Genomic DNA, 57671 nt, shown 5'->3' on the forward strand with positions numbered 1-57671 from the left:
AACGTCAACGCCGGTGGCATTATCGGTGGGGGTGAAACTGCTGGCTGTGGGTGCGGTTGTGTCTGCGGTTTTGAAATTCCAAGTGCTATTTCCGGTAACACCTGCGAAGTTGTTGCCAGCAATATCCTTAATCGCACCGTTGGCAATTTCAACGTAGTAATCTGTGTTTTGGGCCAAATCTGCCGTGGGGTTAATCGTGAGTTGACTCCCACTGACGGTGACATTACTGCCAGTGACAGCAATGGTTTCCACCACTGAGTTGTCAGACAGTTTCTTGAGCACGATATTGCCGGTGCCTTTCTGAATTGCTTCGCTGAAGTTGACGACTAAGTTAGCGCCAACGTCAACGCCGGTGGCATTATCGGCGGGGCTGAAACTGCTGGCTGTAGGAACTACGGAATCTAAGGCTTTGTTAATATTCAACCGGCCCCCTGAAACCGACTTACCAGCCAGGGCGGAAATGGGGTCAGTTGTTTGCATCAGCCGGTCTTTAATTTGCTGTGCTGTCCAAGTCGGATTTTGAGACCACAGCAACGCCGCCGCCCCTGTCACATGGGGAGCTGCCATTGAAGTACCTGATTTGTAGTCGTAGCCTCCTCCGGGTATGCTGCTATAAATATCTGAACCGGGCGCTCCTAAATCTACAGTGGTGGCTCCATAGTTAGAGAAAGAGGAGAGTCCATCGGTGCGGGTGGTTGAGGCAACAGAGATAATATTAGATAGGTTGTAGCTGGAGGGATAATTAGGCGTTGTGTCAGTGTTCAGTCCACTATTGCCAGCCGCCGCAATGAATAAAGATCCCTGCTGTCCGGCAGTATTGATGGCATCATATAAGGCTTGGCTATAGTCCCCACCACCCCAAGAATTATTGGTGAGTTTGACTCCTTGTGCTGTTGCATAGTTAATTGCCAAAATCGCATTGGATATCAAACCTGAACCCGTATCATCTAGAAACTTGATGGGCATAATCTTGGCATTCCAGGCAACCCCTGTCACCCCAACACCGTTATTGCCTTTTCCGGCAATGGTTCCCGAAACATGAGTGCCATGTCCCTGCCCATCCATCGGGTTATTGTCGTTATAGGCAAAGTCCCAGCCGCGAGTGTCATCTATATATCCGTTCTTGTCGTCATCGATGCCATTTCCTGCGATTTCCCCTGGATTTTGCCAGATATTCCCCACCAAGTCGGGGTGGTTGTAATCAACTCCCGTATCAATAACGCCGATAACTAAGTTGGGATTTCCCTTTTGAATATCCCACGCTTCCGGGGCGTCGATGTCTGCATCGGGTGTTCCCCCACTTTGACCTGTGTTGTTGAGTCCCCATAATTGGGGATAACCAGGGTCATTGGGACTGGTGGCTTGGGGTGTAATTGTCCCTGAATTTGCTGCGGGCGAAGTTGTCTGTTTGGGATCGTTAAGTGTGATGATGCGATCCTCTTCTATATATTGAAAGCGAGAATCGTTTTGATAAGCGGATATGGCTTGTGCGGCGGTTCCTTTTGGAATCTGCCAAATTTGAATCCCAAGTCGTTCTGCGTTGGTTACTTGTGTGACTCCAAGTTGCGCTTGCAGACTGGTTACTGCACTCGCACTAGCGGTGGGATTCAGTTTGACAATTAGACGGTCGGTGGTCAAGCTATTAGTCGGCATAATTCAAATCCTGCATTGAGAATGGACTTTCAGCAGCTAAACGGGTTTGACAGACTATATTCTGCCACAACCGGCAGTAACTCAAATCACGTTCATCTGCGATCTTGTTGTAGGTGGCCGCACCGGCATCCTAAAAATAGGCCGTTTGGGCGGTTTCGATTCTCTTTCACTCATCGCCTGGGCGGAGACTCAGGCTTCTGATGGAGTAAACTGGTGCGCCACTCAGGCTATAGTCGCTCTGATATGCCGGCGGCGGGATGTCAATCACCTCGCCACTTGCGCCACTGGCTGGGAGATTTTTGATGGCCACACCGGGAGTGATTGCGTCAGCCGGTTCTGCATTCCCGCACTCACTGGTGAAGGAAGAATTGAGACATTTCTCCCAAGTGTGGCCCGACGATGGCACGAAATAGTCAAACATGGCACTGACCTCGGTATACTAACTTCAGCTGGCGTGTTCTATCTGAACCTGATAACAGCCTAACTGTGGCACCAGGGAGCAGGTGCACAACATGCGTTAGCAATTTGGTTAGCAATTCGGTTAGAATTTTGGTTGTGAATTTCCTGAAGATTTCCCGAAATGGCATCTACCCCAAACCCACCTTCAGAGGATTTTGCCGGCGCGGCAAATGACTGGGATCTAGAAAGGCTCTACGAAAAGCTCGCCCGTGCTAAGAAAGAATGGGCCTCTCACACAAGAGCGGGACTGACACCGACTGAAAAGCTGCACCTGCGGGGATTGCTTTGCGGCTGCAGTCCAGCTGAAATCGCGGAAAAACTGCCTAAAGACCGCCGGGGGCTTGAGGCTAACCTGAGTAGAGGCTTGTATCGCTATGTGGAAATACTGACAGGGCGAGAGCCAAACACGCTCTCCAACTGGAGAGACGTTATTGACTGGCTGGATGCGGCGGGATATAGAACTGGCCCATCAGCCCGCCGGGGCCAAGATTGGGACGGTGCGCCAGACGCTTCGGTTTTTTATGGGCGCACCGGCGAACTGGGGAACCTGGAACAGTGGATTGTGCGAGAGCGATGCCGGTTGGTGGCCATTTGGGGCATGGGGGGGATTGGCAAAACGGCTCTGGCGGCTCGCATGGCCCAACAGACCAAAGATAAATTTGAGTATATTGTCTGGCAAAGTCTGCGCCACGCCCCACCGCTAAACGAACTCCTGGCCAACCTGATACAATTCCTGGCCAACCGGCAGGAAACGGATTGGCCAGCAACTGTTGCTGGTCGCGTCTCGCGACTGATGGAGTATTTGCGCACTCACCGGTGTCTGGTGGTGCTCGATGAGTGGCAATCCGTCCTGCGCCCAGGGCAGCCGGCTGGCCACTATCTGGATGGGTATGAGGAGTATGGGGAGCTCCTCAGACAGGTGGGAGAATCATCCCACCAAAGTTGCTTGCTGCTGGCGAGTTGGGAGAAACCTAAAGAAATTGCCGTTTTGGAAAGCCCAAACTTATCCGTTCGCTCCTTTCCGCTGAAGGGTTTAGGGGAAGCAGCCAAGGAAATCCTCAGAGAAAAGGGTTTATCTGAACAGGAGAGATGGGAAGAACTCATTAGAGCTTACGGTGGAAATCCCCTAGCCTTAAAGATGGTGGCTGCCACTATTCAGGATGTGTTTGCCGGCAGCGTTTCGGAGTTTTTAAATAAATCCCTGTATTTGGGAGATTTTGAATATTTGCTGTACCAGCATTTTAAGCGCTTGTCCGAGTTTGAAAAAGAAATTGTGGGCCGGCTCGCTAACCGGCAGCCCCTTTCCATCAGCCAGTTGCGAGAGGACATGCAGCTAGAAGGCGCAACAGAATTGCTGAAAGCTCTGGAATCCTTGGTGCGGCGCTCCCTCATCGAAAAAGTTAAAGAAAGCAGTGAAATGCTTTACACGGTGCAGCCGGTGGTGGTAAAATATGTGAGCAATCAATCTTCGCGCCGGTGAACCGTATCGTGCGGGGTAGGGGGTGTTCTCAAGTGAAGCAGCCATGATTGAGCCGGGAATGTTACTGCAAAACCGATATCAGGTGATTCGACGCCTGGGCGAAGGGGGCTTTGGCGCTACTTTCGAGGTGGAGGATGCCGGCACGCCGAAAGTCCTGAAAGTCCTAATGGATAATTATCCCAAATCTGTCTCTCTGTTTAACCGGGAAGCGGAGGTATTGAAGAAACTGCGCCATCCAGGGATTCCCAGAGTGGAGCCAGATGGGTACTTCAAATTTGAGCCAGGGGATAGCGCCGAACCATTGCACTGTCTGGTAATGGAAAAGATTGAGGGGCATAATTTGCAAGAGTGGCTGCGAGACAATCAACCCATCTCGCAAGAGCGAGCAATTGACTGGTTAAAACAGCTGGCAGAAATTCTGGATAAAGTCCACCAGCAGGATTACTTTCACCGGGATATAAAACCGGACAATATCATGCTGAAACCGGAGGGTAAGCTGGTGCTGATTGACTTTGGGGCTGTTCGGGAGATCACAGACACTTATGTGCGCAAAATCGCCGAAAATGACCCGATAACGCTGGTTGGCACATCTGGCTATGTGCCCCCAGAGCAAGTCGAGGGTTGCGCTGTGCCGCAATCCGATTTCTTTGCGCTGGGCAGAACTTTTGTTCATTTGCTGACCGGCGATCCTCCCAATAAATTTCGCAGTCACGAACAAACCGGCGAGCTGATTTGGCGTCACAGCGCCACGCATGTTTCGGAGTCGCTGGCAGATTTGATTGATTTGCTGATGGCGAGGAAGCTAGAAAATAGACCCTCAAACCCTCAAGTTATTTTACATCATCTGTCAGAGATTGAAAAGAGGTTGCCGGTACTCTCACCGGCTGTGGGGCGTCAGGATGCCGGCAAGATAAAGCTGAGAGCTATTGGGGTTACAATTGGGGTGGCTGCGTCGATAGTGCTGGGGTTCGCTCTGGTGCGACTGGCGACGCCCCAAATCGGTACTTTTATCAATAATATGGGGTATGATAGTTATCAGGCCGGTGATTTGGCAACTGCGGAGTTTTACTTCAAGTTGGCGATGGGATTGAACCCAGACCTCAGGATGGATCACTACAAGCGAGGAGCAACCTGCGAAATGCTTGAGGATTATAATTGTGCTCGCAGGGAGTACCGGCTTGCCATACAGGATGCCGGCGATCCCGCCGCACCCTACGCCCTCAACAATTTGGGTCGCTTGTCCCTGACTGTGGACAGAGACTCTGATGCGGCTCTTAGATGGCTTTTGCAAGGCTTGGAACTAGCTCAGGATATCACGCTGAAATCCGATTTGCACAAAAATGCCGGCTGGGCGTATCTGCAGAAAGCTCGCTATGCCGAGGCTAAGTCTCACCTCCAGAAGGCTATTGATATCGACGCTCAAAACGCTGCCGCTCACTGCTTTCTGGCACAGGTGCTGGAGAGCCTTGACGACAAAACCGGCGCACTGGTAGAATGGAAAAACTGTTTGACAGTTGCTCCGAAAGACCGCAGACCAGAAGTGGAGAAGTGGAGGGAGTTAGCACGCCAGCGCCTAAAGGCTAAAAGAATTAAATGAAAACCGGCAATCGCACTTATTTGCCTGATGCCTCACCCCACCCCCCAACTCCTTCCCCGTGAACGGGGAAGGGGGGAAGAAAGAGAAGAGTATATAGGACAAAATCAGACGGAATAAATGTGAGATAGGATAAATTCTGTTTCTAAGAGATGAGTGATCAATAGGCGATAAATGTAAAAGTGATAGCAGCAAACTGCAGAGAACCGGCAAGGGAGATAAACTGAAACTGCTGATTGAGCGCGGGTGAAAACCGGCACTGCGAGTATCTCACACGCCACAAAGTTAACATCGAGATGCCGGTGCGAACCTCTCCCTCCAAACCCCTGTCGCTTTCCGCCAAAAGACGCCAAAAGACGCCGGACCGGCATCCCGCCTGTCCCAACCCAAAAAGCGTAGGACCGGCATCCCCCCTGTCCCAACAGGGGCTAAAGCCCAACTACGAACTTTTGGGCTAAAGCCCAACTACGAACGGGCCAGCCCCCTATGGCCCAACATCCCCCTCTGGGACACCGGCGCGGATGCCAGCCCTCACCCCCAACCCCTCCCGCACCCCTCTCCGCCCCCCACTGGGCCGTGTCCCAGCGGTATTCTGAGAAATCGTTGCAAAACTTTACAATTTTTGTTACACTCACTCTCAGATAGCAGTAAAAATTTATATGGAACCCACACGGCAAACTCGACTGATACAGTTTTTGCAAGAAGAGTTAGCGGTGCCGGCGGCTGCAATTGGCATAGTTTTGCGGCATCGCGAGTACAGCTTAAACTTGTTACCCGTGATTCTTTGGCAATATGGATTAGTGACCACAGAACAGCTAGATAGAATATTCGATTGGCTGGAAACCGCCTCCCCCCTTCCCTGCTGAAGATTGCCACCCAGACAAAGGGGCGTCTGGCCCCCTGACCGGGTGGGGGCTTCCAGCAATATTGTGCGGGGAAGGAAGCAATCCCCACCCAAAGAGGGCTTGAAAATCCCCCAACAAGACCGAACCGCCAACCTTCGGCAATCACTACATTCCCAAAAGTTGCAAGCTTGTGAGAGAGTAAAAGTGGCGAACCTGGATTCCGAAATGTCAACGATTAAAAGTATGCGATCGGATAGAGTCAAGCTGAACCCATACGGGTTAAAATAATAGCCATATAATCTCAAAAAGGATGAATGACAAACGATGAGTATTAAAGACAAGCCACAACCCTCTCGCAATCGACTGATTGGCAACATTCTCTTCTTAGTGGGGGTTTTGTTCCTGCTGGCCAACCTGTTTTTGCCGCAGCTGTTTGCCCCGCCGATTCCGCGAGTGCCCTACAGCCTGTTCATTGACCAGGTAGAAGACGGGAAAGTGGCGCGGGTTTTCGTGGCGCAAAACGAAATCCGATACCAGGTGAAACCGGAGGGAGAGCAGCCGGCTCAAGTCCTCTCCACCACCCCTATATTTGACATGGAACTGCCCAAACGGCTAGAGGCAAAAGGGGTTGAGTTCGCTGCCGCCCCGCCGCCCAAAAATACCTGGTTCACCAGTATATTGGGATGGGTGCTGCCGCCGCTGATTTTTGTGGCAATCTTCCAGTTTTTTATGGGGCGCGGTGCCGGTCCGCAAGGAGCGCTTTCGATTACCAAAAGCAAGGCTAAGGTTTATGTAGAGGGCGAAGCCACCAAAATCACCTTTACTGATGTCGCCGGCGTCGAAGAAGCCAAAGTCGAGCTAGCCGAAATCGTGGAATTCCTGAAAAATCCGCAGCGCTTTACGGCAATTGGGGCGCGGATTCCCAAAGGCGTGCTGCTGGTTGGGCCTCCGGGCACCGGCAAAACACTCCTGGCAAAAGCCGTCGCGGGAGAAGCCGGCGTGCCTTTCTTCAGCATATCAGGTTCCGAGTTTGTAGAACTGTTTGTCGGTGCCGGTGCGGCTCGCGTGCGCGACTTGTTCGAGCAAGCGAAAAAGAAAGCCCCGTGCATTATATTTATCGACGAACTTGACGCCATTGGCAAATCCCGCGCCACCGGCGGTTTCATGGGCGGAAACGACGAGCGCGAGCAAACTCTCAACCAGTTGCTGACTGAAATGGACGGCTTTTCTGCCGCCGGCGCGACAGTCATCGTGCTCGCCGCCACCAACCGCCCCGAAACCCTAGATTCCGCCTTGCTGCGCCCCGGACGGTTTGACCGGCAAGTGCTGGTAGATCGCCCCGACTTATCCGGTCGCTTGGCAATTTTAGAAATCTACGCCCGCAAAGTCAAGCTGGGTTCCGATATTGATTTAAAAACCCTCGCAACCCGCACCCCCGGATTTGCCGGTGCCGACTTGGCGAACCTCGTCAACGAAGCCGCCCTCCTCGCAGCGCGGGCGCGGCGCGACACTGTCTCCCAAGCTGACTTTAATGAAGCCATCGAGCGCGTGGTTGCCGGTTTGGAAAAGAAAAGCCGCGTTCTCAACGAGAAAGAGAAAAAGATTGTCGCCTACCACGAAGTCGGTCACGCCCTCGTTGGCGCACTGATGCCCGGTGGCAGCAAAGTTGCTAAAATCTCGATCGTCCCTCGCGGAATGGCAGCCCTCGGCTACACCCTGCAAATGCCTACGGAAGACCGCTTCTTGATGGATGAAGGGGAAATTCGCGGTCAAATTGCCACCCTGCTGGGAGGTCGCGCTGCAGAAGAAATTGTCTTTGGCAGCATCACCACCGGCGCAGCCAATGACTTGCAGCGAGCCACAGATTTGGCAGAGCGAATGGTGACCATGTACGGGATGAGCAAAGTGCTGGGTCCCCTGGCGTATGAAAAGGGCGCGCAGAACAACTTCCTGGGAGATGGTGGGATGAATCCCCGCCGCAGTGTCAGCGACCAAACGGCAAAAGCCATTGATGAGGAAGTGAAGGAGATTGTGGAAAATGCCCACCAGCAAGCGCTGGCGATTCTCACGCAGAACCGGGAGCTGATGGAAAAGATTGCCGGTGAAATCTTAGAGACTGAGGTGATTGAGGGGGATGAATTGCAAAGTCTCCTCAGCCAAGTGCACCCCGCCGATCAGGTGCCGGTGCCGGTGTAGGAGAACCTCACCCCCTAACCCCCTCTCCGCACGCGGAGAGGGGGAACAAGAAGGCTCTCTTTCCCTCGTTTTTTTTATAAACCGCTCCTGTTCCGGTTACGCCAAGGAAAGACAGATTTTGCCAGGGGCCAGAAACCCGGTTTCTTAAAGAAACCGGGTTTCTGCACTCTCACAACTCAAATATTGAGAAGATCCGCCTCTCTAAAGCTATTCCTCACCCGTCAGTTTCTTAGAGATTTTCTCTGCCGCTGACCGGCAGAACAGCTGTCTACCTGTGCGGCCAGCTTGTTTGAGCGATGGCTCAACTCCAGATATCGACTCGCCTACTGGGGCTGTATCCCCGGCAGTATGCAAGAGGCGACAGGAGCGAGAAAATGCTGCGTCCGGTATTCCGGCGACCTTGATAAGCATTAATACTTCGCCAGCTCACTTTATTACAATCTTAGTAAGGAACTTATAACCCGCTGCTATCTGTCTGCAAGACAGCCAACAAGTGAAAGGTTGTCTAAAATGCTAAAATTGCTTGTTCGTTATCTGCCCGCTCTAGCCGGCTTATCAGTTTTGGGGCTTTCAGTATCTCCTAGCTTAGCTCTTGTTACCCGAAATACCGCCGTTCTAGTCAATAGCGGGTCAACGAATACAATTGGCTACCGGATTTATCTGTCTCCTTCGGGGGAAGCTAGCTATGTTGATGGAAACGGACAGAAGACAGGTACAGTCCCTGAACGCATAGTCAAGAAATTCTTTCAACAGATTCAAGTAGATATGCCGCTGTCGCAATTGCCAGTCAAGCAACCTTGCATTAAATCTACTTCTTTTGGAACGGAGACTTTTGTATCATTTAATGGCGAACAGTCTCCGGATGTGAGCTGTCCAGGGAATCGTAAAGCCGAAAAACTTTTTACTGACGCTAGTGAAATTGTGCAGTTCCTTCACGTAACGAATGTTCCAAGAAGCCAAGGGCAAGAACTTCCCCCGCAGGTTTTCTAAGCTGCAACGGCCAGTTGATTGAAAAGCTGTTTCCTAAACAAGCGCGTCTTTAGCTCAATTGGTCACTTTAATCCAGTGAGGGATGGGCTGACAGACGCGGCTGGAACAAACTTCCCAGACTCCGCTCTGGGAAGAGAATTATTATTGTTCAGGACTTACGCAAAGCCTCTATCTGTAGGGTGGGGCACGCGAAGCGCGCAACCCACCACACAATTGAGTGGCGTAAGTCCTGTTTTTAATAAACCGCCAAGACGCCATAGACGCGCCAGCGGCTTGCCCGTTGGGTAGAGCGCCAAGGAAAGAAAAGAGAGAGGGTTCTTACAAATGATTTAGAACTGCTATAGTGGGAGAATTGAAATACTCCCTCCTTTTATTATGGCAGATGATTCTGTGAGTGTGATTGAAAGCCTCCGTGGGGGGCTGATTGTATCGTGCCAAGCACCGGCAGACTCGCCGCTGCACGAACCGGCAGTTATTGCCGCAATGGCGCAAGCTTCTCTAAACCAGGGCGCAGCCGGCGTGCGGCTTGACACACCGGCACACGTCACGGCAGTGCGCCAGCGTGCCGGTGCCGGTGTTCCCATCATTGGGCTGTGGAAGCAGCAATTGCCCGGATATGAGGTGTATATCACTCCCCTGTTCCAGCACGCCATTGCGATCGCCTTTGCCGGTGCGGATATCATCGCCATTGACGCCACGCTGAGAGAGCGCCCAGAGCCGGTAGCGACGACAGTTGAGCGGATTCACGATGCTTTGGGGAAATTGGTGATGGCGGATGTGGATACGATTGAGGCGGCGATCGCAGCGGCGGATGCCGGTGCTGACTTGGTGGGCACAACTCTCTACGGCTACACCGGCCCCACAAAACACCTGTCCCCCCCCGGATTTGACCTCCTGGCGCAGATGGTGGAAAAACTCAGCGTGCCGGTGATTTGCGAGGGGGGAATTGCCTCACCGGCAATGGCGAAACAAGCCCTGGACATGGGAGCTTATGCCGTCGTTGTCGGGACAGCAATCACCGGCATTGACTTGCAGGTTAGAGCCTATAAATCAGCCCTGAGTGGGGGCTAAGCTATCTCTCCGCTCACCTCTTGCAGGGGCGGGGCGAACCCGAAATATTTGTGACACAGCTCACAACTGTCAGAAACCCGCCCCCGCCCCGGCTCCTACAGATAAGGATCTATCATAATTTCACCTGAGCTCCCCTTTCTATAAAGATTTGTTAAATCCTGACGCCAGACACAGAAAATTTGTCAGACTCTCACTACACTAGGGATAAGCGTTGCACATTAGGGGTATAACCTCCTCTCTTTCTCACCCTCCCCGTTAACGGGGAGGGGGTAGGGGGGTGGGGTGAGGCAGCATGCCGGCAAACAGTAAATAGTTTTGCATCATCCTGGTGCAGCGGCGTCAGCGCTGCTTTTCTGGGATTGGGTTCCTGTCCCTGTCAGCCTGAAAAAACCTGAAAGGATTTCAGCTATGAAAAACAAGCTCAATAACATATTCTCAGCAATATTTTGGCTGTGGAATATTATCTTTTTAGCAGCCGTCTATGTGGGGATATTGCCCTGGATTGCGGTGCCACTGGCAGAGGCTACCATCGCCGGCTTGATTCCCGGTGAATTCCTCATCACCCTGGCGGCGCTGATCGCAGTGCCAACAGCATGCACCCTTCTGGGATGGTGGCGTTTCCGCAAACAGCCCCTGCAGCTGATACGTCTATTTTATGGCGTAGAAGCGCCCCTGTTTCTCCTCTGCCTGATCCGCCTGTTCCTGCTGCGGGAGCTCACCCCCGCCAGCACCCTAATTGTCGGCGCGGCGGCTATCTGTATCGCGGCATTTCTCGCCGAACTGCTGTGGGGCTGCGCAGAGCGCAATCAGCCGATCGCTTGGGCGCAACTGCTCGCTCACAGCTTAATGCTGCTATTCGGTTTGTATGTGGGAGTGCTGCTGCTGTTTTATGCCGTGCCGGCAGCCCAAGCTGTTGTGTTCGGAGCCTTCTGGTTCTTGGGGGAACTTGGGCGGATTTTGATTTCAAGGCCACTAGAAGCGCTCCAGGTTACTCTAAGCACCTTTCTATTGTTTCTCCTCTTTGGCTTTAGCGCGACGCTCTTCCTTGCGATGCCATCAGCGCTGGCAACATTTTACATTCACGCCGGCTATCGCATCGGGCGCAATTTTGCCTCCCAGTACGGGCAAAAACGCGCTTTAGCCGGCTCTTTAGCCGCCGTGACCGCCTCGCTGGCCCTCTTCGTCTCATTGCAGCAACAGCCCCAGATACAGGCATTCCAGCTCCTGGACAAGCCGGCGCAAACGGACAGCGCCAGGGCAGAAATTGTGGCAAAATCAGATGTAATTCGCGCCGGACTGGTTAACGCCTACTTGTCCTCGTATCGCTATCTCAGCAGCATCGAAGAAAATGACCACATCCGCGTCATGTACCGCAACACCTTTGGTTTGCCAGAGGAACTCTGCCAGTTTTTACAAGACAGGTACAACCAGCTGATGTCGCCATTTTTGTACAGAGGCTCTCTTCGGACAGATAGCGAAAAAGCAGAAAAGCTCTATGCCGAATTCTTTGACGCCCCCATTCAAAAAGCCGAACAGCCGGCAATCTTGCACGCCTTGCAATCCACCGTCAATCGCGACGACGCCAAAGCCGGTCTGCTGAATATCGGGCAGAAAAAAGTCTGGCTAGCCCAGCAACAGGTAACAGTACAGCCGCAAGGAGACTGGGCGAATGTAGAAATCTACGAGGTGTATAAAAATCAAACCGCCGATCGAGAAGAGATACTCTACTACTTTTCCCTGCCAGAAAGCGCCGCCCTCACAGGAGTGTGGCTGGGTGACACCAATAACCGAGAAAAGCGTTTCCCCTTTACAGTTTCGCCGCGCGGAGCCGCTCAGAAAGTCTATAATGAACAAGTCAGGCGGCAAGTCGATCCAGCGCTGCTCGAACAGGTGGGCCCGCGCCACTATCGCCTGCGAGCATTTCCGGTTCCCCCTCCATTAACCCCCTGGGAGAGGAAAAATTCAACTCAGCGACCGACCGAAATGCACCTGTGGCTGACGTATAAAGTGATGCGGCAAAAAGAAGGGTGGGCGCTGCCGAAATTAGGGGAAAAACGCAACATCTTCTGGACGGAGGACACCCAGCGCATCCGCAATGGAAAAGCCGTAAAAGGTGACGGGGAGAACTGGTTGGAAGCTTTCTTGCCGGCAGAAGGGCAATACTCGCCGGCACCGCATCAGGTTAACTTGCCAGATGGCTACCGCATCTCCGCAAAACCGCTAGCTGAAAAAGAATACTCCCTCCCCCAAGGCAAGCGATTTGCAATCGTTCTCGACAGTTCCCGCAGCATGATAGCACACGCAAAGGAAGTGAGTGAGACATTCAAATGGTTGCAGAAACACGGCTTTGCTGACGGCAGCTTCGCCAACAGTGATGCCGATCTGTACGTCACTTCCGCCAACGGTGCCCAACCGAAGCGCTTCGACGACATCAACAGCTTTAATGCAGCAAAGATGACATTTTACGGCACACTTCAATATAAGCAGATGCTGCGGCAGTTCGCACAGTTGCGAGGCGATACGCGCTATGATGCTATCTTGCTGCTCACAGATGAGGGCAGTTATGAACTGTCCGATGACACTAAAGATGTGCCGCAGATAAGCGCGCCGCTGTGGCTGGTGCATCTGGGAGCATTCCCGCGCGCTTACGATGATGTTACCTTAAAAGCAATTCAAGACAGCGGTGGGGGAGTGTCTGCGGAACTCCCAGAGGTTTTGCAGCGAATCGCAACCAAAGCCACTTTGGGTAAATCTGCAGTGAGTGTGCTGGATGGCTATGCTTGGTTTGTGGAAAAGCCGGCGAGCCAGACACAAAAAGCTACAGCCAAGAATGCGCCTTCCCAGCCGGTAAAGGCGACACCGGCGGTTGTCCAGAACAAGGGGGAAAATGGTTTTGAACCCCTAGCAGCGCGACAGCTGGTACAGGCGCTCAGCAAAAAGACAGACGGAAATCAAATCGCCGATTTGGATGCTATTCATGCCGTCGCGAAAACCTTCAATATTGTCACCCCTTACTCGTCGATGATTGTGCTCGTCAATGACGAGCAGCGGGAGGCACTCAAACAAGCCGAAGCGGAAAAAGACCGTTTCGATCGCAAGGTGGAAGACGGGAAAGAGCAGCTGACTAAACCTGAGAATCCTTTGAATACCGGCGTTCCCGAACCGGCAACCCTTGCCGGTTTAGCTGCCGGCACCCTCTTTTTGATTGCCCGCCGCAACCGGCGCACTAAGAAGGTGAGTTAAAGAGTGAGAAACCCGGTTTCTTTAAGCAACCGGGTTTCTGGCAGCGTCTCTACAAATTGGCTTCTTCACCTTCCACCGGCACCCTTCTCCTCAGAATAATCATTTCCCCGCCAATCACCGGACTGCGAGCCACCAAACTGCCTGTGGTATCAGTAATATCTAGCTTGCTGAAATCCAATTGTTTCGCCCGCGCAAACATTTCAGCCGCTAACTTATTCTGCCGAGATTCTGCTATATTATACCACTTATCGCCAACTTTGACAACCAAAAGACTGCCCTGGAAATTGGCTTCAATCGACTGAATCAGCCCCTCTGCGTATTCGCGGGTGACTTCAGCCACTTGCTCCTGAATTGAGGCAATCAGCCGCTGTTCTGGCGTTAATTCCGGTTCCGGTTGTGGCACCGGCTCGGCAGCCACCGGCGCAGGTTCTTCCGGAGCAGTCAATTCCGGGGGAGCCCCCACGCCTGAGGGCGGCGGGACTTGCGCCACCTCCGCCGGCTTCGGCGACAGCAGCGCCGATCCAGTCCACAGCACCAGGGCGAGAATGCCGGCAATCGCCCCAGTCAGCCCCCAGTCGGGCAACTTTTCGCTCACAGATGCCGGCAGCCGAGAGCGCACCAGGCGCAAAACACCCAGCCACCGCTCCCAGAGGCTGTCGAGCGCCGGACGGAGTTGCTCGAGCACCGAGGGCTGGGGCTGCGCTGGGGGTGGCGCTTCCAATTTTTCCACCGCCCTTTCCAGCAGCTGAATCGTGAATCTCAGGACTTTAACACTCTGGACTTTGAGAGCAGACGGCTTCTGGGGTGGCTGCTGGCTCGCCGCCGGCTGCTCAGGCGGCTGGGGCGCGGGTGTCTGCGGCTGAGGCTGTTCTTGTTCTGGCGGGTTCGGCTGGTTTTCGGTCATCGGATTTCCCTTAAAATCGGCAAAATCTGTGCGTTTGCGATAAATTCTCATCGGGGCGCTCCCTGCCTAATCTATCATTTCTGGTTCCCGCGCCGGAACCCCACCCCCCACCCCCCTCCCCAAAAGGCGTAGGACAGGCGTCCCGCCTGTCCCCTCTCTGTCCCTCTCTCTGTCCCTCTCTGACCGCCGGCTTTCGGGTTGCGGGAGAGATTTTATGTTTAATTTAGTCTGTATATAGCGGTTTTCATCCGAGGTGAGGTCCTGAGAAACCCGGTTTCTTAAAGAAACCGGGTTTCTGGCATCTACTTCATCTAACTGAACCCCGCTTTATTTATGGCTTTTCTGAACTTGTCTAGCTCCCACTCACTATGACTATTAAACGCCGTCAGTTTCTGGCTTTATCTGGCTTCAGCTTGGGTTTCGCTTTGCTGGGAAACTCACTCTTCGGGAAAAAGATCTGGGGTGCCGGTGGCTTCGCAGTCGCTTCTAGTCTGGAAGAAGAAACTCTCATCGCCAATTTGCGGCTGAGCGAGCCAATTTTGCGATTTGTCGCGGTGGCGGACACCGGCACCGGCGGGGGCGGACAGTATGCCGTCGCCCGCGCCATGACTCGCTACCGCGAGCAACACCCTTTTGATGTCGCTATTCTTGCCGGTGACAACATCTACTACAACGGCGAAATCGAGAAAATTGGCGAGGCTTTTGAACAACCCTACAAGCCGCTGCTGGACTCAGGGGTGAAATTTTATGCCTGTCTCGGCAATCACGACATCCGCACCGGCAATGGCGACGCCGAAGTGCAGTATGCCGGTTTTAACATGCAAGGGCGATACTATACGTTCCGCCGCGAGCCGGTGCAGTTTTTTGCTTTGGACACCAATCCTAACGCTGACTGGGAAACTCAGCTGGCGTGGTTAGACAAGGAACTCAGCCGCAGCGACGCCCCTTGGAAAATTGTCTTTGGGCACCATCCCGCTTATTCTGCCGGTTTGCACGGCGGGAGCACGCGCGTCAGAGAAGCTTTGGCACCGCTTTTTCAAAAATACGGCGTCCATCTGTATATCAATGGTCACGACCACAATTATGAACGCACTCGCTCTATTAATGGTACGACATACCTGACTTGCGGTGCCGGTGCCGATCTCAGGCCGGTGGGGCGTTCAGAGGTGACGGCGCGTTCTGCCAGCCAGTTGAGTTTTGTCGCGCTGGATGTGTATGCCGGTCATATTTTGATGAGTGCGATTGATGCGGACAATGAAATTTTTGATCAGGGGGTGGTTCAATTGCAGCCGGCATAACTGGGACGCCGGTGTTTGATTAAAAATCCACGGTAAGAAACCGGGTTTCTCCGTCACAAGAAAGCCGGTTTTTCAGATTTCTTCACCGGCACAACCGCCACGCCGGCAACTTCCCTCCATAGGGGCCCTCAATCGGGGCAATGGCCACCCCCACCGCTGTGCTACACCTCAGAAACCCGGTTTCTTTAAGAAACCGGGTTTCTCAGTACCTCACTCAGTGCAAAACAAGTCCTCTGAAAAAAAACTTGCTTTCTAGAGCTGGCTGTGCTAAACTCAATATCAGATCGCTAAACTACGGTATATCTATCGACTTACCGTAGTTTAAGGTGGCCAGAGGCGGATCTGAAAAACCGCAGGCAGGTATGGCGAACACGCCCTGGGTCAAGATCGGGCTTTGCCCAGACATGCGAATAGCTCCATTAAATGTGGGGGTGGTATTGGAAACTATGTCCGTAAACTCTTTAATTAACCAGCTCGGAATCGACGACTTCATTATCGAGCTGATGCGCATCCCGCAGCGACATCTGCAAATCGACCGGCTCAAAGACTTGGTGGCGCAGCTGCAAATCAACAGCTTCCTGCTGACACCGCACATACATTTCTGCAACGCCGGCTATACGCGCAATCTCCTGTGCCGGACCTCCCGGTTTGACATGCTAGTTTTGTGCTGGCTGCCCGGGCAAATGACAGCAATCCACGACCATGCCGGTTCGCTCAACGTCACCCGCGTTTGCAGCGGAACCCTCACCGCGCGGCTGTTCCAAGTGCGTGACCGACCGGTGCCTGGGCGAGCGTTCGTGGAACTGAAGATGGAACAGCAGCTGGGCGACAACGAATTATCCCTGGTTGAGCGCAACGATATCCACCAGCTAGCGAACATGACGGAGCAAAAACTCGTCACACTGCACGTATACGCGCCGCCCCTGAGAAACATCACTGTTTACAATTCTTACTCCGGTCTGATCGAGCCGGTGGCGCTGCGCTACACTCTCGAAGATGACTTTGCTTGACTTTGCTTGACCCCACTCAAAGGGGTGGAAACTTTTTAACTGCGGAGGTTCACATGAACTGTGTCGATCCAACACCCTGGGTTTCCCGGCGCTCTCGTTTTTTTATCGGCAAAGAAGCGTTTAGTCTAATGGATTGCGCCGGTCGGGAATCCCAAGCTCCCTTCAACCTGCATCCAGGCAATTATTTAGTAGTCTGGCGCTTTGGCCGAACCGGCTTAACTTTTAGTTCAGAGGCGCAGGCAAACCAGAATTTTTTAGAGAACTCGCATGTCTGATGCGATCCGATGCCAGAAACCAGGTTTCTAAAAAAAACCTGGTTCCTTGATGTTCTGTTTATTTTTGCCTGGATACTTCTCATACCAAGTTCGGATAGATAGTATTTTCCCCGGAGGCGGGAAAGGCTTTACTGCCGCCTTTTTCAATCCAAAATCCCAAATCCACAATCCAAAATTGGTATTGTGCGCCTTACCACTGAAGCTGTGCCGCCAGCGCTTCCCCGGTGGCTTCCCTGTCTAGTGGCTTAGAAAACAGATAACCCTGTCCGCAGTCACATCCCAATGTCCTGAGTGCGGCTAGCTGTTGGGACGTTTCTATCCCCTCAGCAATCACTTCTAGGCCCAGATGATGAGCCAATTTCACCATCATCTGGATAATTTCCCAGCCTCTGGCATCAGACTCCACCCGGCTGACAAAGGAACGGTCAATTTTCAGCACATCCACCGGCAAGCTGTACAGACGGCTCAAAGAGGAATAGCCGGTGCCGAAGTCGTCAATGGCCAGCTCTACCCCCAAGGCTTTCAGGTGGTTGGCCCTGGCCGCCGACTGTTCAGTATCTGCAGCGATAGCAGTTTCTGTAATTTCCAGCTGCAACCGGCTGGCTTCTAAGCCATTTTTCTCTATCAATCCTGCAATCATGCCAATTAAATTGGCCTGCAAAAACTGCTGGCCCGAAACATTCACGCTCATGGTCAAAGTGGGAAATTGAGACTGCCAAACGCCCAGCTGGCGGCAGGCTTCTCCAATCACCCATTCCTCCATCGGGATAATTAGACCCGTGCTTTCCGCCAGCGGTATAAACTGTGCCGGCGCTACCAGACCGTCTTGCGGGTGCAGCCAGCGCACCAGCGCCTCCAACCCGTCAATGCGACCGCTGCCTAAAGACACAATCGGCTGGTAATATACCTGCAATTCCTGCTGTTCCAAAGCTCGGCGCAGCTCTTTTTCTGAATATCGGGATCTGCCCCACGCCTGAGCGAACTTTATCGCCGCGTTTGCCTTCAGCCGGCTGAGGTGCGACGCGCCCCGCTGATCTCCCTCCTCACTTTCCGGAGGGGAGATGTGCCAAATTTTTAGATCGAGCGCTTGCAAGTAGATAAGGCCATTTAAAATTTGCTGGGGAGTGCCTCTCAATTCCAGATCGAACCATCCCTGACCGCCCGTATTTGGGCCGAGCATAGCGCTGGTGATGTTGACGAGGATTCCATAATCGTAGGTTAACCGTGAGAGTACGGGTTCTTGATAATAATCCTGAGGAATGCAAACTCGCAGGCGCTTCGGAATCATACGTTCCGCGTTACTTTCAGTGAAAAAAGGCTCCAAATTAATTCTCGCTCTGGGGGGATTAGTATTATTTTTAATGGCTGCGCTCATAGCAACTCCTGCCTTGAAATTTCCTAGTCTCAGAACGGGTCGAGTTCTTGCATCACAGTACAGCGTTGGGGGAGGTTCATAGCGGCTGTCACCGGCGCTTCCCCGAACCGGGGTGGCACTCCCGGTTGGGTGGACAGCCCCCGCAGGTGGTTGAGCTGTAAAGTTATGCTAACTCTAATCTACTGTAAATCGGTTCAATTACTGTATTTTTTAAGGAAGTCAGCGAAAAAGCCGGTGACAGCCACCTGGGAAAACCCCAGTGGCGAGGTGGGAAATCCTGCCCAGTAGGGTGCGTGCCCAGAGCGCACGCACCGCAACAGCCTATTTACATACATGCGGATGCTCTCATTCCACCGGCACGGCGGGTGCGGGTGGAATGAAGCAACCCTGAGCAAAGTTTAAAAAAATATAAATTTTCCGGCAGTTGCGGGCGGGCCGGCATATAATACCCGCCAACAGAAACCAGATTTCCCCACAGGTAGGGGAGCCGGCGGGTGGTTTTGTGGCAGCCGGCATTCTGGAGCGCCGGCTGCGGGAGCTTGACACCGGCAGTAGAGCGAAAATTTCTATAAAGCCAGCAGGGGGATCAATCAGTTAATTTTGAATTAAGGAGAAAAAATGACTCAAGGCGGCAGAGCCAATACTTCTGGTAATGTTTTAGAAAAAACCGTAGAAGGTGCGTTGCAGGGACATAACTATGTCCAAATCGGTTCAACTTTGCAGAAGAAGCAGCGCCTAGCCAACCTTTTAAACTCCACTAACCAGCCGAAGCGATATGCAAGACAGGTTCATATTGGGACCGGAATTTATGGAACGGAAATATATGTAGACTTTTATATCATAGGTTCTCCTGCAATTCCTGCAGGTCTAATACTTGAGTGTAAATGGCAACAAGTCGGCGGCTCAGTTGACGAAAAACTTCCTTACGTTAACTTGAATATCCAGAATTGCTATCCCGCACCGGCAGTTGTATTGATAGACGGTGGCGGAATGAAGCCAGGAGCGATCTCCTGGTTAACGCAACAAGTTAACTCCAATCCAAATCTCCTAGACGTCCACACCCTGTCCAGTTTTATTGTTTGGGCTAATAACAATCTCTAATATAGCATAACATAAGTAGGGTGCGTTACGCTTTGCAGAACTACTCTCTTGGCGCTCCTTCACGGCGGCGGTTAATTATAGCGGTTCTCAGTTGGATGAACGTGTTTTCCCAGAAACCCGGTTTCTTAAAGAACCCGGGTTTCTCAGTACCTCACCAATATTCTCTTCCAACAATCCCTAATAAGAAGTCACCAAAACCTCAGCAACCTTCCCCCGCTTCTTCCCATTAGAGTTAATCGCCCTCGCCGCTAAGATCGCGTGAATCTGGAAATCCCTGTAAAGCTCTCGAATAAAAGGACAGTCCGAATTAGACAGCATCACCCTCACCCCCCTGCCGGCAAGAGATGCAAACACATCCCTGAGTTTAACTTGCTCATCCTCCTTAAACTCATACCGGCTGTATCCCGTAAAATTGCTGGTAGCGCTTACCGGGTAATACGGCGGGTCAAAATAAACCCAATCTTCGCTCCCTTTAGCCCAATCCAGAACTGCCTCAAATGGCCTGACCTCAACGGTTGCCGGCTGGAGCGCCGCTGAAACAGAACGCAGCAAATCCGCATTGCAAATCGTCGGATTTTTATATCTCCCCACCGGCACATTAAACTGCCCCTTAGAATTCTCCCGGTAAAGCCCGTTAAAACAGGTCTTGTTGAGATAAATCAGGCGAGCCGCCCTGTCCACATCCTCTCCGCCGGCACGAGAGCGCACCTCATAGTAATACTCTTTACTGTGCCTCAGCTGGTGATCCTCCAGCAAGGAAATCACCGGCTCCACCTTATCCCGCACGCAGCGATAGGCATTAATCAACTCGGGATTAATATCTGTCAGCACAGCTTGCGCCGGCTGGACATGAAAAAACACAGCCCCCCCGCCCAAAAAAGGCTCGTAGTAATTTCTGCAATCTGTGCTAAAATAGGGCTGGTATTGCGGAATCAGCTGACTCTTGCCCCCCGCCCACTTCAGAAACGGACGGGGAGGGACTGTCTGTAAGGTGCCGGTGGACATTTATCTTAAAAAGTGCGATGTTCGCGGGCTTTGGCTGCCGGTGAAACCGTCAAACTTATAATTATAAACCAATGACATTACCGCGTCAAGAACAATTCACCGGCAGCCTGATTGGCCAGTGCCTCGCCGATGCTGCCGGCTGTCGGGTAGAAGGCTAGGGAGCATCCCGGTTGTGCAAAGAAGCCCATATCAATGCGACAATGATTTCAGCAGAGGGTAGGAGGAGAAGATTTTTGGCCAGCTGAATCCCGGAAACGGGATTGAAACGAAGGCTATCCCCCCTACGCCTGCCAAAATTACGTCAACTACGAACTCAAAATCAAGCAGCCAAAAGACCGCGACCGCTTCCCGTACCCCTTTGGCCAGTACACGGACGATTCCCAGCTGGCGCGAGAGCTCCTGGAAAGCTATCTCGCCTGTGGCCGATTTGACCCCAGCGACTACGCCCGCCGCATCGCAGCCATTTTCGCAGAAAACCGCATCGTCGGGCGCGGCAGGGCCACCAAAAGTTCGTAGTTGGGCTTTAGCCCAAAAGTTCGTAGTTGGGCTTTAGCCCAAAAGTTCGTAGTTGGGCTTTAGCCCAAAAGTTCGTAGTTGGGCTTTAGCCCAAAAGTTCGTAGTTGGGCTTTAGCCCAAACGCCCTTTGTCGTCGGCAGCGTCTTGTGGAGCTTGTATTCCTTCCTGAGGACACCGGCAGACTAATGGGACACCATCTGCACCGCCATTGCCGCCGGTGGGGACCACCACCGCCGCAATGGCCGGTGCCATCAGCGGAGCCTACCTGGGACCCGACGCCATTCCCTCGGAACTGGCCAGCCAGCTCACCGACCGGGGCACTTGGGGATATGTCCAGCTTGTCGAATTGGCCGAGAAATGCTACCAGTTAAAATGCACTCAGTCTTAGCAGCTCCCGTCAGCTGGTTTCTCTATGATGGTCGTGTTTGATGATTTTTGGAGTAACGTCTCTCGCTACCCCCGCTACTTTCTCACCATCATCCTGGGCATCTTCTTTTTTGCCTTCGACTGGCTCAAACCCCTGTTCAAGAACCCAGTCACCGCCGTCGCCCTCGTTGCCTTTATGGTGTCAGGCTTAATTTTTATCGTTTTGACACTTCGGGCCATGCTGGGTTTGACGCCGGTGTAAACTATACATTAGCAGGTCAGCGGATTTTTGATTCCAGATTGGCGCAAGGGCGCTGCGTCTGAAAACTAACCCCCCTGCCCCTTAGAACAAAAATTCTTTCTTATCTTCCCCCCAGGGGCAGATTGTGGGGCAGCTCGCCGGACAGATTGTGGGACACGTACCAACGGTCACATCGCCTGTCATCTCCGCCCCACTCACCAGCCAAAAGCCTCTCCGAGGCGGGTAAGGGAGCATCGAAAATCTAAAATTGGCAAGCTGACCGCATTCCCAACACTGCCCATACTGTATTACTGGGGGCGAAATTATGGCTACTACTCGTCGCGTTTCCCGCGTTGCTTCCCTAATCAAACGCGAAATCAGCCAAATGTTGCTCAGCGACATCAAAGATGACCGCGTGGGTGCCGGCATGGTCAGCGTCACCGACGTGGACGTATCTGGGGACCTGCAGCACGCCAAAATATTTGTCAGCATCTACGGCACAGAAGAAGCTCGTGCCGAGACAATGGCCGGCTTGAAAGCCGCCACCGGCTTCGTCCGCAGCGAACTCGGCCAGCGCATCCGCCTGCGCCGCACGCCAGAAGTCATCTTTCTCGAAGACCGCTCCTTAGAGCGCGGCGACAGGATTCTCTCCCTGCTCAACCAGCTCAGTCAAAATCGCCACACCGGCAATCCCGACGGAGCTGACAGCGCTGAGGAATGGTCAGAGGACATCTCTGCTGAAGAAGAGGATTGACAAAATTGAATTTATCTGATACAATGCCGGCGCTTCCGGAACTGGACAGCCTCTCCCTAGAGCAGCAGGTAGCTCAGATGTTCGTGATTCGGGCGTCGGGCTACCTCTTTGACCACCAAATTCGCTATCCCGCCTGGGAACCGCCGGCAGCAGAGCTGCGCCACTTGGTCGAAGACCTGGGCGTGGGCGGCGTCCTGCTGCCGGTGGGCAATGCCGGCGACCTGCTGCTGCGCACCAGACAGGTGCAATCTTGGGCGAAAATCCCCCTGCTGCTGGCGTCGGATATCGAAGAAGGCGTGGGCCAGCGGTTTGACGGAGCCACCTGGTTTCCGCCGCCAATGGCCATCGGTGCCGTGGCGGCAAAAGACCCCGCCCTCGCCGAACAGTACGCCGAAAAAATGGGCTATTTCACCGCGCAGGAAGCCCTGGCCCTCGGGCTGAACTGGGTGCTGGGGCCGGTGGTGGATGTGAATAACAATCCGGACAATCCGGTGATTAATGTGCGCTCGTTCGGGGAAACACCGGCAGCGGTCAGCACGCTGGCCACCGCTTTCATTCGTGGCGCTCACCAGTGGCCGGTTTTGACAGTGGCGAAGCACTTTCCCGGACATGGCGACACGGCGGTCGATTCCCACCTGGAGCTGCCGGCGCTCCCCCACTCGCCAGAACGGCTGCAGGAAATAGAACTGCCGCCTTTTGCAGCAGCGATTGCTGCCGGTGTTGATGCGGTAATGAGCGCCCACCTGGTGATTAGCAGTTGGGACTCGGAAAAACCGGCAACCCTGTCGCACCGGATTTTGACCGGCAAGCTCCGCGAAGAGCTGGGTTTTCAGGGGCTGATTGTTACAGACGCTTTGGTGATGGGGGCAATTGCCAAAAAGTATGGGCCCAATGAAGCGCCCATCCTGGCTCTGGAAGCAGGTGCTGACATCCTGCTGATGCCGGTCGATCCTGCCGGTGCGATTAAAGCGGTGTGTGAGGCGGTGGGTGCCGGTCGCATCTCCCCGGAACGGATTCGCGCCTCGGTAGAGCGGATCTGGCAAGCCAAGCGCAAAATCTTCCAGCCCAAGGAAGAGAAAGCCCCAATCCAAAATCCCCTGGCCCTGATCGCCACACCGGCAGTTACGGACAGCGCTGTCCGTATTTTGCGCGATTCTATGAAATTCGCCGGCGCTCTGCCTTTGCCACCGGCACGCCTGTCAGCTGGCGCTTTGCGCAACCTGATCGTGCTCGACGACCTGTTCAACTGCGAGTTTCTCGGCCACCACACGCCGGCCTTCGCTTTCCCCACACAGTTGGGCTATGAGTTGCAGGTGGTTGACCGGCACAGTGCCGGTGCTTCCCCAGATCGGGACACCGACCGGTTCTCCGCCACTTTGCTGCAGGTGTTCATTCGCGGCAATCCCTTCCGCAGCAGTGCCGGTGTCTCCGCTGCCGCCCGCGATTGGTTTAAGAAACTATTAAGGACCGGCGAGCTGCAGGCACTAGCGGTTTATGGTAGTCCTTACACCCTAGAGCAGTTGTTACCTAATATACCGGCAGAATTCCCGTATGTGTTTTCTTACGGACAGCTGCCCCAAGCCCAGGCACTAGCTCTAGAAACCCTGTTTGGTCTTCCCTACTCTCTCTCGCGCGACCCCTGAAGCCCAGGCACCCCTCCTGGAATCCGGGGCACAACGCTTCAGCGCAATCGCAGCTGCCCGACGCCAACTGCCAGCAGCTGAGCCTGTACAGTAGGGGCGGGGCAACCAGATATGCTTTGAAACCCGCAGACATCTCGCGCCCGCCCGCGCCCGCCCAGCCGCTTGACAAGCGACACTATAACTGCTATTGCACAAGTGACAGCAGCAACGGCCATCCTGCCTGCCGGAGCTGCTGTCAAAATTTTAATATTTCTTTAACCTCTTTCCGAGGCGTTTAGCGCGAGAATAGTAAAGATTCAGTATATATAGATACAAAAAAGGGCCCGGCTTGACCCAGAGAGCGGGGACTGTTTACCAGACCAGACCAGGTTGTTTCTCTGTCTAGCACTGTTAGTTTGTAAATCAGGCTTGAAAGGATAATTATGTCTCTGTCTACCGTCCAATACTCCATTGATGTCATCCAAGAAGAAGCCCGGCAGCTCGTGCGCAAGGGAATGGTCAGCCGCCAGCAGCCCATATACACCCTCTGCCAGTACATTCCAGCTCGCGAATGGGCGCTAGTAGAGTATGAACTCGAGCAGTCCAACTATTTGCTGAGGGATCGGATTGGCGATCTGCTCGGGCGTGAAGAGTGGGACAATGATTGAGGCTTAACCTGGCGTTGCGGTGCCAGTCGCCCCGGCTGGTCCTCGCAAGCCGCGTGCCGCCGGCACTCCCTTTCCCCAAGGCGGATGGCCTCATTTTTTAGGTTGGGCCAGCACCGCCCCCCGCCCCACTCCCCACAGATTACCCCTCAGCAAAACCCCCTGCAGGTCTGTTTCAGATTAATTAACCGGATTTTACCTAATTTTTTGTTATAGACCCCTCACTCAGTTTCCCAAGCAAGACGTTAAAATTTGTAATTTCCGGGCAATCACTTTCAATCACTCTTTTGGGGGGTGCCGGTTTAACTGACACGGGTTTTAGCTGAGGGCCGGGGCTATGGCTGAGTTCGATTTATGGCCAGCACCAGCCCCCGCCCCACTCCCCACAGATTACCCCTCAGCAAAACCCCCTGTAGGTCTGTCTCAGATTAATTAACCGGATTTACCCTAACTTTTTGTTCTACACCCCTCACTCAGTTTCCCAAGCAAGACGTTAAATTTTGTGATTTCCGGGTAATCACTTTCAATCACTCTTTTTAGGGGTGCCGGTTTAACTCACAAGGGTTCTAGCTGAGGGCCGAGGCTATGGCTGAGTTCGATTTATGGCCAGCACCGCCCCTGCGGCGACTCCCCACAGCTTACCCCTCAGCAAAACCCCCTGCAGGTCTGTTTCAGATTAATTAACCGGATTTTTCCTAACTTTTTGTTCTACACCCCTCACTCAGTTTCCCAAGCAAGACGTTAAATTTTGTGATTTCCGGGTAATCACTTTCAATCACTCTTTTGGGGGGTGCCGGTTTAACTGACACGGGTTTTAGCTGAGGGCCGGCTCTATGGCTGAGTTCGATTTTTGGCCAGCACCGGCACCGCCCCACTCCCCACAGATTACCCCTCAGCAAAACCCCCTGCAGGTCTGTTTCAGATTAATTAACCGGATTTTCCCTAACTTTTTGTTTTACCCCCCTCACTCAGTTTCGCAAGCAAGACGTTAAATTTTGTGATTTCCGGGTAATCACTTTCAATCACTCTTTTGGGGGGTGCCGGTTTAACTCACAAGGGTTCTAGCTGAGGGCCGAGGCTATGGCTGAGTTCGATTTATGGCCAGCACCGCCCCTGCGGCGACTCCCCACAGCTTACCCCTCAGCAAAACCCCCTGCAGGTCTGTTTCAGATTAATTAACCGGATTTTCCCTAACTTTTTGTTTTACAACCTTCACTCAGTTTCCCAAGCAAGACGTTAAATTTTGTGATTTCCGGGGAATCACTTTCAATCACTCTTTTTAGGGGTGCCGGTTTAACTGACACGGGTTTTAGCTGAGGGCCGGGGCTATGGCTGAGTTCGTTTTTTGGGGCCAGCACCGGCACCGCCCCACTCCCCACAGATTACCCCTCAGCAAAACCCCCTGCAGGTCTGTTTCAGATTAATTAACCGGATTTTCCCTAACTTTTTGTTTTACAACCTTCACTCAGTTTCCCAAGCAAGACGTTAAATTTTGTGATTTCCGGGGAATCACTTTCAATCACTCTTTTTAGGGGTGCCGGTTTAACTGACACGGGTTTTAGCTGAGGGCGGGCGCTAAAGCTGTGGCACCTTGTTTTGTGGCAGGGTGGGTGTGAGGAGATTCGATGAGCAATTAAGCAAATTTGCTCTTAGGGCTGGGAGTCTTGCTTTTGCAGCCTCTCCAACTCAGCCCGCAGCGCCGCAATTTGCGCCGTCAGTTCCCGCAGATCGTTCTGGTCTTCGGGATCGGTAACGGGGCTGGCACTGGAGGTCCCCGCAGTGCCGGCTGTCTCGGTCGTGTCCTCCGGTCTGGGCTGGCCTTGCTGGCTCAGGAGGGTATCGACAAAATTGCGGGCTTCCCGCTCAGTCAGCGCTCCTTTCTCAGCCCACTCCTCAGTCAGCCCGCCAAAGTCCGACTGCATTTTAGATAGAGTCTGAGCGCCTTTCTGGGGATCTTGCAGAGTCTCGAACAAGCTAGAGGTCGCGCCCAAGGTGACGCGAAATCCTTTTTGCAAGAATTCAGTTACGGTGTTGGGGTTCATCGTCAAATTGCCTAAACGTTATGCAGTAGAGCTCGAGGGTAGGAGTTGATCCGGAATTGACAGCCGCTCAACGCCTCCATCCTACTGCACTTTGCCCGGTGCGGGCCAGTAGAGAAAACCCCTCACCCCGCCGGTCGCACCCCCCCGACTCCGCTGCCCACCGCCAAGCTCACAGCAGGGAAAACACGGGGCGCAAGCAAAATGCCGGTGCCCGAAAACTCGCTGTTAGCCCACTCGATCTAGATACTGGTTCAGATCCTCGATGGCGCGGGTGAGTTCCGCTTCCGTGGTCAAGCGGATGCGCTCGTCGCGGACGGTAATCAGAACTTTGGCGGCAAAAGGACTTGGCCAAATGTTGGGATTGCATTCCATCTCGAAAAAGACGTCGCCGGTGTAGCGATATTCCATCGATTTCTGGCGCGTGGCTTTGCCTGCCCCCCCGGCGCTCGCCTTGGCAGCCACAGCCTTTAGGCTTTCCATCAGTTCTGCAATCTGCGCCTGCAACTCTCGCGCCGCCTGGGGGGTGAAGTTAAAGGAGACGGAGCCCTCAACGAGATTTAGTGTGAGTTGTGACATGGGCAAATAATCTTAACATTCAATCTTAATGCTAAAAGATGCAGCTACCCCAAGGAACGAGTCCCCCAACAAATCCGGACGAGTGCCGGTCGCAATTGAAGGCTTGTCTCAATTACCGGCAGTTTTTAGTGGCAATGTAAATCCTGAACCCCTTACAGCGCAAGAGATTCAACGGTTGTTTGCCTGAGCCTAACCTACACTGGAAGCAGAGAGTTGCTCTTTGGGAAATCTGGAGGATGGTATGCTGGAAGACAGCCGCGCCGAAGTTCGCAAGGTTTTGCTGATTACCCTGCTGCTGAATCTGCTGGTGATGGGAATCAAAGCGGTGGTGGGGTATTTGACCGGCTCGCTCTCGCTGCTCGCAGACGCCCTGCACAGCGTCACCGACAGCTCCAACAACGTTCTGGGACTGTTTATCAACAATCTGGCTTCGCCAAAACCAGACCGCAAGCATCCCTACGGACACATGAAGTATGACGCCATCGGAGCTATGGCCATTGCTGCTTTCTTGGGCATCGCCTGCTTTGAAATTCTGCGCGGGGCAGTGGAGCGGATTCTCCACGGCGGTAAGCCGGTCACCATATCCCCCTCAGAACTGTGGTTGCTGCTGCTTGTCCTCGGCATTAATATTTTCGTCACCTATTACGAGCGCAACGTGGGACAGCGCATCGGCAGCAGCTTTCTGGTTGCCGACGCCCAACACACGATGAGCGATGTCTGGGTGACGATTTTGGTGATTGCCGGTTTAATTGGTATCTGGCAGGGTCGGGTTTTCAACCTGCCTCAACTCCAGTGGCTGGATGTGGTGCTGGCTTTTCCCGTAGCTCTGCTCGTGTTTCGCAGCGGCTGGGAGATTTTGAAAGAGAATCTGCCCTGGCTGGTGGATGAAATGGCCATTGCGCCGGAAGCCATTCACGGCATTGCTATGCAAGTCCCTGGCGTGATCAACTGTCACGAGATTGCTTCCCGGGGCGTCGTCGGGCGTCAGGTGTTTGTTGAAATGCACTTGATTGTGGGGGCAAAGGATGTGGAAACCGCCCACCGCATTACCGAGGAGGTGGAAGCTCGCCTGCAAGAACGCTACCAGCCGGTGCGGGTTATGATTCACGTTGAGCCGCCGGCTTACGAGTCTGAATCCATTAGCTACTAATTCGTCGGTGCGCTCCCCCCCCAAGGGAAGCCAGCCGGCTCGCGCTCGAAACCCGGTTTTTTCACAAAGACCGGAGTTGTGGATTTTCGGTTTTTTTTCTGCCTGCCGGCTGAAAACCCCTCCACCCCGCTTGAAATTGCCGCTCCCGAAAGCCAAAGTTTTCCACAGAGGAGCCGGGTTTTCCACAGATTTTTGCGAGTTTTCCACAAAAATTAACAGCAAGGTTAAGAGCGGGTTGCGCAACCATTAATATTTTCTTAAACCCTCAGGCGGGCACCGGCACGCCTCGGGCAACTCATATCAAGTTCGGTTGATTACTTTTTATAAACTTTCATCAGGAGTCAGGGGAGAGGCTAAGCGCGGTTCTCAGTTGGATGAGGTGCGCCCCAGAAACCCGGTTTCTTTAAGAAACCGGGTTTCTCAGTACCTCACTAATATGAGAGACGCTATAAATCAATTACAAGCAGTTAACCGAACACGATCTCATAGGCAATTGTGCGCCGGGGCGCGCAGGGGCGCGGTGGCTGTGGCGGGGCAGACAGAGAAAGCAATGCCGGGGAGCGCAGCTTTATATAAAAAAGAAAAAGGAAAAAGTAACTCTTGTTACATTTTCCTTTTTCCCTTTAGCTCGCCTGAACCTACTCCCACTCAATCGTTCCAGGTGGCTTGGAGGTGACGTCATAGACGACGCGGTTCACCCCCGCAACTTCGTTGACAATGCGGTTAGAGATAGTTTCCAGCAAGTCGTAAGGCACGCGAGCCCAGTCAGCCGTCATGCCGTCCTCGCTTTTCACAAAGCGCAAGACAACGGGGTAAGCGTAAGTGCGCTGGTCGCCCATCACGCCGACACTGCGTACAGGGAGCAGCACAGCAAAAGCTTGCCACAGTTCGCTGTACATGCCCTGCCGGTTAATTTCCTGGCGGACAATATAGTCCGCATCGCGCAAGATATTTAACTTTTCCGCCGTCACCTCACCGAGAATGCGAATTGCCAGTCCCGGACCGGGAAAAGGATGGCGCTGGACAATTTCTTCGGGCAAGCCAAGCGAGTGACCGACTTTGCGGACTTCATCCTTAAACAGCTTGCGCAGGGGCTCGACGAGCTTGAAGCGCAAATCTTTTGGCAAACCGCCGACATTGTGGTGGCTCTTGATTTTCACCGCCACCCGCTCGCCGGTTTTGGGGTCAACATTGGTGTCAGCGGATTCGATCACGTCGGGATAGAGCGTGCCTTGCGCCAAGTAATCAAACGGACCGAGGCGCTTGGACTCTTCCTCAAACACCTGGATGAATTCATGGCCAATGCGCCGGCGCTTTTCTTCTGGATCGGTGACGCCGGCCATTTTTTCCAGGAAGCGCTGGCGAGCGTTGACGTACTGCACCGGGATGTGAAATTGCTCGCTGAAAAGCTTCACCAACCGCTCGGGCTCGTACTTGCGCATAAAGCCCTGATCGATAAACATGCACGTCAGCTGGTCGCCAATCGCCTTGTGCAGCAAAAATGCCAGGGTTGAGGAGTCCACGCCGCCAGAGAGCGCCAGCAGCACCCGCTTGTCGCCCACCTTCGCCCGGATTTCGCGAATCGTTTCTTCGACAAAGGCAGCAGTTGTCCAAGTGGGCTGGCACTCGCAGATGTGGTAAACAAAATTGCGGATCAGGGCGAGTCCGCCAGTGGAGTGCACCACCTCTGGATGGAACTGGACGCCGTAGAGCTTTTTCTCGTGGTGCGCGATCGCGGCGCTCTCGGTGTTTCCTGTGTGCGCCAGCACCTCAAACCCTTCTGGCAGAGCCGTGCAAGAATCCCCGTGGCTCATCCACATCGTGCTGCCATCTTCGACATTGGTTAGCAAATCCGTGGGGTCGTCAATCAGCAGCGACGCCTTGCCATACTCCGCGCGCTTTGCCCGCTGCACTGTCCCGCCCAGCTGTTTGACCATCAGCTGCATGCCGTAGCAGACCCCCAGCACCGGCACCCCCATCTGCCAGATTTCCGGGTCGCAGGCGGGCGCGCCTGCATCGTAGACTGAATTGGGTCCGCCAGATAGGATAATTCCCTTGGGGTTAAGCTGCCTGAGCTGTTCTGCTGTGGTGCGATAGGACAGGACTTCGGAATAAACCTGAGTTTCCCGAATCCGGCGGGCAATCAGCTCCGAGTACTGGGAGCCGAAGTCGAGAATCAGGATTATCTGGCGATTTAAAGACTCGCCCGAGGGCGTCTCGACAGGCGATGAAGTTTGAGGCGCTTGTTCAGTTTGTACAGTCACGACCGGTATCCTAGTGCAGTGCTTTCTGCGATTGACGTCTTTCGGCTGATCACCGCTTTCGGCTGCTCAACGCCTTTCGGCATCACACGTTTTTATGAATATTCTTGAGAGAATATCACAGTAACACATTTGCGGCAGCTGTGAGAAAAAAATAGTTGGCTGGTGAGATGTGCGCAAACAGCCCAACTGCTCTGACCGGCTCTCTCGACCGCCGGCAGGGCTACCTTTCTTCCAAGGGCTCGCTACAGATATAGAAGTAGCCACTTAGATTAGGACATTAAACCTTCAGGGCAGCCAGACGCTGGCCTACGCCTATATCCCAGCAGTAATATGGGTTAGAACAATAGGAGCCGGAGTGCGGGGGTGCAGGCCGAAATGTACGAACCTAAGTGCATACTGCTATATCTCCAGCTCTAGCCCGCCCCTGCTGGGGCGGGACGCACAAGCTGGCGGGTGCCAGCACCAAGCGGGTGGGGATTGGCACAGGGATTCTGGCCTGTCGCAGCGGGGCTTTCCGCTTGCCCGGCAGTTAAAATAGCGAACTGGCAGCAGGCGAGCGCACCTCGGGCAGCAAACCGGCAACGGCGTCGCTGGTGACGATGATTTTGCGCCGGCGGTCGAACAGGACTGAGCCAACGCTGACGCTGGTGCCGGTGTGGGTGTGGATGTAATCCCGGGCGCGCAGGTCAATTTTTTCGGCGATCGCGCCGTAGACTTGGCCCACCCAGGTGCTGCCGGTGGTCTCATCCAGTTCCCGCAGCAGGTTGAGGGCGTCGTCCGCTGTGGGGCAGGCAAAAATTCGCTTCAGCACCGGCACTGGCACGCCCTCCGAGCAAGCGTGAGCGGTGAGAATTTCCAGGCGCGCGTCTGCCAGGTGGTGGTGGGTGTGAAAAATCCCGCCGGCCAGTTTGATCAGCTTGCCGTGGTAGCCAAACAGCAAAATCGACTTGATGCGCTGCATTCCCGCCTCTACAAGCATCGGTCCGAGCCAGTTAGCTGTCTTGACCAGCTGGTTGGGATGAACCCCCATTTTCTGCGCTAAGTCTAAGCCATTCTCTCCGATGCAGAACACCAAACAGTCAAACTGGCCTGCCTTTTTTCGCACGTCCTCGCAGTAGGCGTCCAGCTGTCCGGGGGCGCTCAGCGGTTCAGACATGCCGGTGGTGCCCAGCAGCGACAGCCCCTCTACAATGCCGAAAGCTTCATTAGAGGTCCTCGTCGCCAGCTCCCGGCCCTGCGGCATAATGATCGTGACAGCGATTTTTTCCCCCGTGTCGAGCTCGCGCTCCAGGTTGGCTCGCAACAGCTGCTGCGCGTAAGCGTAGATCGCCGGCGTCCCCCCCTCACCGTGACGCCCAATCCCCTCCCCGCCAAAGATGGCAATCCGCTCACCTTCTTCCCCTTGCCAGTGCCGGTCCGCAAGCCATTCCACCAGCGCCCACACCGGCGTGTTGCGGGTCAGGTCTAGGTTATCGCCCGGATCGCTGCGCGTCATGGCCAGTGCGCTGCCGGCCTTCAGACCGGCGGCACCTTCAATAGGAATTTCTACGGTTTCAGCTGGGCTAATTAAATTCACCGGCACCGCTGAAATGGGTTGCGCTCCGTGTTTCAGCCAGCGCAGCGCCGCCACGGCAGCGGCGCAAGCAAACACCGGCAGCGTATATCCCGCGCGGGGTTGAGAGTTTATCATCTTCCACCTTCTGTGACTGAGTGCCAACCCGATAACTCTTCAATTTTGAATCTTCAATTTTGCCTCTCCTTCAAAACACAAAATTCTTTTAACAATTGCTTGGCCAAAGCAGGCGCTGGAAAAATAACTTTTTCTCCCAAAGACGCGAGGCTTGCTGGAGCCCTCGCCGCAACGCTTGCGCCCGATCAACGCTTTCATACCGGCACGCATACCGCACCACCGGCCTCGGGTATCCTCAAATCTCCCCTGTTCCGCCAGGCGCGGCGGAACGCACCGGCACAGCCATGCCGGAAAGGGACAGTTGCAGCTCCTCGCTCCTCGCTCTTTGCTGTTTCGCAGCCGCAGCGCGCCGCTGTGCCGGTGCTTTGGAGGCAAGCATTGCCGCATGCTTTGGGCCTCAGTGAGGCCGGCGGCAATCCATCTCGCCATCAGCTGTTCCGCTCAGCTTTTCTGCTTTTAATCTGCCTATGCCAAAAGGGGACTCTGCCGATCGATACTTACTGAGAGCAATATCCTGGAACTGCCTTTCTTTTTGAATAAATAAATTAAATGCAACAAAACCTGATAGTGATGCTTGTTGGAAAAAGGAGGTTCTGACTTGAAAAGGTTTGTAGTTGGGCTTTAGCCCAACCGGCGCGTATCGGTCTGGCGCATAATTTTCATCGGTGGCGGTGTGCGCAGCTCCGAAGCGACTGCCTTGAAAATGCGTAACACTTTGAGGTGGGTTCCCTCTTAGGGAACCCACCCTACAGATAGAGGCGCAAGCGTAAGTCCTGTTTCAGTTGGGTGAGCGACGCCCCTGAAACCCGGTCTCTTAAAGAAACCGGGTTTCTCAGCACCTCACGAATATGAAAAACGCTATAAAATGGGCTGGCACTCCGCCTTGAAGCAACCCGCCATCACTACAATTTTAGGAGTGATGCTATGGAGGAATCCTCGGATTTCTGGGTTCTTTTCAGCAGGTAAAGCAACTGGGCGAGTTCTAGATTGTCTGTAGTAATCATCCGCTCCTCCTCTTCCGGAGTGACAATCAGGTTTGACTGCTTCGCTCCCTCGAGTTTTAAATCCCAGGCAGCAATCCCATAGATTAAACAGCGGTCAAGCACAGCCCCCTCTAAGTTTGTCTCAACTAGCTGGGCGCTCCTGAGATTCGCCTGCGTCAGGTTGGCATGACTGAGGTTGGCCTTGGTGAGGTTTGCCCCTCTGAGGATTGCCGAACTCAAGTCAGCCTCCTTGAGGACAACCTCGCTGAGGTTGGCCGTGCTGAGGATGGCCTCGTTGAGGATGGCCGATCTGAGGTTGGCCTCGATTAGGTTCGCCCCCATGAGAATGGCCTGGGTGAGGTTGGCCTCACTGAGGTTGGCGGCGATCAGGTTCGCCCCGATCAGGTTTGCCCCAATCAGGTTGGCTCTCCTGAGGTCAGCCCCGATCAGGATTGCCCGGCTGAGAATGGCCCCCGTGAGGTCCGCCCCGCCCAAGTCCGCCCCATCCAGGTCCGCCACCACCAGCATCGCTCTGCTGAGGTTGGCTTGGGTGAGATTTGCTCCGTTGAGAATTGCCCTGCTGAGGTCGGCTTGCGTGAGGTCTGGCTCTATCTCAGGATTCTCTTGCCTCCACTGATTCCAAACGTCCACCCCGCGTTCGAGCAGATCCAAATGTTCTTTGTTGGCCATGTCGCTTCTCCCCCTTAGCCTAGTTGTGACACAGGCGCAAGACCTCTGCCTAGCCTGTTTACATTTTTTAATATGCCGTCCTACTATAGAGATTAACCGGCATTTTTGGGGAATCCTAGATAGAGGAACACTGCTGCTAGTCCCTGCGGCTGCGGCGATTTGGGCGTTTCGCTTGGCAGCCGTCCGCAGGGGAACCCACCAGCACGGTTCCCCATTGCCTATTTCTGTAGAGAAAACCTTGACAAATCTATCTTTCCCCTGGCTGGTGTCCTGCCTCACAGGCGTGCCTCTACGATTAATAATAATACCCAGATAGGCAGGGCTCACCTTCTCCCCTGTAGAAAAGGCGGGATTCGCTTCTCAATCAATAAAATAATGAAAACATAGCGTAACTTTTCCTCAAAATAATTACTGATAAGCGTGAATAGTCAGCCGCCATTAAAGGATTAAATAAATTCTCCTGATCTGGAAAGACCCCTTCACTATTCTATAAAACTTTGTGGCTCAAATGACCGGCTGCCGGTCGGATTTGCGGCCAATAATTTTGCGATCTAGCAGTAGACAGTCAGTTGAGTACAAGGGATCTCACTTGCTCGTAGAGACAGGCATCTGAGGGAACGCCTGTCCAACGTCCTAACCTAAGCGCCTAGTGCTATATCTAAAAGTGGGTTGCCTATTTTGGATTTTGGATTTTGGATTGAAAAAAACGGCTGGAATGCCTTTTCAGCTAGAGTCAAAAATACTGTCCCTCTCAACTCGGTAGAACTCCGAAATTTTCCCATCTACATCAACTAACCAACCGGAAACAATATTAAAGGTTGCTAGCTCCAATATGCTCACATCCGTGGCGGATATTGCCCCAGACAAACCCGTATCTTTGCCATTGCCTGAAAGTGCAGGAACGAGCGCTGCTGCCCTTGCGGCTGTGCCTTCCGACCCCCCCTTGACCTCCGATTTGGCAGCCGCAGCCGAGACACAAGAGAGACAGGGGAGAATTTCCAAAGCTGAGATTCGCTCCAGCTTGAAAGCCTTAACTCTCGATAGCGTTTTTGCCAGTATTTTCACCAGCGTCACCACCGGCGTGCTGCTGAGTAATTTCTTGCTGCAGCTGGGCGCAACCAGCGTGGAAATCGGGCTAGTGTCTTCCATTCCCATGCTTGCGAACTTACTGCAGCCGGTGGGAGCGATCGTTGCAGACAGAACCGGCAGCCGGCGATGGTACAATCTGCTGGTGTTCGGTCTGTCGCGCCTGCTGTGGCTGGTTTTAGTGCTGCTGGCTGTGTTTGACGGCACCGGCACTGACCGGCACCGGCTGGTGCAGTGCACGCTGGGAATTATTTTAGCAGCTCAAGTGCTCTTAGCCTTGGGCAGCGCCTCCTACCTCAGCTGGATGGGGGCGCTGGTCCCCCACCGGCTGCGGGGGCGATATTTTGGCTTGCGCAACTTCGCCAGCACCTTGACCAACCTGCTGTGCCTGCCGCTAATGGGACTGGCGGTGTCTGCCAAAGCCGGTGGCACAGCACACAGCTATGGGGCGGTGCTATTTGTCGGCGTTTTAGCGGGGCTGCTCAGTCTGGCGTGCCAGCTCTTTATAACGGATGTCAACCCGCTTTTGCCGGCGTCGGGCGGGAAAATCGCCACCGAAAGCAAGCCGAGTGAAGTGTCTTCCCGATTCCCACTGCTGGATATTTTTAAGCATAGCAATTTCCTGATCTTTTTGCTCTACTTTGGCTTGTGGACGTTTGCCGTTAACCTCAGCGCTCCTTTCTTTAATATGTACATGCTTGAAGAATTGGGGCTGGATGTGAGTTCGGTATCGCTTTATAATAGCCTGAGTGCGGCGGCGAGGCTGCTGGTGCTGCTGGGAGTTGGCAAATTGGCCGACCGGCTGGGGAATCGCCCCCTGCTTATTGGCGTGTGCCTTGGGGTGGCGGCGATTCCCGCACTCTACCTGGGTGCCAGCACTCACCCCGGTTGCGTTTGGCCGTGGCTAGTGCTGATACACCTGATCGGCGGCGGCGGTTGGGGGGTGATTGAGCTGTGTAATAATAATATTCAATTGGAAATAGCGCCGGCGCGTTCCTCCTCGGCTTACTTTGGGGTTGCCGCAGCGGCGGCTGGAATTGCCGGTGCTTTGGGAACGACTGCCGGCGGTTTTCTCGCCGAGAGTGCCGGTGGGTTTAGCGGGCTGTTTATCCTTGCCACTATCGTGCGAGTGGTTGCGATTTCGCCGCTGGTTTTTGTCAAAGAACCGCGCCGTCCGTCGCTGCAGCAGTTGCTGCGGGTTTTGTTTGTTTGGAAGCCGCGACCGGTGCCGGTGTTGCAACCGCTGAAATAGGGAGTGCCGGCAATTCGCGCCGGTGATTATTTACGCATAGGAAAACGGCATACTTTGTGGAGAGGAACCCCACCCCCCAACCCCCTCCCCGCGTGCGGGGAGGGGGAGAAGCGTCTGTAGAAGGTCCATCGTTCGAGCTCCGAGATCCATCGTTCGAGCTCAGAGGTTCATCGTTCGAGTTCGGAGGTCCATCGTTCGAGCTCGGAGGTCCAAGTATCGGGTTGATGCCGGTGCTTTAGCCCAAAAACCTTTAATGCCGGCAGCCGGAAGGTTTGTAGTTGGGCTTTAGCCCAAAAACCTTTAATGCCGGCAGCCGGAAGGTTTGTAGTTGGGCTTTAGCCCAAAAACCTTTAATGCCGGCAGCCGGAAGGTTTGTAGTTGGGCTTTAGCCCAAAAACCTTTAATGCCGGCAGCCGGAAGGTTTGTAGTTGGGCTTTAGCCCAAAAACCTTTAATGCCGGCAGCCGGAAGGTTTGTAGTTGGGCTTTAGCCCAAAAACCTTTAATGCCGGCAGCCGGAAGGTTTGTAGTTGGGCCGCACACCGGCACACGATCTCTTAGCCCTTTCCGCGCCAGCGGGGATGGGGTTGGGTGCCGGGTTCACCCCCCGTGGCGCGTGGCGAGATAGAGTGAGGGGCAATTTATCTGCAATCAGCCATCCGCACCAGTCGGGAGTTAAGGCGCTTTGGCTGACTCTGCTCTGTGTGACAGGTTACTGCTGAATCAGTTTGAGGAGTTGCTGTGCTCTTTGGCACTGAGGGTGCCCTTGAGCGCAGAAAAGTTTTGCCGCTTTTTGTGCATCCTCTATCGCCCCCTGTTTATCTCCCAAGAAAGAACGGGCAACACCCCGATTGTAGTAGGTAATGGCATAGTCAGGCTTGAGTTCAATGGCTTTGCTGTAATCGGCAATCGCTCCCTGTTTATCTCCCAAGTTAAAACGGGCTAAACCCCGATTGTAGTAGGCACCGGCATCGTCAGGCTTGAGTTCAATGGCTTTGCTGTAATCAATAATTGCTCCCTGTTTATCTCCCAAGTCATCACGGGCAACACCCCGGTTGTTGTAGGCTTCGGCATCGTCAGGCTTGAGTTCAATGGCTTTGCTGTAATCAATAATTGCTCCCTGTTTGTCTCCCAAGTCATCACGGGTATTTCCCCGGTTGTAGTAAGCTTTGGCATCGTCAGGCTTGAGTTCAATGGCTTTGCTGTAATCAATAATTGCTCCCTGTTTGTCTCCCAAGGCATAATGGGCATTACCCCGGTTGTAGTACGTTTCGGCAAAGTCAGGCTTGAGTTCAATGGCTTTAGTGTAATCGGCAATTGCTCCCTTTTTATCTCCCAAGGCAGAACAGGCTAAACCCCGGCTGTAGTAGGCTAACGGGTGAGGCTTGAGTTCAATGGCTTGGCTGTAGGCATCTCTTGCTTCTGGATAGCGTTTTAATTCTTGCAGCAGTTCTCCTCGCCACATATAAAGGACAGAATCTTTGTCGTTGATGGCAATTGCCTTATCAAAGGATGCCAGCGCCTCTGGGTATCGGTTCAAGTCGTAAAGCGCATTACCTCGCTCGCGCCAAGCTTCATATAAGTTTGGCTTGATTTGAGTCGCTCTGTCAAAAGATGCCAAAGCTTCTTGATATTTATCCTGCCATCTCAGCGCCAATCCGCGTGCGTACCAAGCTGCATATAAGTTTGGCTTTATTTTAATTGCTTCGTCAAAAGCCTTCACCGCTTCATCGAAGCGAAATACCCGCCACAACTGATTGCCATAATTCACCCAATCCGTTTCGCTCGCACCGCTGGCAGGTTTTTCTAGAGTAAATAAAGCCGCGCGTATTGAAGCTATCTCTCCTTCATTGAGTGACGGAGGTGCGGATGTCTCCACGCTCAACCACTCTGGCTTTATCCCCGCCTTTTCTGCTAAACTGATAAATGTCGTCACCGGCACACCCAAACTGTAACCTAGCTGATAGGTTATCTCTCCTTCCGCAGCGGCGTTAATCCCAATCACCCGCCCGCGAGTATCCAATACCGGCCCCCCGCTCATCCCGGGTTGACTAATATTGGTGTACACTAGCTCGTAACCACTCGTTAAAGACGAAGAGTCTTTCGCATTAATAGCCCCCCTTTCTTTACTAAAAACCAGTCCACCGGTAAACAGCCGGGAGGGGTTTATCGCGCCTTTTGCACCCGGCCACCCAGAGACGAAAACCCAAGATTCTTCTTTTATATCATACTTTGCCAAAGTCGCCAGGGAGTAAGTTTCGTTGCTCTGGAACTGCAGCACCGCCAAGTCCACTCCCTCCAGTCTTTTTACCGTGCCATAGTTCACCGGCACCCTCGCCCCATCCGGCGTCACAACCTGATATTTCCCTTCCTTCTCCACCACATGATCAGCCGTGAGGACATAATAAGTCTTCCCCCGCTTGGCAACAATCACCCCCGAACCATTCCCATTTTGCCCATCAATCCGCACCGTAATCTCTGCGGCTTTTTTGTTCACCTCCCCTGCAATGCCGGTGAGGGGTGGAATCGCGATGTTTCCCACCCGTTCAGGCGCTACCTCAGCCAATATCTCCACCGGCACCCCCCAACTCAAGCGGTTCATCTGCTGCAACTGCGCCTCGCTGGGGCGGGAACCGTCCTCAAATCGGTAGGCATCCGCCAAAATCGGATAAGCACTCACGCCATTAATGCCAGTCACCTCACCAAAATAGTTTAGCACCGGCCCGCCGCTCATCCCCTGCTGGATATCATTAGTATACCCGATGCGGTAGCCCCCCCGCAATGCCTTATCCGGTAACATTTCGATTTTGCCGGCACTCACAACCAGGCGATCCGAGTCAAACGGAAACCCCGCCGCCAAAACCTTATCCCCCACCGCAAAAGAGCGCCGGTGTCCCAGCGCCGCCACCGCATACTCTCCCGCCGCCGGAAACTCCAGCAGCACCAAATCCTTCCCCTGAAAATCGGCTTTTTTAACCACCGATGCCGTGTGTGTTTTGCCGTCCTGCGTCCCGATGCTATACGGCTGTCCCGGTGTCAGGACGTGCTGGTTCGTCAGCACCGTATAAACCCCGTTTTGCTTGCCGATCAGCGTCCCCGAACCCGCCCCATTTTTTGCCAGCACCTTTACTGTAATTGATGCCGCCAGCTTTTGCAACTCCTCCTCGGATAGAGGCGCGGCGACTTGCTCCAAAGTTGCCGGTTGGGGGGCGCATCCCCCCAGAGACATTGCCGATGCCGGTAGCAGGAACAGTCCAAAAGCAGCAATCCAAATTAGCGAATTTCGATTCATCTCTTTATATATATAGTGTTCACAATTTTACAATCTCACCCTTCCCTAGGAAGCGCAGGCGAGACGCCTGCGCTACGTCGTCCCCCCGTAAGGCGTAGGACTGGCGTCCCGCCTGTCCCTTCCAACGCCATCCCCCCGCAGGACGTAGGACAGCGCAGGCGAGACGCCTGCGCTACGTCGTTCCCCCTTTAGGACGTAGGACCGGCCTCCCGCCTGTCCCGAGAGGCCATCCCCCCTGGGAGTGATACCGGCCTCCCGCCTGTCCCCAACTCTCAATATCCCACAACCGGCGCACTTTTGAGAAACTTGTCAATATCCACCTGAATCTAAACTTGAGAAGCGCCGGCTCCTTCGCAGTGCCGGTGTTGTCCAGAAACCGGGTTTCTAGAAGAAACCCGGTTTCTTATAAACTAAACTGCGGATTTGAAGCTAGCAGCGCCTCAGCAGCTTGCCTGTCCAGCGGTTTGGCAAAAAAGTATCCCTGTCCGCAATCGCACTCCAGCGACACAAGTTGCAAAAGCTGCTCCTCGGTTTCCACACCCTCCGCCACCACATCCATTTTCAACTGGTGCGCCAACATCACAATCGCCCGCACAATCTCCGAACTATCGCTATCAGCGCCCAGCATGCTGACAAAAGAACGGTCAATCTTTAAGGTACTCACCGGCAATTTTTGTAAATAGCTCAGAGAAGAATAGCCGGTGCCAAAATCATCCACACAAAGGTGGATATTCCTGGCTCTAAGCTCTTCCAGAACCTCCGTGGCCGCAGCGGCATTTTCCATGAGCGCACTTTCGGTTATTTCCAGTTTTAAACAGCTGACATCCAGACCTGTTTCTAGCAAAATATTATCAATGTGTTCAACCAGATTTGGCGCGGCGATCTGCAGGCTTGACAGATTCACATTTATTGTGATATTAGAGAGAGAGGGGAATTGCTCGTGCCACTGGCGCAGCTGGAGACAAGCTTCGCGCAAAACCCACTGCCCGAGGGGGAGAATCAGGTGGGTGTCTTCTGCGATGGGGATAAACTCTGCCGGTGAGACTAAGCCTCTCGTTGGGTTCAGCCAGCGCACAAGTGCCTCAAAACCGGCAATCCTCCCCGTCTCTAGCGACACGACCGGCTGGTAGTGAAGCAATAATTTTGACTCGGGAATTTTGCAGTTAGGATTTTCACTAGATTCACAATTCAAAATGGAGAATTCTAAATTGTCTTGAATAGCTCGCCGCAAGTCAGTCTCCAACTGCAATCGCGTCACAGCACGGAGGTGCATGCCGGTGTTAAACACTTCATAGCGGGCTCTCCCTAGAGCTTTAGCGCGATACATGGCGGTATCGGCATCCCTCAAAAGGTCTTGTGGCCACTCATAGTTGAGTGAGGGGTGACTTGTGCCGTCTGGACTCTCTGCTGTGCGTTCTGAAAAGGCAATGCCAATGCTGGCGGTAGTAAAAATCTCGTGTCCGTTGAGGTGGAAAGGGGACTTCAGCAAGGCGTGGATCTGCTCCGCAACGCCGGTGGCATCGCTGATGTCTCTGATATTTTCCAGGAGGATGGCGAACTCATCGCCACCGAGACGCGCCACGGTATTGCCCGGTGCCAAATAGGTCGAGAGCCGGTGGGCAAAGGCAACCAGCAGCTGGTCTCCAATGCTGTGCCCGAGGCTGTCATTGACCAGCTTGAAGCGATCCAAATCCACTAAGAGCACCGCAAACCGGTAATCTGGGCGCTGCTGGCACGCCTCGACCGCATCCCACAGGCGATCTGTGAGCCAGGCGCGGTTGGGGGTGCCGGTCAGGGAGTCATAAAACGCCGCCAGCCACAATTGTTCTTGTATCCGCTTGCGCTCGGTGGTGTCGCGGATGACGGTGGAAAAGCCCCGCAAATAGCCGAACTGGTCTCGCAGGGCGGCAATGGCCACATCAGCCCAAAACCGGGACCCGTCGTTGCGCACCCGAAGGCCCTCCTCTTCGAGCCGGCCTGCGATCGCCGCCACTCTCAGGGCTTTCCAGGGCTTTTCCTGCTGGATTTCGTCACTGGTATAGAAGCGAGAAAAATGCTGGCCAATAATTTCAGAGGACAGATAGCCGGTGATCCGCTCAGCACCGGCGTTCCAGCTGACAACCCGTCCCACCGGGTCTAGCATGAAAATGGCGTAGTCCTTGACGCTGTCTACCAGCAACCGGAAGCGCTCTCTCTCCTCATACAGGGCGTCTTCCGCTTGCCGGCGCTCCGTGATGTCCCTGCAGCTGTAGAGCACTGTCCCCCCCGCGATCGAGAAGCGCTTCACATTTACCAGCACTGTCAGTTCCTTGCCGGCTTTGTTTTTTACCTGTCGCTCGATATTCTCAATTGCCAGAGCCGTTTCCAGCAGCGAGCGCTCGAAGAGGTTCTCTCCTAGCAGTTTGGAGATGTTGCCTAACGCCCTCACCTCTTCGACGGAGTAGCCGAACAGCTGCTGGGCGTTGGGACAGATAAAGGTAAAAGTGCCCGTGTCATCGGTGATGAAGACTGCCTCTGTTACGTTGCTCAGGGTGAGCCGGTGCAGCGCTTCTGAAGCTCGCAGCGCCTCACAGGCAGACTCTGGCTCCCTCATGTCTGGGTTCGCCCCACAATTCGTAATATCCCAGACAAAGGCGCACTGGCACTCCTGTCCCTCCCATTCCAGATAATTGACTTGCAGTCTCACCGGCTTTATCTGGCCATCTTTATGCCGGTGCTGGCACTCAAGGGTGAGTTCGCCGCGCTGTTTGACGGTGAGCCAGTGATCCGTCCAGGCCAGGGGGTTTAAGTCTGGGTTGATGTCCCACACACTCAGGTCGAGGATTTCTTCCCGGCTGTAGCCCAGCAACCGGCAGCCTGCTTCGTTTCCGTAGAGGATTCGGGCATCGGGCCCGATCCAAAAGACCGCACCGGCTGCCGCCTCCAGCGACAGCTCCGCCAGCCGCCCTATCTTTTCTTTTCGCTTAATTTTTGTTAAATTAAGGGATAAATCAGCTATGTTACGCCTCAGCTCCAGCTGGGCGGCGGCAAGCCTGCTCAAGGCGAGCAGCGCTTCTGCCTGCGCTTTCCCAAGCTGCTTGGGCGCTCTGTCCATCACCCACAAGGTGCCGGCAATCTCACCTTTGGCCGTCACTAAGGGGTATCCGGCGCAAAACAGGAGATCGCTCTCCCCTGGAGGGGGTTCAACTTGCAAATAAAGGAGATTGCCGGCACTGTCCGCCCTCTCCCTAGCCTGCAGGAAGTTCCTCCCCCCGTCAAATAGCTGGTCGAAACGAGGGCAGGTGCTAGCATGGCAGGCGATTTCCGGGACGTCGGCGGTGACTTGTGACTTGAACCAATACCGCCGGCCATCTTCCAGGCAGATCAGAGCAATTGCTGCTTCGCACACCCCTACAGCTAAACGGGTGATATCTTCAAATGCCTCTTCCAGCCCGGGTTCAAATATTTGAACCGGGCGCGGTGTAGCAAATTTATCGGTTTTAGTATCTGGCATTTGTCTTTCTATCATTGTATCCTCGTACCTGCCCCTGGAAATATCCCTTCTCAACCCTGCTGGAAAGCAGGTGTAGCTCATGGCGCTGAAATATTTGAGTTTTGAGAGCAAAGCGGGCCGTTAATTATTTAAATTCTCTCTTGACTCCTTGAGCTAGCAGTTTATTGTACAAAAATTTAAATTTATGAATCTACTGCATGGAATTAATGCAGCTTTTACATGCCACTTTCTTGAGGGCTCGATTCCACAGGTCTGCGCCAGCATTTGGGCTAACTTCTCAACCCCCCTCCAAGGGCAACACCCTCAAAAAATTGTAGGGGCGTCAAGCTAGAGGCTAGTAGAGAAGTGTCAGGTGTGAAATGTGAAAATTTAATTTCATATTTCAGAGTTCCGACTTTCTCCAGTCCCGCTGCCGTTGGGATCTGTTGCCAGACTCTCCTCTCACGCTTCCAGTCTCAATGCGTACAGGTTTTTTAGCACGAGCGCTGCGACGCTCGGAGTTATGTAGAGACTTTTGCAATCAGGTGGTCAGCTCCGCAGGCAGCGACCTTCTGGCTAGCCTCATTCAAATGTCTTTATTATAGGTTTAATTTGACCGCGACCCGAGTTTCTTTGTGTTTTCTTAAGTTTCGGCGTTTGGACGTAGAAGAGGGGGAGCTGGGGAGAGGAGGAGTGAGGGGCTTTAGCCCAGGAAGAACTTTTCTTGGTTCTTGGTTCTTGGTTCTTGGTTCTTGGTTCTTGCTTCTTGCTTCTCGATCGCTCTTTCTCTCAAAAAATTTGACCGGCATCAATAACACAGGTCAGGGGAATACCGCAATGAGTTTGAAAGCTTAACTCATAAGTTTTTGGAATGGTTAAGATTTAATTTTTAATACGTTGCCGCGCCAGTCCTGGAAGGCCATCAACGGGCCGGCGTGACAGAGTGAAGTCACACTTGGTGTGGCATTCGCTAACATGTTCTGTAAAGATATCTAAAATCCTCGCAGCCGCCCATGTTCAGTTCCCTTCAAAACAAGGCCGCTTTGGCCACAGCCAGCCCGGTCAGCCAACAGCCTCTAGCAGCTTCCAGTGAGGCTGGCAGCAGCAGTCAGACTGGCGCAAGCGGTGAGGAAAAAGCCGTGAGGGTGGTAGATTACCTGCGCATCAGTCTCATCGACCGGTGCAATTTCAACTGCCTGTACTGCATGCCAGAGGGGGCAGAGATCGACTATATCCTCAAGCAGAATCTGCTTCGGGATGAGGAACTGCTGGCCCTGATTCGAGACGTGTTCATCCCGGTGGGGTTTAGACGGTTTCGCTTCACCGGCGGCGAACCGCTGCTGCGAAAGGGAGTGGTTGAGCTGGTGCGCCGCGTCAGCGCCTTCCCCGAAACGCAAGACCTGGCCATGACCACCAATGGATTTTTGCTCGCCCCGATGGCGGAGGATCTCTATCGTGCCGGTTTGCGGCGCATCAACATCAGCCTCGACTCCCTCAATCCAGACACCTTTGACCTGATTGCCGGCAAGCAGGGGCGCAGCCGGTGGCCACAAGTCTGGGCGGGAATTCAGGCCGCCCACCGGGCGGGATTTGACCCCCTGAAGCTGAACGTCGTGGTGATTCCGGGGGTGAACGACAGCGAAGTCCTCGATTTAGCCGCTTTGACGGTTGACCGGCACTGGCACGTCCGGTTTATTGAATTCATGCCCATTGGCAACAGCCAGATGTTTGCCGGTTGCGGTTGGGTGCCCTCTGCCGAGTTGCGGCAAAAAATTCGCGACGCCATGGGACTCGTGGAGTCGCGAGTCACCGGTGCCGGTCCTGCCGACGTATTCCAGATTCCCGGCGCTTTAGGCACCCTGGGATTTATCAGCCAGATGTCAGAATGCTTTTGCGATCGCTGCAACCGCATGCGCCTGTCCGCAGACGGCTGGTTGCGACCCTGCCTGCTCAATGAAACAGGCCAACTTGACTTGAAAACCGCCTTGCGAGCCGGTGCTAGCCCTGCCGAGTTGCGGGAGAAGGTGCGCCAGCTGCTGGCCATCAAACCAGAGATTAACTTCAAGCAGCGTGACTCTGGCACGGCCACCGGCACCTACACGCGCACCATGTCCCAAATTGGCGGCTGAACCGATTTTAGATTTTAGATTCTCCATTTTTACCGATGTAAAATCTAAAATCGCAAATCTAAAATCCCTAGGCTTGCCGTGAGTAGTATTCCACCACCAGCAGCTCGTTAACCTGCAGCGCCACCCATTCGCGCTCAATGACGCTGTTAACCTTGCCAACGAGTTTGTTTTTGTCAAACTCCAGATGGCTCGGCGTGTTTGCCAAACCCGGGTTCGCCAGGTTTGTTTCCACTAACTTGCGGGAAGCTTCCCGATCTCTGACGGCGATCACGTCTCCGGGTTTGCAACTGTAGCTGGGGATGTTGACGGAGCGACCGTTAACGGTTATGTGCCCGTGACTGACCAGCTGGCGAGCGCTCGGAATCGTCGGAGCCATTCCCAGACGGAAGACGGTGTTGTCCAGCCGCATTTCCAGCAGCTGCAGCAGCACCGAGCCGGTGGAGCCGGTGACTCGGCGAGCTTTGCGCACGTAGCGCAGCAGCTGCCGTTCCGACAGACCGTAGTTGAAACGGAGTTTTTGCTTTTCCTCTAGGCGGATGGCGTACTCTGAGCGCTTTTTGCGGTTTTGGCCGTGCTGGCCTGGTGGATAAGCTCGTTTGGCCGTCTTGCGAGTCAGACCGGGCAAATCACCCAGGCGGCGCACAATCCTGAGGCGCGGGCCTCGATATCGCGACATGTAATTTCCTCTCTCTATCCTTTGCTGAAATTTTTGCCAGACATACTAGTATATAGCTTTTTGATTCCGTTTTCCAAGGGTTAAGCTCAAACAAGAGTGGGAACCCCTTGACCGCAGGACCGCACCCCCAGCCGGACAAGACACCGGCTCCCCCCGCTCGCCTGGCCCTCTGGCGGAGTGAGGGGTTAGAATCCACACCCCTGCAGGGGGTTGACTGATTCGTCCTAATGTGATAGAGATAAAGAAAATCGTAGTTTGCAGGCGGTGACGCATGGGGAGGAAAGAGCCCTCGGACAAATCACAAGCAGGAAGCCTGTGCCAAAAGCGAGTCAGGGAATTCATCCCGGTTGCGGGACTGAAACTGCTGCGCTTTTGTGCCCTGCAGGTGGCAGCGGCAGGCTGGCTGGCGTGGGCGCTGCCGGTGGGGCCAGCGGCGGCAGCGAGCGGGAATAATTACGAAAAGTGCGCTTCCAGACTGTTAAAAGCCGGCATTGCCCCGGAAACGATATCAGCAAGCTGTGGCAGCGCCCTCCATCCAGAGGAATTGGCCAGCTGCGCGGTGAAAATTAATGGCAGGACTGATATCAGCGCACAAGACGCCCTTGACAGCTGCAAGCGGGTGCGCCGGCCACAGGAACTCGCCACCTGCGTGGTGAATATCAGCAAACAAACTGACGCCTCTATGGCGAGTGCCGTACTGGATAACTGCCGGCGCAGCCTGCTGCCCGAGCGCTATTCTCAGTGCGTGGTCGGTTTGAGCCGCAGCCTGCAGGTGCTTCCCGCTCAAGCAATGGCGGCTTGCATTGACGCCGGGGACAGGATTAGCAACTTCGACCCCAGCTTTGTGCCGCAAAATCAGCTGCCGGCGGCACCCCCTGCCACACCAGCGCCCGCACCGGCCACTCCCCAACCTTCTCCGTGAGCCGGCAGCAGTGCCGGTTGCTAGGATAGGGATGCAGCTTGCAAGCGCACGACTGCGCACCGACGCACTCAGAAGGAAAAAAGCTTGAGAGGGGCGAGAGGGGCGAGAGGGGGAGGAGGTGACAGGCGGTTATTTTCTGGCCTTGCGGCGCTAGACCGGCAGGGTGGGGCGGGGCGCACTCGCCAGAAGGAGGCCCGAACCCCTACAGGAAAAGCCCAGAAACAGTTTCACAACCCGTTCGCGCTCTGCCAAAGCCAAAAAAGTGAGGCGGCAATTCAGTTAGATTACTGCACTCATCGAGCTCAACTCTCTGCTAAAACGTGAGAGGAGAGATTTGTCACGAAGGGGAGAACTGCCGTGGATTCGGGGAAGCAGCAGCAAATTTTGGGTTATTTTCTTGAAGAGGCCAAAGAACACCTCGATACCATCGAAAAAGGACTGTTAGATTTACAAGCCACTGTAGCAGATCAAGAAAGGGTTAATGAACTGTTTCGCGCCGCACACTCCGTCAAAGGGGGTGCGGCCATGCTCGGTTTCGGCAGTATTCAGAAAACCGCCCACCGGCTGGAGGATTGTTTCAAGATCCTCAAGGAAAATCAAGTTAAGGTCGATCAAAAAATAGAGACCTTATTTTTAAAGGGTTTTGACGCCCTGGAAGAATTGCTGGAACGCCTCCAAGGCCCGTTTGGCTTGCGGGACGAAGAGGGAGAGCAAGTCGTGCAAAAGGTAGAGCCGATTTTTGGCCAGCTGCAGGATTACCTCAACAGTTTGGTGAGTGGCGCAGAGCCGGCCAAGGCGAACAGTCAGGCACGCGCAAATTTTGGCGATCGGGCAATCGGCGTCCTCAAACAGATGTTGCAGCTGTTTAAAGAAAAAGAAACCCCCGCCAACCGCAAACAGCTTGTGGCCCTGTGCGCCGGACTGGCCCAGCTGGATGCCGGTGCCGAAACTTGGCCCGCTCTCGTCAAAACCGCTCAGCGGGCTATTTCTCACCCGCAGCACTCCTATCGCATCCTCGCTCCCTTTGTGATTAAAGAGCTCAAGCAAGCAAGCGATCTAGTGGTTATCGGGAAAGCCGGCGAAATTGCTGCCAGTTACAGCTTGCAGCAACTGGCTGCCGGCGCACCGGCCTCTGGAGCCAAGGAAATCCTGGTGGTTGCGGAGCCCAAGGCGGCAGCGCAAACCCTGATCCAGACTTTTAATCGAGAGCAACTCTCCCAGCTAGTTGAGTTACTCCGCAAAGCCATCAAGTAAGGAACGAGGAATTAAGAATTAAAAATTGTTTTGGGTGTTAATTTTTAATTCTTATAGCAATAGACCGTTAGTTTAGGACATGATAGTCCTAGAGAAGGTCTGTCCTGCGAGTTAGAGACGTAGGGCAGGCGTCCCGCCTGCCCTGAAGGTCTAATGTCGTAATCTAAGCCGGACCTTTAACAACATTTAATTCGCACTTCATTCCTCTATTATTTCGTTTCCCGCAGCAGCCTACGAAGGCTATCTGGAGGTTATGCCCACACAGCGAAAAAGCAGGTTAAAAGCCTAACAGCTCACACCCTGCAGGTTAACCGCTTTTTGTGGTAAGGGGAAGGAACCGCCAAGACGCCAAGAGCGCCAAGAGAAGAAAGAATAATGGCCCATGAGCCATGAGCCATGAGCCATGCCCACACTCGGTATTATATGCCGTTGTTTTGGATAAACACTGAGGCAGTGGTGAGATCCCCCAATATGTAACCCGCACTCTGACCCAATACCAAATCCACCCGGTCATAGGTTGGTTCTGGTTCAGAGCCGGTGTCATTAATTGGCTCGATCTTCACATAAGCCTCGCGCTGCCCCGCTTCAATCGTCACAGCACCGGAAAGCGCCACGTAATCAGTGCCAGGAATGGCGGAATTGCTCGCCGTCTGGTCAATAGTGTAACTCACCGTCAGCGAATCGCCTATACTCCCAAGACGCTGAATGAGAAATTCGCCAGTACCGGCTTTGCCAGTATTCGGGTCAAGTTCCGAAGCTCGCACGTCAGTGGCTAGGATAATCACCGTCGCCTGCTCGTTGTCAGCAATTGTCATGGTGGCACTGCTGTTGTGGGGGTCTACGTTATAGGTTGTGTCAGGCGTTAGAGTCGGGATCGCCGACTCATCCTCTTCGGCAATGCTATCCTCCCGGGGGGTAAGGGTAATCGGGGCAGAAGTGGTCTGCCCAGCGCGAATCGTCACTGAACCCGTCAGGGCGTCGTAGTCGCTACCCGGAGTGGCTGAACCGCCGACGCTGTACTTCACGGTCAAATCCTGTTTCGCGGCAGTTTCCGCTCCAGTAATCGGATTGATCACAGTCACGAGAAATTGAGCCGCATCCAGACCTTCTTCGGCTGCCTCCGCATCGATGGCAGTGATTTTTACCGTATCGACATCATTGTCCGCAATCGTTACCGTGGCGCTGTCGGCGGTTCCCACATTGTAAGTTTCGGGGTTGGGATTGAGGCGCAAAGTCACCCCCTCATCCCCTTCGTTGAGCTGCTCGTCAATCACGTTGATGTCAATCGTCGCAGTGGCGCTGCCGCCCGGGATTGTGATGGTGCCGGTGAGGGCGGGGGTGGCGGTGTAGTCTGTGCCATTAATCGCTGTACTGCCGGCGGAGGTATCTAGGGTGTAACTCACCGTCAGAGGAGTCTCACTGGTGTCTGGAGTTATCCCGCCTGCGAGATAGCGAGTGATCGTAAACTGGCCTGGATTGGCAGGAATTGCCGGCGGTTCCGTGGGAGTGCCAGCAGGTGTTTCAGCAGCTTGGGGGTCAGTGGCCTCGATCTGCACCGTCGGCAGGTCATTGTCCTCAATTTCCAGAGTAGCAGTATTCACCGGCCCGATGGTGTCAGGAACGCTGGGGCTCCCCAACCTCAGCTGAACGGTTTTCTGCCCCTCGATCGCAGGATCGTCGATGATTGTGCCGGCGGGAATGCTAATCGCCTTCTCCCCACTTTCCCCTGCCTGGAAGGAGACAGGAATCGTCATGTCGCTGTTGAAATCCACACCGGCAGTCGCAGGGTTGATAGCCCCCGAAGCCAGGGTTATGCCGGCGCTGAGCGCTCCACTGCTGCCGCCGGTGCGCTTGACTTTGATATCTGCCAGCACCGTGCCGTCTTCTGCGATCCGGAAGGTAGAGCCGGCAAATTCCAGTTTGCCCGGATTGTCATCGTCCTCTATCTCCAGGATGGCGGTGCCGGCGGCGCTGTTGAGCGTCGCCCCGCCGGTGGGGTTGCTCAGGGTTAAGATAACGCTCTCATTGCCATTCGCCTCGGAAAGCGTATCGTTCAGAATCGGAATGCTGACGTTCTTAAACGCCTCGCCCGAGTTAAACGTGACTGCGATCAGTCCGGCAGTGTAATCCTCTCCCGCTGTGGCCGTCCCATTACTCGGTGTCACTGTGACACTCACGGTTCCCTCAGTGCCGTTCGTGCGCCTGATGGTGACTGTACCTGCTCCCTCCGGATCGCCTTCGCTGACTTTGAACGCGCTCAGAGCAAACTCAAAGGTGCCGGGTTTAGGCGCTGTACCTCCCGTGGTGCCGCCCCCAGTAGTGCCCCCTCCGGTGGTGCCGCCTCCTGTAGTGCCCCCGCCGGTGGTGCCGCCTCCTGTAGTTCCGCCTCCTGTAGTGCCCCCGCCGGTGGTGCCGCCTCCTGTAGTGCCCCCGCCGGTTGTGCCGCCTCCTGTAGTGCCCCCGCCGGTTGTGCCGCCTCCTGTAGTGCCCCCGCCGGTTGTGCCGCCTCCTGTAGTGCCCCCGCCGGTTGTGCCGCCTCCTGTAGTTCCGCCGCCGGTGGTGCCCCCGCCGGTTGTGCCGCCTCCTGTAGTGCCGCCGCCGGTGGTGCCCCCGCCGGTTGTGCCCCCGCCGGTTGTGCCCCCGCCTGTGGTGCCGCCGCCTGTAGTGCCCCCGCCTGTAGTGCCCCCGCCTGTGGTGCCGCCTCCTGTAGTGCCGCCTCCTGTAGTGCCCCCGCCGGTGGTGCCCCCGCCTGTAGTGCCCCCGCCTGTGGTGCCGCCGCCGGTGGTGCCGCCGCCTGTAGTGCCCCCGCCTGTTGTGTCAGGGCTCGGAATGGGAACCAATATATTAATAGGTGCTGCCGCTGGCGATGGCGATGCGGCCACAACGAAATCCGACACAGTTATGGCGCTGGCGTTAATCCCTTGCAAGACAGCCAAAAACTCGCCGGTGGTTTTGTGCTTAATGATGGTGTTGGTGGAGGAAGCCCCTGTGCCCTGAGAGATGTCCAGATCCTCAAAGGTGAGATCGGGCCCTAATTCAATGAAATCCGTGCCGTCGGCAAAATCAGTAATTAAGTCAGCATCTTGTAAAGTGGTGCCACCGCCATTTTTGGTAATGATGAACTTGTCGGTTCCAGCGCCGCCGCTGAGGGTGTCCGTACCGAGATCGCCACAGAGTCTGTCATCACCCAAGTCGCCAAACAGCTGGTCATTGCCTTGACCTCCGTATAGGATATCGTTGCCCTGACCGCCAGAAACGCTATCGTCGCCTTGGTTGCCGTTGAGTAGGTCATCCCCCTGGTTGCCGAAGATTTGGTCGTTCCCCTCTCCGCCAGAGGCAGTGTCGTTACCGCTGTCACCCGAGATGATATCTTCACCGGCATTGCCAAATAGCACGTCATTGCCCTGGCCACCTTGGGCCCTGTCATTGCCATCACCGGCAACGACGATATCGTCTCCCTGGTTCCCATTGAGGAAGTCATCGCCCTCGTCGCCCTGGATTTGGTCGTTCCCAACCCCGCCAAACGCCGTGTCGTTCCCGGCACCGCCCACCAGAAAATCGTTATTGAGGAGATCTCTAAAAACACCGCCGAGGTTGGCAGCGTCAGCGCCGAGGTCGAGATTGTTTTCTTGGAGGTTATCTGGGTCCCCCCGCAAAAAGTCCGCCCCACTGCCCCCATTGAGGGTGTCGCTGCCGGTGCCGCCATTTAGCTGGTCATCACCGGCATCGCCAAACACCAGGTCGCTTCCTTCTGAACCCTCAGCGGTGTCATTGCCGGTGCCGCCGAGCACAAGGTCATTACCGGCATCGCCAGAGAGCAGGTCATCGTCTTCATCTCCCCCCAACGTATCATTCCCCGCACCGCCAGAGAGGACATCCTTGCCAAGATTGCCACTGAGCAAATCGTCGCCGTCTTCGCCCAGCAGGATGTCGTCACCGGCACCCCCAGCAATCAGGTCATTATCCCTGCCCCCTTTGGCCACATCGTTGCCCTGACCCCCATCAATGCTGTCGCTGCCATCTTCGCCGTTGAGATCGTCGTCGCCTTCATCCCCCGCAATTTGGTCTGCGTCCGCACCGGCACTTATACTGTCATTTCCCGGGCCTCCGCTGATATTGTCATTTCCTTTCGAGCCAATGACCGTATCGTCTCCTTCTTGAAGTTGCACGGTATTACTAGAGAGATCGATAAAGTCTCCGGCAGATGAACCGCTGATCGTTGACATTTTAAAAGCTCCTAACTGCTGAAATGCTATTTTCCGTGTTTCCACCTATATGGTGAAAGGATACCCGCTTGAGGGGTAAAACCAATCACTCTCCAGCGTCCGAAAATCTTCGGAAACTTAGCCGCAGCGAACAGGTGCGAGCCCCCGCATCCCAAACAAATATTTTTTCCTGAATGAAAAACATTTAGTTCGCTTCAGGTCATCTGCGCGCCAACGCCGCCCCCTGCCAGCGGTCAAATCATCAGCCTTTAGCCCAGCCTCCCTGCAATCAGCCTTAACCTGACAATCTTCGAGCTTTTTGCTGGCCGGTGGTATTTTTGAGACTGACATATTCACTGGCTCTGCTTCCGCCCGAAATGCTGATATCATTTACGGCTGTATTTTATGCTGATAAAATGCAGGAAATCTTTGTTTTAAAGGGGCTCTGTATAAGAATTGAAAGTCCGGTGCTTGCGGAAGTGATATAACTGGGCGGGATATCTCAACTGGAACGCCTGTATTTAAATTCATGAAAAACCCATCTCGCAAGGTTGCCAGTTTTGCCGGATTTATAAAAATTCACACCGCCCGCTGCCGTCAAGAGATCGGCTCTCAAACGTCAGCGATGCAACAATTTACTGTATAAGCAATTTAAATGTTATAAAACTTTTCGGAATGCCAAAATTTGCCTAATATTTAGAGTTGCCTGCGCGTGGGAATCTGGGCTTTTTTGTCTGGGGAAAAGAATGGTCTGTTAGAAGCCAAAAACATTAAAGACGAGCTGGATAGTGGAAAAGTTCCCCAAGCGGGGAAGAGAGAGGAGTTATGAAGTGCGGTGGCTAAAAGGCAACTCTTGGTTAATGGCGTCGATTTCCCGCTGCTCCATTTGATTGATTTGGCTGATGTAAGAGCGGAGAATTTGGAGCAAACGGGCATTGTAAAACCGGTGGAGGCTGTAGTTGGGGGTGGCTGGGAAGCCGCGACGTTTTTTGTGACGTCCACCGGCACCGGGGTCAAAAGTCTGGATGCCGTGACTGATGCCCCACTCAATGGGGGTGTAGTAGCAGGCGTCAAAGTGGAGGCAGTCAATATCCTGGTAGCTTCCCCAGTAGCGCCCGTAGAGCATGTCGCCCTTGTTGATACAGAAGGACATGCCGGCAGGCTGCCGGTCATCGAGCTCGCTGTAAGCAGCCACAAACAGCACTCGGTGCCGGTAGTGGAAAAGCTGGTCAAAAAACCGTTTAGTCAGGTACTTGCTCCCCCACCAGCCAAACTTGTCGCAGGTATTCTCGTAGAAGCTGTACATTCGAGAGAACAGCGGTTTGGGAATCTCGTCGCCGGTGAGCGTCTGGAGACGGATGCCAGCGGTTGCCACCGCTTTGCGCTCCCGCTTGACGTTGCGGCGCTGGTTGGCGTTGAAGACGGCCAAGTAGTCATCAAAAGTTTGATAGCCCTGATTCTGCCAAATATAGCTGTGGTGCAGCCAGCTGGTGAAGCCGTGGCGTTCCAGCTTGGGTCGCCAGACTGGATCGACAAACAGAAAATTGCAGCTAGAGATACTGTTGCGCGTGCAGAAATGGTCAATGGCACTCACCATCAAACCGATCAGCTGATCCTCATTCTCATTGGGCGCGATCAAGAAGCGATAGCCCTCAGCCGGAGTGAACGGGCTCATGCCTACCAGCTTGGGATAGTATTCGATCCCCAGCCGGCTGGCCAAATCTGCCCACTGGTGGTCAAAGACAAACTCGCCGGCGCTGTGGCCCTTAATATACAGCGGCGCGGCGGCAATCAGGTGCCGGTCGCGCCACACCGTCAAGTGATTCGGCAGCCAGCCGGTTTTAGGCGTGGCGCTGTTGGAGGTTTCCATATTGTTTAGCCACTCCCACTCCAGGAAAGGAGTTTTCAGCGGCACAGCCAGGGCATCCCACTCAGCTTGGGGGACTTCAGCGATTTTGTTAATCCAGGCTACCGAATAGCTCGGCGAAAGCTGTTCCACCATAGGGTTCATGATTTACGGGGCGCATCTCCGCTATCTAGGGTAATCTAATCAGGCGCATCTGGGGCAGGACAGCATTAACCAGCCCAATCGCGCCGGTGCCGTTTCAGCCGGTAAGGCTCCCCCGATCTGCCGGGATTTGGGATTTGGGATTTGGGATTTGGGATTGGAGAGAATTAAAAACTTATAAGCAGCTAAAAATATTTTGTATTGGCAGATATTTTAATGATTTAAATAAGAAATTTAAATCTTTTCTCTAGAAAAACGCGGTTCGTAGGTGAAGTGAGAGCGGTTATGGAGGCAAAAATATGTCCCGGCAAGTCCGGGCTGTTCTCTTTGTTTTATCAGTTCAGGAGCGGGAACTCTCATGCTGGTGCCACCGCCTTTGAGAGTGCCGGTGGCGAAGAAGATGCCGTCCCCTCCTGCCACCTGTTTTTGCAGGTGCGCGCTTGACAAGCCGGCGAGCCAAACAGCACCTGATGCACGCCTGAAGCCGGCTATTTTTCCACCAGAAATCATGGCTTGAACTGCTGTCGTCTTAGGTCGATTTAACGTCTGATAGCTTTTATTTATACAGGAGTTAAAACCCGTAACAAATTCTAGAAAGTCAGGGTAAAAATGGGGAGTGTTTGCAATATTTGCAGACTCACCCTAGCACGGGACTAGGAACTTGTGGCCATTATTCTAATTTTTCAAGTTACAACAAATTTCAAAGGTGCTGTTCCAGGTTAGCCGGGGGGATTTTTAGCAAATTCAGCCCGTGGGGGGATGACTTCACCGCTGTCAAAGGTAGCTAAGGAATCGCTTTTTTTCCCCTGCCACGAGCGAACTCGGCGATAACGCTCATGTTTGGTAGCGGTAAACCAACAGTCATGGCCAGCCCTAACAGCCGCTCTTCTTATTCTTCCCTTGGCGCTCTCTGTGTCTTGGCGGTTCCTAAAACCCAGAGCCGGTGGGGTGGAGCGAGCCGGCAGCCAGCCGGGAAACTATACCCCAGAGGGATTGACACGCTCCCCCAGGTGTGGTAGAGATATGTCTGAGGAAACTGGGCGGGCAGTAAATCTGGGGCAGAGAAATTGCCCTCAGCAATCAAAGGCAAAATGCCTGTGCTGCCCTAGAGGGGGGTGTTTCGTGCCAGATGCGCTCGCTTGCTCCAGCCGGTGAGAGTGAATCCTGGAAACGGCACTGAAACGCTAGCAGCTCTTATAATCGTGATGTAAAGTGAGAATTGTTCTGAACCTGCCATATTGGCAGCAGCATTTCACTCCTAGGCGCATAAAAAAGTGGTGGATGGATGCCTGATCTGTCCGGTCTATACAAACGTTTGGGTTTGCCCGCTCTCGGTCAAACCTCATTTCGCCGCATCCTGCTGTCGCGGATTCTGCTTCTGAGCGTGCCGGTTTTGCTGTTGGGAGAGTACGTGACTTACAGGAAGGCACGTTCTGGCCTGCTGGAAACGGCCCGCCAAAACTTGCCGGAAAGCGCGGTCAGGAAGGGCGAAAAGATTCAAGATTCAGTCGGGGGGCTGCAAGCGAGCCTGGTGAGTGCCAGTCAAACTGCAGTCCTAGAGTCAGGGTCGCTAGAGGCATCCAAACAATTTTTAGAGCAGCTGGCGCAACAATTTCCCGAGCGGGTTCAGTGCCTTCAACTGGCTTCTTTACAGACCGGCGAGATTGCGTGGAGCTCCTGCGGCAATCAGCGGCTGGATTTGCCTGCTGTTCCTGTATGGCCCGCTGTGCGCGAGAGCGCCTTTACAGAGGTCTCTGCGGTAAAAATAACCGCCCTAACGCCGGTGACATCCGAGAAGCCGGCTGAGATGGCTGGGGATAGGCCAGCCAGCGGGGAAAGCCAGCTCAGCTTGGTTTTAAGTGCGCCGGTTTACGATCTGGCGGGTCAGCTCGTTTATGCCCTAACGATTCAAGCCGCCCTCATCGAGCCCGAGACGGATAAGCCAAGGTCTCTGTCTGGCTATACGGTGGTGATTGACCACGATGGAACCATTTTGGCTCACCCCAACGCCAGCCGAGTGGGGCGCAAGGTTTCGGAGGAGGAAGACAAAGCCAGACTCACAGCGATTGTGGGCAATGCGCTCGCCGGCAATACGGATTTTATTCACCTGTTCGGGTTTGAAGACGGCGGCGCGGAATTGCTGGCTGGCTACACCGCTATCCCCAGTCCAGTGGCGGCGGATGGGAATAAAAAGTGGATTGTCTTGGCCGTCACCCGTCTGGACAATGCTCTGGCGGGGCTCGAAGAAATTCAGCACGTTCTGGTAACGCTGATCCTGGGCTTGCTCGCCGCTAACCTGCTTGCCACTCTCTATCTGTCTCGCGATATAGCGCGCCCCCTCGAACAGCTGGGGGACTACGCCCTGCGGGTGCAAGCCCGACGCGCTCTCGACCGAGTTCCCCACAATTTTCGCATCCGGGAGTTCAATCAATTGGCTGAGGCGCTAGACAGTATGGTAGAGCGTCTGACGGCGTGGGCGGAGGAGCTGGAAACCGCCTGGAAAGAAGCGAAAGTGGCCAACGAACTGAAAAATGAGTTTTTGGCCAATACGTCCCACGAGCTGAGAACTCCTCTCAACGCTATTATTGGCTCGATTCGTCTGGTGCGGGACGACTGCTGCGATGACGAGGAAGAGGAAATGGAGTTTTTGCAGCGGGCGGATGACGCTGCGATTCACTTGCTCGAGATCATTAATGACGTGCTCGACATTGCCAAAATTGAAGCGGGCACGCTGTCGGTGGTTCTCGAGCCGGTCGATCTGCAAAAAGTGATCGAGGAAGTTATCGATTTGCAGGCGGCTGAGATTCAAAACAAGGGCTTGCAGTTGATTTTTCCTAAACGCCAAACCCCGATTGCGGTGGAAGCGGACCCCGCCAAGCTCAAGCAGGTCCTGCTCAATGTGGTGGGGAACGCGCTCAAGTTTACTGACACCGGCTCGATTTCCATCTCCACTCGCATCGAACCGGTGGGAAACGGTGACGCCAACGGCTCTGCCGCAGCACCGGGCTCATCCTTTCATGAGCGGCACGCGATTGTTTCTATCCGGGATACGGGTATTGGCATTGACCCGAGCCAGCAGCACCGGCTCTTTCAACCGTTTGTTATGGTTGATGGCAAGAGAACTCGCAAGTACGGGGGTACGGGTTTGGGACTGGCTATCTCGCGGAATTTAATGGAACTTATGAAAGGCACGATTACCCTGCACAGTGCTGGCCCTGGCTTGGGGACAACGGTTGAGATATGTTTGCCGGTTTTGGATCTGCTGCCGGTGTCTTCTGATAAGCTTCAAGTTTGAAGTTTGAATTTTAAATGAATTCAG

General features: G+C 54.1%; 44 protein-coding genes. 24 read left to right on the top strand and 20 right to left on the bottom strand.

Annotated features, from left to right (window positions below; translation table 11 throughout):
- The coding region (locus OSC10802_RS39590; protein ID WP_017716773.1) for a S8 family serine peptidase at positions 1-1653 on the bottom strand (1653 nt) is incomplete at its 3' end.
- A 166-nt stretch (positions 1654-1819) separates the two neighbouring features.
- Complete coding sequence (locus tag OSC10802_RS0110750) at positions 1820-2074, bottom strand: hypothetical protein (RefSeq protein WP_017716774.1); 255 nt, start codon at positions 2072-2074, stop codon at positions 1820-1822.
- 159 nt (positions 2075-2233) lie between these two features.
- On the opposite strand from OSC10802_RS0110750, the gene OSC10802_RS39595 reads away from it, so the two are divergent.
- The 8 genes from OSC10802_RS39595 to OSC10802_RS0110780 all read left to right on the top strand — a co-directional run bounded on the left by OSC10802_RS39595 (position 2234) and on the right by OSC10802_RS0110780 (position 13531).
- On the top strand, positions 2234-3592 hold the full coding sequence (locus OSC10802_RS39595) for an NB-ARC domain-containing protein (RefSeq protein WP_017716775.1): 1359 nt from the start codon (positions 2234-2236) through the stop codon (positions 3590-3592).
- A gap of 43 nt (positions 3593-3635) precedes the next feature.
- Positions 3636-5189 (top strand): serine/threonine-protein kinase, encoded by a 1554-nt coding sequence (locus OSC10802_RS52800; RefSeq protein WP_017716776.1) that lies wholly within the window; start codon positions 3636-3638, stop codon positions 5187-5189.
- Between the two features lie 233 nt (positions 5190-5422).
- A complete protein-coding gene (locus OSC10802_RS49455; RefSeq protein ID WP_155967553.1) occupies positions 5423-5644 on the top strand; it encodes a hypothetical protein in 222 nt (73 codons plus the stop codon).
- Between the two features lie 201 nt (positions 5645-5845).
- On the top strand, positions 5846-6052 hold the full coding sequence (locus tag OSC10802_RS0110765) for a DUF2949 domain-containing protein (protein WP_017716777.1): 207 nt from the start codon (positions 5846-5848) through the stop codon (positions 6050-6052).
- A gap of 303 nt (positions 6053-6355) precedes the next feature.
- A complete protein-coding gene (gene ftsH4 / locus OSC10802_RS0110770; RefSeq protein ID WP_017716778.1) occupies positions 6356-8227 on the top strand; it encodes an ATP-dependent zinc metalloprotease FtsH4 in 1872 nt (623 codons plus the stop codon).
- Between the two features lie 510 nt (positions 8228-8737).
- On the top strand, positions 8738-9217 hold the full coding sequence (locus tag OSC10802_RS49460; protein ID WP_155967555.1) for a hypothetical protein: 480 nt from the start codon (positions 8738-8740) through the stop codon (positions 9215-9217).
- A gap of 375 nt (positions 9218-9592) precedes the next feature.
- The gene (locus OSC10802_RS0110775; RefSeq protein ID WP_017716779.1) at positions 9593-10288 is read left to right on the top strand and encodes an N-acetylmannosamine-6-phosphate 2-epimerase; all 696 of its coding nucleotides are present in this window, start codon (positions 9593-9595) and stop codon (positions 10286-10288) included.
- A 408-nt stretch (positions 10289-10696) separates the two neighbouring features.
- Positions 10697-13531: a TIGR02921 family PEP-CTERM protein gene (locus OSC10802_RS0110780; RefSeq protein ID WP_017716780.1), complete on the top strand. Its 2835-nt coding sequence runs from the start codon at positions 10697-10699 to the stop codon at positions 13529-13531.
- Between the two features lie 49 nt (positions 13532-13580).
- Here OSC10802_RS0110780 and OSC10802_RS0110785 read toward each other — a convergent pair whose 3' ends face one another.
- On the bottom strand, positions 13581-14486 hold the full coding sequence (locus OSC10802_RS0110785) for a hypothetical protein (RefSeq protein ID WP_017716781.1): 906 nt from the start codon (positions 14484-14486) through the stop codon (positions 13581-13583).
- A gap of 317 nt (positions 14487-14803) precedes the next feature.
- Here OSC10802_RS0110785 and OSC10802_RS0110790 point away from each other — a divergent pair, with 317 nt between their 5' ends.
- Together OSC10802_RS0110790 and OSC10802_RS0110795 are read left to right on the top strand one after the other, a co-directional pair.
- Positions 14804-15733: a metallophosphoesterase gene (locus OSC10802_RS0110790; protein WP_017716782.1), complete on the top strand. Its 930-nt coding sequence runs from the start codon at positions 14804-14806 to the stop codon at positions 15731-15733.
- Positions 15734-16179: 446 nt separating this feature from the next.
- Entirely contained in the window at positions 16180-16743 is a 564-nt protein-coding gene (locus OSC10802_RS0110795) for a cysteine dioxygenase (protein ID WP_198525095.1), read from the top strand.
- Positions 16744-17208: 465 nt separating this feature from the next.
- Here the strand turns inward: OSC10802_RS0110795 and OSC10802_RS44220 are convergent, their stop codons facing one another.
- A complete protein-coding gene (locus OSC10802_RS44220) occupies positions 17209-18393 on the bottom strand; it encodes an EAL domain-containing protein (protein WP_017716785.1) in 1185 nt (394 codons plus the stop codon).
- 194 nt (positions 18394-18587) lie between these two features.
- The gene (locus OSC10802_RS49465; RefSeq protein WP_155967557.1) at positions 18588-18728 is read right to left on the bottom strand and encodes a hypothetical protein; all 141 of its coding nucleotides are present in this window, start codon (positions 18726-18728) and stop codon (positions 18588-18590) included.
- A gap of 283 nt (positions 18729-19011) precedes the next feature.
- Here OSC10802_RS49465 and OSC10802_RS0110815 point away from each other — a divergent pair, with 283 nt between their 5' ends.
- Positions 19012-19494, top strand: coding sequence for a PD-(D/E)XK nuclease superfamily protein (locus OSC10802_RS0110815; RefSeq protein ID WP_017716787.1), 483 nt, complete (start codon positions 19012-19014; stop codon positions 19492-19494).
- A gap of 177 nt (positions 19495-19671) precedes the next feature.
- On the opposite strand, the gene OSC10802_RS0110820 is transcribed toward OSC10802_RS0110815, so the two are convergent.
- Positions 19672-20499, bottom strand: a complete 828-nt coding sequence (locus tag OSC10802_RS0110820; RefSeq protein ID WP_017716788.1) for a DNA adenine methylase — start codon at positions 20497-20499, stop codon at positions 19672-19674.
- A 318-nt stretch (positions 20500-20817) separates the two neighbouring features.
- Here OSC10802_RS0110820 and OSC10802_RS46085 point away from each other — a divergent pair, with 318 nt between their 5' ends.
- The 5 genes from OSC10802_RS46085 to OSC10802_RS0110845 all read left to right on the top strand — a co-directional run bounded on the left by OSC10802_RS46085 (position 20818) and on the right by OSC10802_RS0110845 (position 24019).
- Positions 20818-21015: an ADP-ribosylglycohydrolase family protein gene (locus tag OSC10802_RS46085; protein ID WP_082218394.1), complete on the top strand. Its 198-nt coding sequence runs from the start codon at positions 20818-20820 to the stop codon at positions 21013-21015.
- A 217-nt stretch (positions 21016-21232) separates the two neighbouring features.
- Positions 21233-21403 carry an ADP-ribosylglycohydrolase family protein gene (locus OSC10802_RS0110830; protein ID WP_017716790.1) on the top strand — a complete coding sequence of 57 codons (171 nt, stop codon included), beginning with the start codon at positions 21233-21235 and terminating at the stop codon, positions 21401-21403.
- A gap of 24 nt (positions 21404-21427) precedes the next feature.
- The gene (locus OSC10802_RS0110835; protein WP_017716791.1) at positions 21428-21643 is read left to right on the top strand and encodes a DUF751 family protein; all 216 of its coding nucleotides are present in this window, start codon (positions 21428-21430) and stop codon (positions 21641-21643) included.
- A 304-nt stretch (positions 21644-21947) separates the two neighbouring features.
- Positions 21948-22376: a 30S ribosome-binding factor RbfA gene (gene rbfA, locus OSC10802_RS0110840; protein ID WP_026098369.1), complete on the top strand. Its 429-nt coding sequence runs from the start codon at positions 21948-21950 to the stop codon at positions 22374-22376.
- Between the two features lie 23 nt (positions 22377-22399).
- The gene (locus OSC10802_RS0110845) at positions 22400-24019 is read left to right on the top strand and encodes a glycoside hydrolase family 3 N-terminal domain-containing protein (RefSeq protein ID WP_017716793.1); all 1620 of its coding nucleotides are present in this window, start codon (positions 22400-22402) and stop codon (positions 24017-24019) included.
- Positions 24020-24057: 38 nt separating this feature from the next.
- Here OSC10802_RS0110845 and OSC10802_RS49470 read toward each other — a convergent pair whose 3' ends face one another.
- On the bottom strand, positions 24058-24258 hold the full coding sequence (locus OSC10802_RS49470) for a hypothetical protein (RefSeq protein ID WP_155967559.1): 201 nt from the start codon (positions 24256-24258) through the stop codon (positions 24058-24060).
- Between the two features lie 183 nt (positions 24259-24441).
- On the opposite strand from OSC10802_RS49470, the gene OSC10802_RS0110855 reads away from it, so the two are divergent.
- A complete protein-coding gene (locus OSC10802_RS0110855) occupies positions 24442-24666 on the top strand; it encodes a DUF4327 family protein (protein WP_017716795.1) in 225 nt (74 codons plus the stop codon).
- 1646 nt (positions 24667-26312) lie between these two features.
- Here the strand turns inward: OSC10802_RS0110855 and OSC10802_RS0110865 are convergent.
- Both OSC10802_RS0110865 and OSC10802_RS0110870 read right to left on the bottom strand, forming a co-directional pair.
- The gene (locus tag OSC10802_RS0110865; protein WP_017716797.1) at positions 26313-26705 is read right to left on the bottom strand and encodes a hypothetical protein; all 393 of its coding nucleotides are present in this window, start codon (positions 26703-26705) and stop codon (positions 26313-26315) included.
- Between the two features lie 225 nt (positions 26706-26930).
- On the bottom strand, positions 26931-27287 hold the full coding sequence (locus tag OSC10802_RS0110870; RefSeq protein WP_026098370.1) for a hypothetical protein: 357 nt from the start codon (positions 27285-27287) through the stop codon (positions 26931-26933).
- Positions 27288-27522: 235 nt separating this feature from the next.
- On the opposite strand from OSC10802_RS0110870, the gene cdf31 reads away from it, so the two are divergent.
- Positions 27523-28431 carry a CDF family zinc efflux transporter Cdf31 gene (cdf31, locus tag OSC10802_RS0110875; protein WP_017716799.1) on the top strand — a complete coding sequence of 303 codons (909 nt, stop codon included), beginning with the start codon at positions 27523-27525 and terminating at the stop codon, positions 28429-28431.
- A gap of 638 nt (positions 28432-29069) precedes the next feature.
- Here the strand turns inward: cdf31 and guaA are convergent.
- Positions 29070-30695, bottom strand: coding sequence for a glutamine-hydrolyzing GMP synthase (gene guaA, locus OSC10802_RS0110885; RefSeq protein WP_017716801.1), 1626 nt, complete (start codon positions 30693-30695; stop codon positions 29070-29072).
- A gap of 389 nt (positions 30696-31084) precedes the next feature.
- Between guaA and OSC10802_RS49475 the strand changes: the two genes are divergently transcribed.
- Entirely contained in the window at positions 31085-31228 is a 144-nt protein-coding gene (locus OSC10802_RS49475) for a hypothetical protein (RefSeq protein WP_017716802.1), read from the top strand.
- Here OSC10802_RS49475 and cbiD read toward each other — a convergent pair.
- The 3 genes from cbiD to OSC10802_RS39610 all read right to left on the bottom strand — a co-directional run bounded on the left by cbiD (position 31225) and on the right by OSC10802_RS39610 (position 34058).
- The gene (cbiD, locus tag OSC10802_RS0110895; protein ID WP_017716803.1) at positions 31225-32385 is read right to left on the bottom strand and encodes a cobalt-precorrin-5B (C(1))-methyltransferase CbiD; all 1161 of its coding nucleotides are present in this window, start codon (positions 32383-32385) and stop codon (positions 31225-31227) included. The genes OSC10802_RS49475 and cbiD overlap by 4 nt on opposite strands.
- Positions 32386-32620: 235 nt before the next feature.
- A complete protein-coding gene (locus tag OSC10802_RS49480; RefSeq protein WP_155967563.1) occupies positions 32621-32764 on the bottom strand; it encodes a hypothetical protein in 144 nt (47 codons plus the stop codon).
- 523 nt (positions 32765-33287) lie between these two features.
- On the bottom strand, positions 33288-34058 hold the full coding sequence (locus tag OSC10802_RS39610) for a pentapeptide repeat-containing protein (protein ID WP_017716806.1): 771 nt from the start codon (positions 34056-34058) through the stop codon (positions 33288-33290).
- An 832-nt stretch (positions 34059-34890) separates the two neighbouring features.
- Here OSC10802_RS39610 and OSC10802_RS0110915 point away from each other — a divergent pair.
- Positions 34891-36396 carry an MFS transporter gene (locus OSC10802_RS0110915; protein ID WP_017716808.1) on the top strand — a complete coding sequence of 502 codons (1506 nt, stop codon included), beginning with the start codon at positions 34891-34893 and terminating at the stop codon, positions 36394-36396.
- Between the two features lie 710 nt (positions 36397-37106).
- On the opposite strand, the gene OSC10802_RS39615 is transcribed toward OSC10802_RS0110915, so the two are convergent.
- Both OSC10802_RS39615 and OSC10802_RS44225 read right to left on the bottom strand, forming a co-directional pair.
- Complete coding sequence (locus OSC10802_RS39615) at positions 37107-39686, bottom strand: tetratricopeptide repeat-containing S1 family peptidase (protein WP_017716809.1); 2580 nt, start codon at positions 39684-39686, stop codon at positions 37107-37109.
- Positions 39687-40089: 403 nt separating this feature from the next.
- On the bottom strand, positions 40090-43194 hold the full coding sequence (locus OSC10802_RS44225) for a sensor domain-containing protein (protein ID WP_052334299.1): 3105 nt from the start codon (positions 43192-43194) through the stop codon (positions 40090-40092).
- Positions 43195-44297: 1103 nt separating this feature from the next.
- Here OSC10802_RS44225 and moaA point away from each other — a divergent pair.
- Positions 44298-45287: a GTP 3',8-cyclase MoaA gene (gene moaA / locus OSC10802_RS0110930; RefSeq protein ID WP_026098371.1), complete on the top strand. Its 990-nt coding sequence runs from the start codon at positions 44298-44300 to the stop codon at positions 45285-45287.
- A gap of 67 nt (positions 45288-45354) precedes the next feature.
- Here the strand turns inward: moaA and rpsD are convergent, their stop codons facing one another.
- Positions 45355-45963: a 30S ribosomal protein S4 gene (rpsD, locus tag OSC10802_RS0110935; protein WP_017716812.1), complete on the bottom strand. Its 609-nt coding sequence runs from the start codon at positions 45961-45963 to the stop codon at positions 45355-45357.
- Positions 45964-46234: 271 nt separating this feature from the next.
- On the opposite strand from rpsD, the gene OSC10802_RS0110940 reads away from it, so the two are divergent.
- Entirely contained in the window at positions 46235-46885 is a 651-nt protein-coding gene (locus tag OSC10802_RS0110940; RefSeq protein WP_017716813.1) for a hypothetical protein, read from the top strand.
- Between the two features lie 357 nt (positions 46886-47242).
- On the top strand, positions 47243-48139 hold the full coding sequence (locus OSC10802_RS0110945; RefSeq protein WP_017716814.1) for an Hpt domain-containing protein: 897 nt from the start codon (positions 47243-47245) through the stop codon (positions 48137-48139).
- A gap of 419 nt (positions 48140-48558) precedes the next feature.
- On the opposite strand, the gene OSC10802_RS47545 is transcribed toward OSC10802_RS0110945, so the two are convergent.
- The 4 genes from OSC10802_RS47545 to OSC10802_RS55535 all read right to left on the bottom strand — a co-directional run bounded on the left by OSC10802_RS47545 (position 48559) and on the right by OSC10802_RS55535 (position 55589).
- Entirely contained in the window at positions 48559-52365 is a 3807-nt protein-coding gene (locus OSC10802_RS47545) for a Calx-beta domain-containing protein (protein ID WP_017716815.1), read from the bottom strand.
- An 802-nt stretch (positions 52366-53167) separates the two neighbouring features.
- Positions 53168-54346: a GNAT family N-acetyltransferase gene (locus OSC10802_RS0110965; protein WP_017716819.1), complete on the bottom strand. Its 1179-nt coding sequence runs from the start codon at positions 54344-54346 to the stop codon at positions 53168-53170.
- Between the two features lie 240 nt (positions 54347-54586).
- Positions 54587-54862 (bottom strand): hypothetical protein, encoded by a 276-nt coding sequence (locus tag OSC10802_RS49485; RefSeq protein WP_155967567.1) that lies wholly within the window; start codon positions 54860-54862, stop codon positions 54587-54589.
- A gap of 595 nt (positions 54863-55457) precedes the next feature.
- Positions 55458-55589 (bottom strand): hypothetical protein, encoded by a 132-nt coding sequence (locus OSC10802_RS55535; RefSeq protein ID WP_255349130.1) that lies wholly within the window; start codon positions 55587-55589, stop codon positions 55458-55460.
- Between the two features lie 48 nt (positions 55590-55637).
- On the opposite strand from OSC10802_RS55535, the gene OSC10802_RS0110980 reads away from it, so the two are divergent.
- Positions 55638-57647, top strand: coding sequence for a hybrid sensor histidine kinase/response regulator (locus tag OSC10802_RS0110980; protein ID WP_017716821.1), 2010 nt, complete (start codon positions 55638-55640; stop codon positions 57645-57647).
- Positions 57648-57671 lie beyond the last annotated feature (24 nt).

It is taken from the genome of Kamptonema formosum PCC 10802 (assembly GCF_000332335.1).
GTDB lineage: Bacteria > Cyanobacteriota > Cyanobacteriia > Cyanobacteriales > Oscillatoriaceae > Oscillatoria.

Coding starts and splice junctions, on each gene's coding strand:
- OSC10802_RS0110980 (WP_017716821.1), top strand. CDS start 55,638: ATGCCTGATCTGTCCGGTCTATACAAACGTTTGGGTTTGCCCGCTCTC.
- cbiD (WP_017716803.1), bottom strand. CDS start 32,385: ATGATAAACTCTCAACCCCGCGCGGGATATACGCTGCCGGTGTTTGCT.
- OSC10802_RS0110965 (WP_017716819.1), bottom strand. CDS start 54,346: ATGGTGGAACAGCTTTCGCCGAGCTATTCGGTAGCCTGGATTAACAAA.
- OSC10802_RS39595 (WP_017716775.1), top strand. CDS start 2,234: ATGGCATCTACCCCAAACCCACCTTCAGAGGATTTTGCCGGCGCGGCA.
- OSC10802_RS0110750 (WP_017716774.1), bottom strand. CDS start 2,074: ATGTTTGACTATTTCGTGCCATCGTCGGGCCACACTTGGGAGAAATGT.
- OSC10802_RS0110790 (WP_017716782.1), top strand. CDS start 14,804: ATGACTATTAAACGCCGTCAGTTTCTGGCTTTATCTGGCTTCAGCTTG.
- OSC10802_RS0110855 (WP_017716795.1), top strand. CDS start 24,442: ATGTCTCTGTCTACCGTCCAATACTCCATTGATGTCATCCAAGAAGAA.
- OSC10802_RS49480 (WP_155967563.1), bottom strand. CDS start 32,764: ATGCTTGCCTCCAAAGCACCGGCACAGCGGCGCGCTGCGGCTGCGAAA.
- OSC10802_RS0110785 (WP_017716781.1), bottom strand. CDS start 14,486: ATGAGAATTTATCGCAAACGCACAGATTTTGCCGATTTTAAGGGAAAT.
- OSC10802_RS0110845 (WP_017716793.1), top strand. CDS start 22,400: ATGCCGGCGCTTCCGGAACTGGACAGCCTCTCCCTAGAGCAGCAGGTA.
- OSC10802_RS0110765 (WP_017716777.1), top strand. CDS start 5,846: ATGGAACCCACACGGCAAACTCGACTGATACAGTTTTTGCAAGAAGAG.
- OSC10802_RS0110820 (WP_017716788.1), bottom strand. CDS start 20,499: ATGTCCACCGGCACCTTACAGACAGTCCCTCCCCGTCCGTTTCTGAAG.
- OSC10802_RS49465 (WP_155967557.1), bottom strand. CDS start 18,728: ATGTATGTAAATAGGCTGTTGCGGTGCGTGCGCTCTGGGCACGCACCC.
- OSC10802_RS0110835 (WP_017716791.1), top strand. CDS start 21,428: ATGATGGTCGTGTTTGATGATTTTTGGAGTAACGTCTCTCGCTACCCC.
- OSC10802_RS49485 (WP_155967567.1), bottom strand. CDS start 54,862: ATGATTTCTGGTGGAAAAATAGCCGGCTTCAGGCGTGCATCAGGTGCT.
- OSC10802_RS39610 (WP_017716806.1), bottom strand. CDS start 34,058: ATGGCCAACAAAGAACATTTGGATCTGCTCGAACGCGGGGTGGACGTT.
- OSC10802_RS44225 (WP_052334299.1), bottom strand. CDS start 43,194: ATGATAGAAAGACAAATGCCAGATACTAAAACCGATAAATTTGCTACA.
- OSC10802_RS0110940 (WP_017716813.1), top strand. CDS start 46,235: ATGGGGAGGAAAGAGCCCTCGGACAAATCACAAGCAGGAAGCCTGTGC.
- OSC10802_RS0110795 (WP_198525095.1), top strand. CDS start 16,180: ATGTCCGTAAACTCTTTAATTAACCAGCTCGGAATCGACGACTTCATT.
- ftsH4 (WP_017716778.1), top strand. CDS start 6,356: ATGAGTATTAAAGACAAGCCACAACCCTCTCGCAATCGACTGATTGGC.
- rpsD (WP_017716812.1), bottom strand. CDS start 45,963: ATGTCGCGATATCGAGGCCCGCGCCTCAGGATTGTGCGCCGCCTGGGT.
- OSC10802_RS0110865 (WP_017716797.1), bottom strand. CDS start 26,705: ATGAACCCCAACACCGTAACTGAATTCTTGCAAAAAGGATTTCGCGTC.
- OSC10802_RS0110775 (WP_017716779.1), top strand. CDS start 9,593: ATGGCAGATGATTCTGTGAGTGTGATTGAAAGCCTCCGTGGGGGGCTG.
- OSC10802_RS44220 (WP_017716785.1), bottom strand. CDS start 18,393: ATGAGCGCAGCCATTAAAAATAATACTAATCCCCCCAGAGCGAGAATT.
- OSC10802_RS39615 (WP_017716809.1), bottom strand. CDS start 39,686: ATGAATCGAAATTCGCTAATTTGGATTGCTGCTTTTGGACTGTTCCTG.
- OSC10802_RS0110915 (WP_017716808.1), top strand. CDS start 34,891: ATGCTCACATCCGTGGCGGATATTGCCCCAGACAAACCCGTATCTTTG.
- OSC10802_RS0110780 (WP_017716780.1), top strand. CDS start 10,697: ATGAAAAACAAGCTCAATAACATATTCTCAGCAATATTTTGGCTGTGG.
- cdf31 (WP_017716799.1), top strand. CDS start 27,523: ATGCTGGAAGACAGCCGCGCCGAAGTTCGCAAGGTTTTGCTGATTACC.
- OSC10802_RS52800 (WP_017716776.1), top strand. CDS start 3,636: ATGATTGAGCCGGGAATGTTACTGCAAAACCGATATCAGGTGATTCGA.
- OSC10802_RS0110815 (WP_017716787.1), top strand. CDS start 19,012: ATGACTCAAGGCGGCAGAGCCAATACTTCTGGTAATGTTTTAGAAAAA.
- OSC10802_RS47545 (WP_017716815.1), bottom strand. CDS start 52,365: ATGTCAACGATCAGCGGTTCATCTGCCGGAGACTTTATCGATCTCTCT.
- OSC10802_RS55535 (WP_255349130.1), bottom strand. CDS start 55,589: ATGGCAGGTTCAGAACAATTCTCACTTTACATCACGATTATAAGAGCT.
- OSC10802_RS49460 (WP_155967555.1), top strand. CDS start 8,738: ATGCTAAAATTGCTTGTTCGTTATCTGCCCGCTCTAGCCGGCTTATCA.
- rbfA (WP_026098369.1), top strand. CDS start 21,948: ATGGCTACTACTCGTCGCGTTTCCCGCGTTGCTTCCCTAATCAAACGC.